This is a genomic window from Bradyrhizobium hereditatis, from assembly GCF_020329435.1.
Classification (GTDB): domain Bacteria; phylum Pseudomonadota; class Alphaproteobacteria; order Rhizobiales; family Xanthobacteraceae; genus Bradyrhizobium; species Bradyrhizobium hereditatis.
The window spans coordinates 56,352-114,022 of record NZ_JAGKJK010000012.1; the positions used below are offsets into that span (position 1 = coordinate 56,352).

Genomic DNA, 57,671 nt, shown 5'->3' on the forward strand with positions numbered 1-57,671 from the left:
GAAAATCCTGTGCTGACCGATGCGATAAGCCAGCACGCCGCCAGCACCGCCACCGAACAGATACGCCCCAACGCCATCAACTCGCCTCCCGCCGAGCCCCCGCAACTCGAATTCTCCGAGTTGAAGCCGCCCGCTAACGCCGAAACCCCAGACCCCTGTGCCCCGCTTTTGCCGCACCCGGCTTGTGACGTCGGAGGGGTTCTTGTCTTGGCCCGGCCTTCTGATAGAGAGGACGGAACGCCTAGAACCAGAACGCCCGAATTTTCCGCCGAAAATCCGAGGCAAGTATCGGGGAACCCAAGGGACTTACCTCACGAAACAGCCGGATACCGGGACCGCGTGGCTATCGCAGTGTCGAACAACCGGGTTAATGAGGTCTGAACGGCGCGCTTTAAGTCGTCCCTCATGAGAGCAGGACATGTCGGTTAAGAAGAAACCTCTCGTCGTCGTCACTCGCAAGCTGCCGGACTCGATCGAGACCAGGATGCGCGAGCTGTTCGACGCGAGGTTGAATCTCGACGATACGCCGATGACGCCGGAGCAGATCGCGGAAGCGGCACGAGCGGCCGACGTGCTGGTGCCGACCGTCACCGACATCGTCAGCGAAGAAGTCCTCGCGCAGCCCGACTGCAAGCTGCGCATGATCGCCAATTTCGGCAACGGCGTCGACAATATCGACGTCACGGCGGCGCATACACGCGGCATCACCGTGACCAACACGCCGAAAGTGCTGACCGAAGACACCGCCGATATGACGATGGCGTTGATCCTTGCCGTGCCGCGACGATTGATCGAAGGTGCTTCGATCCTGACCGAGGGCAAGGGGTGGCCGGGCTGGTCGCCGACCTGGATGCTCGGCCATCGCATCGGCGGCAAACGGCTCGGCATCATCGGCATGGGCCGGATCGGCCAGGCGGTGGCCCGCCGCGCCCGCGCCTTCGGCCTGCAGATCCACTATCACAATCGCCGCCCGGTGGCGCCGCGCATCGCCGAAGAACTCGGCGCGACCTATTGGGAGAGCCTCGACCAGATGCTGGCGCGGATGGACATCATCTCGGTGAACTGCCCGCATACGCCGGCGACCTATCACCTGTTGTCGGCGCGGCGGCTGAAGCTGATCCGCAAAGACGCCTATATCGTCAACACCGCGCGCGGCGGGGTGATCGACGAGGACACGCTGATCAAGCTGATCGAAGCTGGCGACGTCGGCGGCGCCGGGCTCGACGTCTATGAGCACGAGCCCGCAGTCAACCCGAAGCTGGTGCGCCTTGCCAAGGCCGGCAAGGTCACGCTGCTGCCGCACATGGGCTCGGCAACGATCGAAGGCCGCGTCGAGATGGGCGAGAAGGTGATCATCAATATCAGAACCTTCCTCGACAACCACAAGCCGCCGGACCGCGTGCTGCCCAGCATGCTCTAAGTGGTATCTTCACGGCGCGCGTAGCCGGGATGAGCACAGCGAGGCTACTTGCCCTTTCGCCTTTCCTGCTTCCGCCATTGCGCAGCGAAGGCGACGAACGCGGCAAGTGCGGGCGGCGGCTGGCGCCGGCTCGGATAATACAGAAACGGCCCCGGAAACGGCGCGCACCAATCGTCGAGCACGCTAACCAGCGCGCCTGACTTGATGCCATAGCGAACATACCCCTCAAACGTCAGCCAGAAGCCGACGCCATCATGGACGGCGCGTAGCGCGAGGCCAAGATAGCTCGCGATCAGCTTGGCCGGCGGTGAGACCTTGACGACGCGTCCGGCCTTTTCGAATTCCCAATCCAGCATCGCACCGCTGCCGAAGCGGGTACGGATGCAGGAATGGTCGAGCAGGTCTTTCGGATGTTTCGGCTGCCCGTGCTGCGCCACATATTCGCGCGAAGCCACCACCGCATAGCGCTGCGGCGCTCCGAGCGGGACCGCGATCATGTCCTGCGCCAGATGCTCACCATACCGCACGCCGGCATCAAAGCCTTGGGCCACGATGTCGACGAACGAGCTCTCGCCAACGATCTCTAGATCGATCTTCGGATGGGCCTTCAGAAACGGCGCGACCATCGGCGCCAGCACCAGATCGATCACCGGCGGCGGCGAATTGATGCGCAGACGTCCCGACGGCAAGGCCCGCAAGCCGCGCACTTGATCCAGCGCCGCGCCGACGTCAGATATCGCCGGCCCGACCCGCGCCAATAGCAGCTCGCCCGCTTCGGTGAGCGCGACGCTGCGCGTGGTGCGGTTCATCAGGCGGACGCCGAGCCGCTCCTCCATGTCGCGCAGGCGCTGGCTGAGGCTTGAGACGGACACGCCCTGCTCCGTCGCGGCCCGGCGGAAATTCCGCGTGCGTGCCACGGCAACGAAAGCGTCGAGATCGCGGAGATCGAAATCCTTCATTGTTCGGTACACTGAACAAGCTATTTCGAATTGTCCAGCTTATCGCCATGGCCGAGAAGGTTCATATCAGGCCTCGCCATCACGGCGGCATTGCCGCCACCGATCACGAGGAGAACCATCATGGAAAAGCGCAATCTCGGCATCACGGGCCCAAGCGTCTCCGCCATCGGCCTCGGCTGCATGGGCATGTCGGATTTCTATGGCCCTGCCGACCGCAGCGAGAGCATCGCCACCATCCATGCTGCGCTCGATGCCGGCATCACGCTGCTCGACACCGGCGACTTACGGCATGGGCCACAATGAGATGCTGATCCGCGAAGCGCTCACCTCGCGCAACCGCGACAATCTGCAGATCAGCGTGAAGTTCGGCGCGCTGCGCGATCCCGCGAAGAACTGGTCCGGCTATGACAGCCGACCGGCTGCGATCAAGAATTTTCTCGCCTATTCGCTGCAGCGGCTAGGCGTTGATGCGATCGATATCTACCGTCCGGCGCGGCTCGACCCGAATGTGCCCATCGAGGAGACCATTGGCGCAATGGCCGACATGATAAAGGCCGGCTGGATTAAACATATCGGCCTGTCGGAAGTCGGCGCGGACACGATCCGCCGCGCCCACACAGTGCATCCGATCAGCGATCTGCAGATCGAGTATTCGCTGATCTCGCGCGGGATTGAGGACGACATACTTCCGACCTGCCGCGAGCTCGGCATCGGCATCACCGCGTATGGCGTCCTAGCGCGCGGCCTGATCAGTGGCCATTGGACCAAGGATCGTTCGGGTGCGCAGGATTTCCGCACCATGAGCCCGCGCTTTCAGGGCTCCAATCTCGATGCGAACCTGATGCTGGCGGACTCGCTGCGGCGAATTGCCGAGGACGTCGGTGCTTCGCCTGCGCAGGTCGCCATCGCCTGGGTCGCCGCGCAGGGCAGCGATATCGTGCCACTGGTCGGCGCCCGCCGCCGCGATCGTCTCGCTGAAGCGCTCGGTGCACTCGATATCAAGCTGACGCCGGCTCATCTGGCCGCACTGGCCGAGGCGTTTCCGCCGGGCGTCGCCGCCGGCGCGCGCTACCCTGAAGCCCAGCTCGCGCATATGGACAGTGAGAAACACACCGGCGCGTGAGAGAGGATCGAGGTCTCTACGCCGCGTGCCCGCTCAGATCGATGATGACAGGCGTATCGCCGTTGAGCGGATTTTGCGGATCGCGCGTGTAGCGCAGGGTTTCAAACCGCATCGCGCGCGCATCCACCATCAGCAGCCGGCCGACCAGGCTTTCGCCGAAGCCGACGATTTCGCGGATCGCCTCCAGCGCCATCATCGAGCCCAGCATGCCCGCGAGCGCGCCCATCACGCCGGCCTCGGCGCAGGCCGGCACGGTGCCAGGCGGCGGCCGTTCGGGAAACAGGCAGCGGTAGGTCGGATTGTAGTGACCGTCGGCGTCTCGTTCATGCGCCCGGATCGTGGTTAGCGATCCGTCGAACTGACCCAGCGCCGCCGTGATCAACGGCTTGCCGGCGAAGAAGCAGGCATCTGAAATCAGATAGCGGGTTTCGAAATTGTCGGAGCCATCGAGCACTAGATCATAGTCGTCGATCAGCGACATCACGTTCCCCGCGTCGAGACGCACCGCATGCGCATCGAACTGAACGTGAGGATTTAGCGCCTGAACCGTCTCCGCGGCGCTGTCGACCTTGAGCCGCCCGATATCCGGCGTGGTGTGAATGATTTGGCGCTGCAGATTGGATAGTGAGACGACGTCGTCGTCAACGGCGCCGAGTCTGCCGACACCGGCGGCTGCCAGATACATCAGGACAGGCGCGCCCAAGCCGCCCGCGCCGATCACCAGCACGGACGCCTTCTTCAGCGCCGCCTGCCCCGGACCGCCGACGTCGCGCAGCACGATATGGCGGGCATAGCGTTCAAGTTCGTCTGCCGTCAGCATGGTTGCAATACTTTCTGAACCAGGGCGCGGTTGTTGCCGACTAAGCAGATGTGCTTAGTTGGCCGCACGTCAATGATCGCATTCTCCCTATTCTGCCGGGATTTGTCATGAGATCGGTGCTTTCGGCAACATTGATGATGACATCCTTGGGCTTGCCCGTCTCCGCATCATCGGCATGGGCGCAGATGACGCCGCCTTCCAGGGCCGGGACCAAGGCAAACCCGGTGGCGACGGTGCCGATCCGGCCCGCGATGCAGAAGCCGGAAGACACAGCCAAGGCCCTCGGGCAGGCCGAACGGATGGCGCTGCAGTCGGACCTCGCCTGGGTCGGGCAGTATAACGGCGCCATCACCGGCGACGTCAGCGAGCGCATGATCACCGCGACCAAGGAATTCCAGAAATCGCGCGGGGCTAAGCCGACCGGCGTCCTCAATCCGCAGGAGCGCGGTGCCCTGGCCGAGACCGCCAAGAAGAAGCAGGACAGCGTCGGTTGGAAGATCGTCACGGATCCCGGCACCGGCGTGCGGCTCGGCATTCCCGCCAAACTGGTGCCGCAGCAGGCCAGCGACGCCAATGGCACCAAATGGATCTCGCCGAACGGCACGATCCAGATTCAACTGGCGCGGCGCAAGGAAGCCGGCCCCACCACGGCAAAGCTCGCTGAACGCGAGAAAAAGGAGCCGGGGCGCAATGTGGACTACACGGTGGTCAAACCCGACTTCTTCGTGCTGTCCGGCCTGCAGGGCCTGAAGAAATTCTATATCCGCGGCACGTTCAAGGGCGACGAGGTCCGCATCCTCACGATCATGTACGACCAGGCGATTGAGAACACGGTGGAACCGGTTGTGATCGCGATGTCGAGCGCGTTCAGCGCCTTCCCGGCGGCCGTGCAAGCGGCGGGGCCGCCGCCACGCAAGAAGGTTGAATACGGCACCGGCGTCGTCGTCAGCGACGACGGTGCGATCATTGCCGACCGCCAGATCACCGACGGCTGCCTCACGATCGCGATTGCAGGCTTTGGCAATGCCGACCGCATCGCGGAAGACAAGGCGCACGATCTGGCGCTGCTGCGCATCTACGGCGCGCGCGGACTGAAAGCGCTCAATATCGCCGGCGCCGCCACGAAGACGGCGCTCGACCTTACCGGCATTGCCGATCCGCAAAACCAGGGCGGTGGCTCAGCCGTGACGATCGCCAAAGCCTCGGTGACCCAGCTTGGCGGGAGCAGTGACATCGCGCTGACGCCGGCGCCTGCGATCGGCTTTTCCGGCGCGGCCACACAGGATGGCGATGGAAAGTTCGCCGGGATTGCACTGTTGAAGCCGGTTCAAGTCGCAGGCCCCGCGAACGACGCTCCCGCAGCGCAGGCGGTGCTGGTGACAGCTGAAACATTGCGCGGCTTTCTCAAGGCCAATGGCGTCAATGCGACCGGCGGATCGACGGATGCAAAGGCGTCAGTGGTTCGCGTGATTTGCGTGAGGAAGTAAGTCGATCGTTTCACGGACGCTGTGCAGCGTGTAACGCTGCACTGCAGAGCCGGGACCTAGCCAGCGATAGGCCCCGGCTCTGCAGCGCATCACTTCGTGCTGCGCTGCGTCCGGGGCACGCGCACACCGTCAGTGAATCAAGCCGCCTTGATGTTGTTGAGGAAGGCTTCGACCTCGCCGCGCATCGTCTCCGACTGCTTCGACAATTCGCTCGACGCCTGCAGCACCTGATGGGCGGCAGCGCCTGTGTCGCCCGCGGCCTGCTGAACACCGACCACATTCGCCGAGATTTCGCTGGTGCCGGCCGCCGCCTGCTGCACGTTGCGGGCAATCTCCTGCGTGGCCGAGCCCTGCTCCTCGACAGCACTGGCGATGGCCGACGCGATCTCGCTCATTTCATTGATCGTGGAGGTGATCCCGCGGATCGCGGTTACGGCCTCGCTCGATGAATTCTGGATCGCAGATATTTGCGCGCCGATCTGCTCCGTTGCCTTGGCGGTCTGCTCCGCGAGGCTCTTGACCTCGGATGCCACCACCGCAAAGCCGCGGCCCGCCTCGCCGGCGCGCGCCGCCTCGATCGTGGCGTTGAGCGCGAGCAGGTTGGTCTGCGAAGCAATGTCATTGATGAGCTTGACGACATCGCCAATGCTGGCCGCGCCATCATACAGACCCTGCACCGTGACATTGGTGCGGTCGGCCTCCTCCACGGCCTTCTGCGCGATCGCAGCGGATTGCGCTACCTGCCGGCCGATCTCGGTGACCGAACTCGCCAACTCCTCCGAGGCCGCCGCAACGGTTTGCACGTTGGTGGAAGCCTCTTCGGTCGCGGCCGCGACCGCGGTCGCCTGGTTCGAGGTTTCCTCCGCCGTCGCCGTCATCGACGAAGCGGTTGCCTGCAGCTCAGTCGAGGCCGACGCCACCGACCGCAGCACGTTTGATATGCTGGCATCGAATGCCCGGGTCAGCTCGTTGACCCGCGTCGCCCGCGCCATGCGCGCCTGGATCGCCTCGGCCTCCTTGTCGGCGAGCTCCTTGGCCTTGATCATGTTCTCCTTGAAGATCAGCACTGCCCTCGCCATGAGGCCGATCTCGTCCCTCTTGTCGGTCGCAGGGATAGCGATCGAGTGATCGCCGCCGGCGAGCTTGCCCATGGCGCCAACCATTCTGAGGATCGGCGGCACAATCGAGCGGTTGGTGAGATAGACCACCGTCACCGCGACGCCGATGCCGACACCAAGCAGCACCCAGAGCAGCGTCGCCAGAAAATTAGTCTCGGCGAGGACGGCATCACCGTCCCGTTTCAGATTGTTCTGCTGCCGCGTGACCATTCCGCCCGCGCGCATGCCGGTGGCGTCCTTGGCGCCGGCAAAGATGTCAAGCAGCTTGTTGGCGCGCGGCGCGGCCTCGTTGGTCAGGAACCACTGCGCCATGTTCCAGCGGTCGGAAGCGCGGATTTCGAACATCTTCTGCGGCAGCGGCGCAAATTTGGCGCGCGCCGCAACAAGCGCGTCGAACGCCTTCTGCTGGACGGCCGTCATCTCGGCGCGCCGTTTCGCGAGCGCCTCGAACTTCCTCTGATTGAGCGCCCAGAGCTGCTCGAATTCGGTCTTGAAGGCGGCATCCGCGGTCAGGAGATAGGCGCGAATCGCACCGATCGCCGAGGCCATGCTGCCGCGCAGATCGGCAAAGTCGATCAGCAGGCTCTTGCGCGCATCCGTCGAGGCAATGCCGCTCTCCTCGTCGATGATCGAGGTGGCGTTTTGCAGCATGAGCCTGGCCAGCGGCGCAGCTTCGGTGGCAAGCAGCTTCGCCGCCGGCTGTTCGTCCAGGGTGTGGGCGATCGCTTCTGCCTTGTCCTGTGCGCTGCGCAATTCGTCAAGCAGTGGTTTGGCCTGACGCCAGTCCGCCTTGTTCTGTTCGGAGGTCCAATGGCCCGAGAGGTCATCCATCCTGGCGCCGTAGCGCTGCATTTCCTTCCAGAGCAGCGCGCGCTCGGTCTTGAACGCATCGTTTCCCGTGATCAACCAGCCGCGCAGCGAGGCCAGCGAAGCGTACACCCCGGCCACCACATCGCTTGCGGTCATGGCGGTCGGCATACGAAGGTTCACGGTGCGATTGGTGGCTTCGTTTACCGCACTGACCTTGACGATGGTGACACCGACCACGATCGCCATCAGCGCGCAGAGTGCGCTGAAGCCCAGAATCAGACGTCCTCGGATATTCAGGTTCAGAATTGTCACGGCCCAGTCCCCTTCAGTGCGTCAGCGCTGCTGGCTAGAAATTCGGCGCATCAAGGTTCGGGCGTTGTGGTGAACAAAGAACAAATCGGACAAGCCGTACTAGTACGCAGTCCCATACGGAAAAAGGCAAATAGCCCGCAAAACAACGGAGCTAAGATTGCCAGGGGGAATATGCAGACGTGCGGAGCGGTGGGCGCACGATACGATCACGCAAGTCCAAACCTCACGCCGGCACGCGCCAGTCCGCCGGCAATACCGATCGGCACGCCGTCCGCGCGCCAGCAGGCGGCGCCCGACATCGTTCCGTCCTCGTGAAACTGGATGGCGTTCATGCCGCCGGCGATAATACCAACCATCATCGGCTTCACCACCGTCAGCGCAAACAGCGTCGCGATCGCCGCATCGATGGCGTTGCCGCCGGCGGCCGGCATTTCCGCGCCGGCGCTCGACGCCAGCGGGTGGTTGCTGACCACCATGCCGCGGCTGCCGGTCGCCGGCCGCTTCTGACATTGAAAAGTGGTGGCTGCGCGACCCCACCAATGACCCGTCATGCTGCTTCCCGTTTCTTGTTGTGGTTTCACCAGGCACAAAATGCACTACACGGCAGTATTTGCCCGGATGACCACCATTTCAGAATCGGGCATCATTGCAAGCTGACTGATTCGGACTACCGCGATCCCTGACCTTTGGATCGGGCTGGGCACGTCTGAGCGAGCGCGTAATTCGACGTCGCAGAATGCGACGGAGCTCGTGTGCGTAACCCAAATGCCAGAAAGCCATCCAGAGGACCTGAAATGCAGACGATCGTATTGGCCACCCAGAAGGGTGGCTCGGGGAAAAGCACGCTCGCCATCAGCCTTGCACTTGCCGCCATCCGGGCCGGGCACACCGTCCGCCTGATCGAGACGGACACGCAGGGCACCCTTTCGAACTGGCGGCGCCGCCGCCAATATGCCGAGCCGGTCGTGGAGCCGATCTACGCCGCCAGGGAGGTCGAACAACGCCTGCAATCGCTCGAGCGCGATGGCGTGACGGTGACGATTGTCGATACTGCCGGCGGCGTCAGCGCTGCGACCAATTCAGCCATTCGCTATGCCGATTTCTGCCTGATTCCGGCGCGCCCGAGCATCGCCGACATCGAGGCAACAGCCGCGACGCTCAGCGTCATCAGGGCCTGGCACAAGCCGTTCGCTTACGTCCTGAACCAGACCCCGATCCGGGGCGCGGCGCGCCTCGCCAGCGCGGAAAATGCGCTGAGCGATGAGGCCGCGCTCGACATCGTCGATATCGTTGCAAGACCTGTCATCATGATGCGCAACGATCATCAGGACGCGCTGAGCGCGGGCCTTGCGGTCTGCGAATACGCACCATGCGGGAAATCCGCCGAAGAAATCCGCGGCCTCTGGCAGTGGATTGAAGCGAGGTTGGGCAATGTGGTTGCGGCCACCGACGAACCGATCATCGACGAGTTCGGGGAGACACCCGCGATTATTCCCAAATGGGCTGCGCTCCCGTCTTTCGGAAACGACGGCGCTCTCTTCCTGAGAATGCCGGCTCGTACCTGAACACCCCGCTCCCGCGAACGTCATGCGCGGAGCGAAGGCAGAAGCAATCCAGCCACCAGCCCCGCTGGATTGTTTCGCTTCGCTACAAATCCCGGCGCAGCCAATTTTTTCGCGTCAGGCGCCATCTTTCTGTGCGCGTCTGACCGTTGTGATGGGCAATCTCGATATAGCCGACGAATTCGGCGCCCGTCTTCTGCTTGACCCGGCGTGAGGCTTCGTTGGTCACTGCGTTACAGAAGTGCAAAACGTCGACGCCGAGGACGCGGAAGGCAAAATCATTCGTCGCCGTGACAGCTTCGGTCATCAAGCCCTGATTCCAATAGCGCTCCGCGAGCCAAAATCCCCGGTTGCCCTTGGGATCGTCGACCCACGGGCGCAGGCGAATATTCCCGATGGCCTCACCGTCGCCGCCGCGCAGCACCAGCATCCAGTTATAGATCACCTCGCCTGCCGCGACCCTTTCCAATTCTCGCTTGATGAACGTCACCGCACCGTCTTCGGGATACGGCCAGGGAACGACCTGCGCGAGATGCTGGATGATGTTCCAGTTGTTGAAATGGCGCTGGATCGCCGGCGCATCGGATAGCGCGAGCGGCCGCAGGATCAGTCGCTTCGTTTCGAGCATCGGCGTTTCGGTTATTTCTGACATTTCGGACACCAGAATGTGGAGCGGCCGTTCTGCACGAAGCGCCGCACAATGCCGTTGCAGCCCTTGGTCTGGCACTTCTCGCCCTCGCGATCATAGACCTGAAACGAGTGCTGGAAGTAACCGAGTTCGCCCGAGGTCAGGCGATGATCGTTGATCGAGGAGCCGCCGGCCTTGATTGCTTGGTTGAGCACCGAATGGATTGCATTCACCAGCCGCCCGGCGTGGTCGGTCGGCTCGCCCTTCTTCGTCGCCAGCGTCGCCGCCAGCCGGCGCGGCGACAGATGCGAGCGGTACAACGCCTCGCAGACATAGATGTTGCCGAGACCAGCGACCACGCGCTGGTCGAGCAGCGCCGCCTTCAGGCTGGTCTTCTTGTTGAAGCAGGACCGCGCCAGCATCGCGGCGTCGAACTCGTTGCCGAGCGGTTCGGGGCCAAGTCCTTTCAACAGCGGCTCGTCCTCCAGCGCGTTGCGGGCGATGACTTTCATGTAGCCGAAGCGGCGCGGATCGTTGAATACAATAGCCGCGCCCGATGACATGTGAAACACCACATGATCGTGCGCACGGTCCTCGCCGCGCGGATGGTGGAATTGGCCGGGTGCGTTGTTATGGCTGCCGTCGAGCACCCGGAACGAGCCGGACATGCCCAAATGCATCAGCAGCACGTCACCGGAGGTGAGATCCGCCATCAGGTATTTGGCGCGACGGCCAAGACCTGTCACGGTCTGGCCTTCCAGCCGGTCGATAAAGTCCTTTTGAAAAGGAAACCGCAGATCCTTGCGCCGGGCTTCGGCTTTCAGGATTTTTGCCCCCTCCATGGCCGGCTGCAGGCCGCGGCGGACGGTTTCAACTTCGGGCAATTCAGGCATACAGGCATTCACCTTATAGAGGTGACGTGATAGCGCCATTGCGACGGGCGCGCTATGGTCCGGTAGTGGAGTAAATCTAATGGATCGGCCGGAGCAAACCACCCATTTTGGCTACAGGGACGTGCCCCTGGGGGACAAGCAGACGCTGGTGAACGACGTGTTTCACAGCGTGGCCTCCCGCTACGACCTGATGAATGATCTGATGTCGGCGGGCCTGCACCGGGTCTGGAAGGACATTATGATCACGGCGCTCAATCCGCCGAAAAATGATGCGCCATTCGCGCTGCTCGACGTCGCCGGCGGCACCGGCGATATCGCCTTCCGCGCGGCCGAGGCGGCAGGCTTCGGCTTCCACGCCACGGTCTGCGACATCAACAGCGACATGCTCGAGGTCGGCCGCAACCGCGCGCTGGCACGCCATCTCGACCACCAGATCTCCTTTGTCGAGGGTAACGCCGAGGCGCTGGCGTTCCCGGCCCGTTCGTTCGACGCTTACACGATTGCCTTCGGCATCCGCAACGTGCCGCGGATCGATGCGGCGTTGCGCGAGGCCTATCGCGTGCTGCGGCCGGGCAGCCGATTCCTCTGCCTGGAATTCTCCACTGTCGATGTTCCCGGGCTGGATTGGCTTTACGACCAGTTCTCGTTCAGGGTGATCCCGCCGCTCGGCCGCGCTGTGACGGGCGATGCGGAATCCTATCAGTATCTCGTCGAATCGATCCGGAAATTCCCCCGGCCCAATATGTTTGCCGACATGATTCGCAGCGCCGGCTTTGCGCGGGTGAAGTGGCAGAGCCTGTCCGGCGGCATCGTGGCGCTGCATTCGGGCTGGCGTTTGTGATTTCTGCGGCGACCCACATCGCGCGGCTGGTCCGCGCCGCTTACGTGTTCGCGCGCGAGGGCGTATTCGGCGTCGTCGATCCGAGCCTGGTGCCGGCGCCGGGGCAGCTTGCGCTGCGCCTGGCGCGGCTGATCGAGCGGCCCGGCGCCAAGGCCGGCCCGCGGCTGTCGCGCGCGCTAACGCGTCTAGGCCCCGCTTACCTCAAGCTTGGACAGTTTCTGGCGACCCGGCCCGATGTCGTCGGCGTCGCGATGGCGCGCGATCTGGAAAGCCTGCAGGACCGGCTACCGCCGTTTCCGCATAGCGAAGCTGAGGCGGTGATCGCAGCCTCGCTGGAACGCCCGCTGGCGCAGGCCTTTGTCAGCCTTGGACCGGCGGTTGCCGCCGCCTCCATCGCCCAGGTGCATCGCGGCGAGGTGGAGCGCGACGGGGTTCGCCGGCCGGTCGCTGTGAAAGTGCTACGGCCCAATGTTGCCTCCCGCTTCCGCCGCGACCTCTCCGATTTCTTCTTTGTCGCGCGCAATGCGGAGGCGCATTCGGCTGAAGCGCGACGGCTGCGGCTGATCGAGGTCATCAACACGATGTCGCGCTCGGTCGCGATGGAGATGGACCTGCGGCTAGAGGCGGCCGCGCTGTCCGAGATGGCTGAGAACACCCGCGACGATCCGGATTTCCGTGTACCGACCGTGGATTGGGACCGCACCACCCATAACGTGCTGACGATGGAATGGATCGACGGCATCGCGCTGAACGATCACGCGCGCCTCGCAGCCGCGCAGGTCGATCTGCCCGATCTCGGCCGCAAGGTGATCCAGAGCTTTCTACGGCACGCGCTGCGCGACGGCTTCTTCCATGCCGACATGCATCCCGGCAATCTGTTTCTCGACGAGGCCGGCCGCCTTGTCGCCGTCGATTTCGGCATCATGGGCCGGCTCGGCCTGAAGGAGCGGCGCTTCCTTGCGGAGATTCTGCTCGGCTTCATTACCCGCGACTATCGCCGCGTGGCCGAAGTGCATTTCGAGGCCGGCTATGTGCCGGGCCACCACTCGGTGGAGAATTTCGCGCAGGCCATCCGCGCCATCGGCGAGCCGATCCACAACAGGACCGCCGAAGAAATCTCGATGGCGAAGCTATTGACGCTGCTGCTCGAGGTCACCGGCCTGTTCGACATGCAGACCCGGCCCGAATTGATCCTGCTGCAAAAGACCATGGTGGTGGTCGAGGGTGTCGCCCGCGGCTTCGACCCCAGGCTCGACATCTGGAAGGTTGCCGATCCAGTGGTACGCGAATGGATCGAGCGCAATCTCGGTCCGCTCGGGCGGGTTCAGGGCGCCATGACCGGGGCGGGCGAACTCGGTCGCGTGGCGGCGAGCCTGCCTGCGATTGCCTCGCGCGCGGTCGCCGCGATCGAGCACATGGAGAAAATGACCCGGGAGGGCGTGACGCTGTCACCCGAGACGATTGCCGCCCTCGGGCGCGCCGAAGGCCGCAAAAGCCGCTGGCGAACGGTGGCGCTCTGGATCATCGCGGCGACCTTCATCGGAATCCTCATCGCCATCCGGCAACTCTGATTGCACTGACAGCACTATTTTGCTATCATTGACAGCACCCCTTGCTGGAGGCCGCCATGGCCAGCCTGACCATCCGAAAGCTCGACGACGGCATCAAGTCCTACCTGCGACTCCGCTCGGCCAAGAATGGCCGCTCGGTCGAGGAGGAGGTCCGGGTGATCCTGCGCGAATATTGCGAGGGCAGCCCGGCGCCAACGGCATCACCAGCGTCCTCGCCGGCTCCGGCAGGCCGGACCGCCATCGAGCGCAACAATCCCGCCGGCCAAGCCAGCGTCACCCTGATCATCGGCGGCGGCATTGCCGCGTTCAAATCGCTGGAACTGATCCGGCGGCTGAAGGAGCGGCATGTCGATGTCCGCTGCGTGTTGACCAAGGCCGCGCAGCAGTTTGTTACGCCGCTTTCTGCCAGCGCGCTGTCGCATGAGCGCGTCTACATGGATCTGTTCGATCCCGGCAGCGAATTCGACGCCGGTCATATCCGGCTGGCGCGCGAATGCGATCTGATCGTGGTGGCGCCGGCGACTGCCGACCTGATGGCGAAAATGGCGAACGGTCACGCCGACGATCTCGCCAGCGCCATCCTGCTGGCGGCCGACCGGCCGATCCTGCTGGCGCCTGCGATGAACCCGCTGATGTGGAACAACGCCGCCACCCGCCGCAATGTGATGCAGCTCCGGCGCGATGGCGTCCAGATGATCGGCCCCAATGCCGGCGAGATGGCGGAGTCCAATGAGGCCGGCGTCGGGCGGATGTCCGAAGCAGTCGAAATCGCGGCCGCCGCCATCGACATCCTGCGCCCGCCACGGCCGCGCCCGCTCGCGGGCAAGCGTGTGCTGATCACGGCAGGACCGACGCATGAGGCGATCGATCCCGTGCGCTATATCGCCAACCGCTCCTCCGGCAAGCAGGGTTTTGCCATCGCCGCTGCGGCGCAGGCCGCAGGCGCCGATGTCACGCTGGTCACCGGCCCCGTCGAACTGCGCGATCCCGGCGGCGTGACCGTCATCCGCGTGGAATCGGCGCGCGACATGCTGCATCGGGTCGAGGCCGCCTTGCCGGCCGATGTCGCAATCTTCGCCGCCGCGGTCGCCGACTGGCGCGTTGCCAATGAGGGCGAGCAGAAGCTGAAGAAGACCTCCGCCGGCACGCCGCAGCTCGCTTTGGTGGAAAACCCCGACATTCTCGCGACGATTTCGAAATTGACGGACAAGCGTCCGCCGCTGGTGATCGGCTTTGCCGCCGAGACCGAGCATCTGATCGATAACGCCAAGGCCAAGATCGCGCGCAAGGGCTGCGACTGGATTGTTGCCAACGACGTCTCGCCCGCGTCAGGCGTAATGGGCGGCGACCGCAACACCGTCCATCTGCTCACGCGCGACGGCGAGGAGTTCAATGTCGATTCGTGGCCGGTGATGACCAAGGAGCAGGTCGCAGCCGAACTGGTGGCGAAGATCGCAAAGGCCGTGGAGAAGAATCCGTGAGCGCCACCGTGAAAGTCGAGGTCTGCCAACTGCCGCATGGCGAAGGCTTGGCATTGCCGGCCTATCAAAGCGCAGATGCCGCCGGGCTCGATCTGCTGGCCGCTGTTCCCGCCGATACGCCCTTGATTCTGTCGCCGGGAAGACATGCGATGGTGCCGACCGGGCTCACAATCGCGCTGCCCTCCGGCTATGAGGCGCAGGTGCGACCGCGCTCCGGGCTTGCCGCCAAGCACGGCGTCACGGTGCTGAACTCACCTGGCACGGTGGACGCGGATTATCGCGGCGAGATCAACGTGATTCTGATCAACCATGGCGAGGCGCCGTTCCCGATCCAGCGCGGCGAACGCATAGCGCAGATGGTGATTGCGCCCGTCGTGCAGGCAGAGCTCGTTCCCGTCACATCGCTGTCATCGACGGTGCGCGGCAACGGCGGTTTCGGCTCGACCGGGCGCTAAATCGCTTCGATTGGAAGGCAACGAATTTGTCAGGGGTCGATTTTTTCACAGCCCAACCACGTTCACGATCTGGACTCTTACCCCTTGAGTCTCCTTGAGGATACTCTCGTTTCGATTCGTGCAGAGCGCGACCAGCAAAAGTGGGGTCCGGTTTTGCGTCCGGGCGCGCTCAATCCTAATTCGGCGCACAATCTCAACGCCAAACCGCTCATATTTTGGCGGGATTATGCGCTGGGGGTAGTGCCGGGTCTGCAGTCGCGTTCTTGGGGCAAATAATGTCGGGCGTAGTCGCTGCGATGCGTCGAACCCTGCTGTCGTGCACCTCACTGGCGCGCCACGGCATGATCGCGCTCGCCACCCTCTCCGCATCGCCGGAACCCGCATTGGCCGCCGAGCTGACCATCGGGCAGGCGATTTCGACCCTGTTCGACCTCAATCAACAGGAGTTCGCGGCGCTGATGACGGCGCTGTCGCTGCTCGGCTTTACCGTGGTGGCCGCGATCCTCCTGATGCGGACGCGCATCAAGGCCACTCGGACGGAACTCAGCCTGCGCTCCGACATCGCCGACCTGCAGGTCCAGGCGGATCGGCTACGCGCGCTGTTATTTGCCGAACCCCAGGTCCTGATCGCCTGGGCAGCCGGCGACAATCGGCCCCAGATCAGCGGCGACATCTCGCTTCTGCTCTCGCCGGACGCGCTGTCGAGCTCACCACAGCGCATCCTCGCCTTTGGAACCTGGTTGCCGCCGGAACCGGCGCTGCAGATGGATCACGCGGTCGACGCGCTGCGTGAGGTCGGCGAAAGCTTTCTGCTCAATCTCTCCACCGCAAACGGCCGCGCCATCGAAGCGATGGGCCGTGCTATCGGCGGCCAAGCCATTGTGCGGATTCGCGAACTCGGCGGGTTGCGCCGGGAGCTTGCTGAATCCAATCTGCGCTACAGGACACTTTTGGAGGAGACCGAGCTATTGCGCGACTTCGCCGCCGCGGCGCCCTGGCCGATCTGGGCCAAGAGCGCCGAAGGCAATCTGCGTTACGCCAACGCGGCCTATGTCCGGGCCACGGAAGGCAAGAGCGTCGCGGATACGATCCATCGCAACCTCGAACTCCTGGAGAACGATCAGCGCGCCGAGATGAGCCGCGTCCTGAACGACAATGCCACCTTCACCGCACGGCTGCCGATCGTCGTCGGCGGCGAGCGGCGCATCTATGACGTTCAGGCGCTCAAGCTCAGCGGCGGCAGCGCCGGCATTGCCATTGACGCCGGCGAGGCCGCGCAATTGCGCGACGCCATGGAGCGGATGGTGGAAGCCCACCGCCGCACCCTCGACCAATTGTCGCCGGGGGTCGCCGTGTTCGATGGCCAGCGCCGGCTTGCCTTCTACAATGAGTCCTACCGGCGGCTATGGGGCCTCGATCAGGCCTTCCTCGATTCCAATCCCGACGATTCGAGCGTGCTCGACCGGCTGCGCGCGGCGCGCAAATTGCCCGAGCAGCCCGACTTCCGGGCCTGGAAGGCCAAGCTGCACGAAGCCTATCGTGCCGTTGAGCCGGCGACCTACACCTGGTTTCTGCCCGACGGCCGCGCGCTTAGCGTCGTCACAACGCCCAATCTCGAAGGCGGCGTCACCTATCTGTTCGATAATGTCACCGAGAGCCTCGATCTCGCACGCCGCTATGACCGGCTGACCCGGGTCCAGCACGAAACGCTCGACAATCTGGCTGAAGCCGTCGCAGTGTTCGGCAGCAACGGCCGAGTCGAACTGTTCAATCCGGCTTTCGTCAAAATGTGGAAGCTGTCGGCGGAATCACTGAAAGAACAGCCGCACATCGAAACCGTGGAAGCATGGTGCAAGCCGCTGTTCGAGGATGCGCTGACCTGGCGGGCGCTGCGCGAAGCGATCACGGGAATCGAGAACCGGGCGCAGGTCGCGCTGAAACTCGAGCGCAAGGACGGCAGCGTGCTGGACTGCATGACCATGCCGCTGCCCGATGGCGCGACGCTTCTGACCTTCCAGGACATCACCGACACCGAAAATGTCGAGCGGGCGCTGCGCGAGCGCAACGAGGCGTTAGAGGCCGCCGGCCAGATGAAGGTGGATTTCGTCCACCATGTTTCCTACGAACTGCGCGCGCCCCTCACCACCATCATCGGCTTTGCGCATTTCCTCAGCGATCCCTCGACCGGCCCGCTGACGCCGAAGCAGGCCGAGTATCTAGACTACGTCACCAAGTCGACCAACGCGCTGCTCGCGCTCACCAACAACATTCTCGATCTCGCCACCATCGATGCCGGCGCCATGAAGCTCGAGCTCGGCCCGGTGAACATCGAAAAGGCCATCCAGGCCGCTGCCGAAGGCATTCAGGACCGCCTCGCGACCGACCGCATCGAGCTCAAGATCGACATCGATCCCAATATCGGAAACTTCACCGGCGACGAGCGGCGCGTGGTGCAGGTACTTTATAACCTGCTCGCCAACGCCGTCGGATTCTCGCCGCACGGCGCCGCGGTCACGATCAGCGCGCGGCGGACCGAGCATCGCGTGATCTTCACCGTCAGCGATTGCGGCCCTGGCATTCCGGCCGAGGTGAAAGACAAGGTATTTGATTGGTTCGAGAGCCACTCGCACGGCTCGCGGCACCGCGGCGCCGGGCTTGGCCTGTCGCTGGTGCGCTCCTTCGTCGAGCTGCATGGCGGCAAGGTGCGCGTCGATTCGGTGGTCGGCAAAGGCACGTCCGTCACCTGCGACTTCCCGATCGACCAGAACGCGCATCGCAACGCCGCCGAATGACCGCACCTGCAACATTTACGGTGGCGTTGGCGAACGAGACGGCAACAGCGCATCTGATGGCCGATCTGGCGCTGCTGGTCGGGCCGGGCGACGTGATCACGCTCTCCGGCGATCTCGGCGCGGGCAAAACAGCGGCAGCGCGCGCGATGATCCGCTATCTCGCCGGCGATCCCACGCTGGAAGTGCCAAGCCCGACCTTCACGCTGGCGCAGAGCTATGAGCTGTCGTTTCCGCTTCTTCATGCCGATCTCTATCGCATCAATGACCCGGACGAACTGGAGGAGATCGGGCTCTCGCCGCTACCGGAAGGCACACTGGCGCTGATCGAGTGGCCGGAGCGCGCACCGGACGCGCTGCCCGAAGATCGCATCGACATCGCCTTCAGCCATCGCCCGGCGCTCGGGTCCTCCGCGCGCGCTGCCGAAATCACTGGCTATGGCAAGGCAGCCGCGCAGGTGGCGCGGCTGGAGGCCTTGCGCAAATTTCTCACCCAAGCCGGCTTCCTGACCGCCGATCGCGAGCGCATGCCCGGCGACGCCTCGACGCGCTCCTATGCGCGGCTGATCCAAGGCGACGGCACCTCGATCCTGATGAATTCGCCGCGCCGCCCGGACGGGCCGACGATCTATGACGGCAAATCCTACAGCGCCGCCGTTCATCTAGCCGAAGACGTCAAGCCGTTCGTTGCCATCGACAATGGCCTGCGCGCGCACGGTTTCTCGGCGCCCGCGATCCGCCACGCCGATCTCGAATCCGGCTTTCTGATCAGCGAGGATTTCGGCAATGCCGGCATCATCGAGGGTGATCCACCGCAGCCGATCGCGGAGCGCTATGAGGCCGCGACCGACATGCTGGCGGAGTTGCATCGCAAACCCCTGCCCGAAACGGCGCCGCTGACGCCGCAAGCTTCATACCAAATTCCGATCTACGACATCGATGCATGGCTGGTCGAGATCGGGCTGATGCTCGAATGGTACATGCCGGATCGTGGCGCTGACGTCAGTCAGCAAAAACGCGACGAGTTCGTCACGATGTGGCGAACGCTGCTGGCAAAGCCGGCGGCAGCGCCGCGCACCTGGGTGATGCGGGATTTTCATTCGCCCAATATCATCTGGCTAGGCGAGCGCACAGGCATCTTGCGCGTCGGCATCATCGACTTCCAGGATGCCGTGCTGGGCCCCGCCGCCTACGATCTGGTGTCGCTTCTGCAGGACGCGCGGATCGACGTTCCCGAACAGCTCGAGCTGGCGCTGCTGACCCGCTACATCAAGGCGCGCCGCACAACGGATAGCGAGTTCAATCCCGCGAGCTTTGCAGAGCTCTACGCCATCATGTCGGCGCAGCGGAATACGCGCCTGCTCGGCACTTTCGCCCGGCTCAACCGCCGCGACGGCAAGCCGCAATATCTGCGCCACCAGCCGCGGATCTGGACCTATTTGAACCGCTCGCTGGCGCATCCGGCGCTGGCGGCGTTTCGCGAATGGTACGCCGCCAATGTCCCGCCGCCCGTTCCCTGATTTACCTCCTGTTAGCCACCCCGCACTTAATCTGGAACCAACCATGCCGAGCAGGCATGACGCAGCCAATTTGAAGCGGGAAGACAGCCATGGCGGGAGCGGAACGGCGCCGGGGAGATCGAGTCGTATTCGAGCGCGGCTTTGCGGCGCACATGATGGGCATCGACGGTACCTGGCGGCGCGACTGCGTGATGGAAGACGTCTCCGAGACTGGCGCCAAGCTGACGGTGGAAGGCTCGGTCGAGGGCCTGCATCTGAAGGAATTCTTCCTGCTGCTGTCGTCCACGGGACTGGCCTACCGCCGCTGCGAGCTGGCCTGGGTCAATGGCGACCAGATCGGCGTCAACTTCCTGAGACAGGGCGACAAGAAAAAGAAGGCGGCAAAGCGCGGGACAGAGGACGCCAACGCCTGACTTTGGCTCGCATGCGGCTGTCGTACGGCCGTCATGCGCGGCAACTATGGCCTCCCGGTCCACTGCAACAGGCGAATCGGCGTGGTATGGTCCGCGGCACGATTTGAATGATTGGAAAGAAATTCCAGGAATGCCCGTTACGCCTACCAAAGCCATGGTCCTTGCCGCCGGTCTCGGTGTGCGCATGCGCCCTCTGACCGACCACATGCCAAAGCCGCTGGTGCGCGTAGCCGGTCAGCCGCTGCTCGACCACGTACTTGACAAGCTCGCTGCCGCCGGCGTCAGCGAGGCCGTGGTCAACGTGCATTACCTGCCTGACCAGATCATCCAGTACACCGCGAGCCGCACCCGCCCCCGCGTCATCATCTCCGACGAGCGCAACGAAGTGCTCGGCACCGGCGGCGCCGTGGTGAAGGCGCTGCCGCAGCTCGGCAAGGAGCCGTTCTTCCATCTCAACGCCGATACGATGTGGATCGACGGCGTGCGGTCCAATTTGGCACGGCTCGCCGAAACCTTCGATCCGGCGCGGATGGACATCCTGCTCCTGATGGCGCCGACCACGAACAGCATCGGCTATTCCGGCCGCGGCGATTACGCGATGCTGCCCGATGGCGCGCTGCGCAAGCGGCGCGAACACCAGGTGGTGCCGTTCGTCTATGCCGGTGCGGCGATCATGTCGCCTTCGCTGTTTGCCGACGCGCCCACCGGCGAGTTCTCACTGACCAAGATGTTCGACCGCGCCAACGAGCAGGAGCGGTTGTTCGGGCTCAGGCTCGACGGCGTCTGGATGCATGTCGGAACCCCCGACGCGGTGCAGGCCGCGGAAGAGGCTTTCCTGGAAAGCGTGGCGTAGCCAGCCCCACAGGATTCGTAAGGTGGGCAGAGCGAAGCGTGCCCACCATTTGCACCCGAAATCTCGGACGAACATGGTGGGCACGCTTGCGCTTTGCCCACCCTACGCAGCTGGACGGGGTCGAGCCGGTCTGCCCGCGAGGCTCAGACAGAAAATCTCGAAAACAACCCCATGCAAAGTAGAATGGGGCCGGACTGCCTCGGCAGTGAGTAGCGGGGACGCCGCGCTCACCCGCATGACCTCTCCGCCGTCCCTCCCTATATTGGCGCCTGATCTCGAATCAGGAAGCCCATGCGCGTTTTCAGCGTTCCCCTCTCCGTGCCGTTCCTGCGCACCGTCATCGCGGCGCTGGTCGACGGCCGGCTGGTCGAAGGGTTCGAGGCGCGAAAGGATCCGCTCAACCTCGCGCGCGCGACGCTCTATCTGCCGACCCGGCGCGCCGGGCGGCTGGCGCGGGAAATCTTCCTCGATGAGCTGAAGACGGACGCCGCGATCCTGCCGCGCATCGTGGCGCTCGGCGATATCGACGAGGACGAGCTGGCATTTTCGGAAGGCTCCGAACAGTTCAGCGGGGTGGCGCCACTCGACATTCCGCCGCGGCTCGGCGAACTGGAACGGCGGCTGACACTGGCGCATCTGGTGGCTGCATGGGCGAAGAGCCCGGTGTCGGCGCCGCTGGTGGTCGGCGGCCCCGCCTCGACGCTGGCACTGGCCGGCGATCTGGCGCGGCTGATGGACGACATGGTGACGCGCGGTGTTGCCTGGGAAGCCCTCGATAAGCTCGTGCCAGATCAGTTCGACAAATACTGGCAGCATTCGCTGGAGTTCCTGCGCATCGCGCGCAAGGCATGGCCCGACCATCTGAAGGAGATCGGCCGCATCGAGCCCGCCGAACGACGCGACCGCCTGATCGAGGCGGAAGCCGCGCGGCTGACTGCGCATCACGAGGGACCGGTGATCGCAGCCGGCTCGACCGGTTCGATGCCGGCGACCGCGAAGTTTCTCAACGCCGTGGCCCGGCTGAAGCAGGGCGCGGTGGTGCTGCCCGGGCTCGACACCGACCTCGACGAAGAAAGTTGGCAGACGATCGGCGGCGTCAGGGATGCGCAAGGTAAATTCACCACGCAGCCCGCCTCGAATCACCCGCAATTTGCGATGCATGCCCTGCTGGACCGTTTCGGCATCAAGCGAAGCGACGTCGAAATCTTGGGCATACCAGCCCCGGGCGGGCGCGAGGTGCTGATATCGGAGACGATGCGGCCGTCGACGGCGACCGAGCAATGGCATGATCGGCTGGCGCAGCCCGATGTTTCGGCACGGATCGCCGGCGGCATGGCGAAGCTTGCGGTGATTGAGGCGCCCAGTTCGGAGATGGAGGCGCTGGCGATTGCGGTCGCGATGCGCGAGGCGCGGCACCTCGGCAAATCGGCGGCGCTGGTGACGCCGGATCGCGCGCTGGCGCGGCGGGTAATGGCGGCGCTGACCCGCTGGAATCTCGAGTTCAATGATTCCGGCGGCGATGCGCTGATGGATACGCCGAGCGGCATCTTTGCCCGCCTAACGGCGGAAGCCGCCGCCAAGGGATTGGAGCCGGCGACATTGCTCGCGCTCTTGAAACATCCGCTGTTTCGGCTGGGCGGCGCCTATGGCGCGTTCAAGCGCGCCATCGAGGTTCTCGAACTGGCGCTGTTGCGCGGCACCCGGCCACAGGCCGGCACTGCGGGATTGGCGCGCGACTTCGAACGTTTCCGCGCGGAGCTCAAGAAGCTCAGGAGCCATGAGACATCCTCGCTGCACGCCGCCGAGCTGCGCACGAGATTACGGGATGATGAGCTCGATCAGGCGCAATCGCTGATCGCGGCATTGCAGAAGGCGCTGGAGCCGCTCGAAATCGTGGGCACGTCGAAGCCGTTTGATTTCGCCGAACTGGCGCTGCGCCATCGCGAGGCGCTGATCGCGCTGTCTTCAGATCAGAACGGCGTTGCGGTCGCCTTCGAGCAAGCCCAGGGCGCGGCGCTGGCCGGGGCGTTCGACGACCTGCTCGCCGAGCAAAAGCCGAGCGGCCTGATGGTCCAGCTCGGCGATTATCCAGATGTGTTCCAGACCGCTTACGCCGATCGCATGGTGCGGCGACCGGAGTCCACGAATGCGCAGCTGCAGATTTACGGCCAGCTCGAAGCGCGGCTGACCGAATCCGACCGCGTCATTCTTGGCGGGCTGGTCGAAGGCGTATGGCCGCCGGCGCCGCGGGTCGACCCATGGCTCAGCCGCCCGATGCGCCACGAGCTCGGCCTCGATCTGCCGGAGCGACGCATCGGTCTTTCCGCGCATGACTTTGCGCAGCTGTTGGGAACGGATGATGTGATCCTGACCCATGCGGCCAAAGTCGGCGGCGCGCCGGCCGTCGCCTCGCGCTTTCTGCACCGCCTGGAGGCGGTCGCCGGCGAAGCGCGCTGGGCTGAAGCCAAAAGCGTCGGAGAAAAATACGTCCGCTTCGCCGCTGAACTGGATCAACCCGACGAGGTCAAACCGATCGCGCAGCCCGCGCCGAAACCGCCCGTCGCGACGCGGCCGCTAAAACTGTCGGTCACGGCGATCGAGGACTGGCTGCGCGATCCCTATACGATCTACGCCAAATATATCCTGCGACTCGAGCCGCTCGCCCCCGTCGACATGCCGCTGTCGGCTGCCGATCGCGGCTCGGCGATCCATGATGCGCTCGGCGAGTTCACGCAAAAATTCGCCGACGTCCTTCCTCCGCAGCCGGCGCTGGCGCTGCGCGGCATCGGCGAGAAGCATTTCGCGCCGCTGATGGAGCGGCCCGAAGCGCGCGCGCTGTGGTGGCCCCGCTTTCAGCGCATCGCGACCTGGTTTGCGGATTGGGAGCTGGCTCGGCGCGATCACATCGAGAAGATTGCAGCCGAGATCAGGGGCGAGATCAAAATTCCGCTTGGCAATGAGCGCATCTTTACGCTGTCGGCGCGCGCCGACCGGATCGAGCAGCGCCGTGACGGCAGTTTTGCGATCCTCGATTACAAGACCGGCCAGCCGCCGACCGGCAAGCAGGTGCGCATGGGCCTGTCGCCGCAATTGACGCTGGAGGCCGCGATCCTGCGCGAGGGCGGCTTTGAGAATATCCACGCCGGTTCGTCGGTCGGAGAACTCGTCTACGTCAGGCTCAGCGGCAATAATCCGCCGGGCGAACAGCGGACGCTGGAGCTCAAGATCAGGAACAATGATACGCCACAGCCGCCGGACGAGGCCGCCGACTATGCGCGCGCGCAGCTCGAAGCCTTGATCCGCAAATTCGAAAACGAGGAGACCGCCTACACCTCACTGAACCTGTCGATGTGGTCGAACCGTTACGGCGCCTATGACGACCTCGCCCGTATCAAGGAATGGTCGGCGGCCGGCGGCCTGGGGATCGAAGAATGGTGAAGGCCAGGCGCATCATTCCCGATGCCGTGCGCGCCACGCAGGCGCGCGCATCCGATCCCGCGGCTTCCGCCTTCGTCTCGGCGAATGCCGGATCAGGCAAGACACACGTGCTGGTGCAGCGGGTGATCCGGCTGCTGCTCGACGGCGTCGCACCGGAAAAAATCCTCTGCATCACCTTTACGAAGGCCGCCGCCGCCAACATGGCGGAGCGCGTATTCACCACGCTCGGCCATTGGGTGACGCTCGACGACGACGCGCTGGACGCCGCGATCCGCGAGGCCGGCATTGCCTATCCCAGCGCTCGCTTGCGAAGATCGGCACGAAAACTTTTCGCCTGCGCGCTGGAGACGCCCGGCGGGCTGAAGGTGCAGACCATTCACGCATTGTGCACGCGCCTCCTGCAGCAGTTCCCGTTCGAGGCCAACGTGCCCGCGCGCTTTGCCGTGCTCGACGATCGCGACCAGAACGAGATGATGGAGCGCGCCAATCTTGCTGTGTTCCTTGAAGCGTCGCGCAATCCCGACAGCCCGACCGGTCGCGCGCTGATGACGGCGATGGCAAGCGCCGCCGACGTCACCTTCAAGGACGTGGTGCGCGAAGCCTGTCTCAGCCGCGACCATTTCATGGCCTGGACGGATGCCGCCGGCAGCGCGCAGGCGGCCGCTGTGCAGATTTCGGCAGCGCTCGGGGTCGATCCCAATGATCGTCTTGAAGACGTCGAGCGCGACATCGTCGACGGGCCGAATCTGCCACGCGAGAGATGGTCTGAGATTGCGCTAGTTCTGGAAACCGGTAGCAAGTCGGATCAGGATCAGGCGGCGCGGCTGCGGGAAGCGCTGGTGTTCAGCGGCGCAGCGCAGGTCGATCAATACCTCACGTTATTTCTCACCGACACCGAACGCACGCCGCGCAAATCGGTGGTGACGAGGAAGTTCTGCGACAATAATCCCGCGATCGGCCGGCTGATCGAATCCGAGGCCCGGCGCGTTATGCCCCTGATCGAACGCCGCCGCGCCTTGGTGGCGCGCGACCGCACCGAGGCGCTGCTCCATATCGCAACCGCCGCGGCCGCCAATTATAGGCGCGAGAAGCAGGAGCGCGGCCTGCTCGACTACGACGACCTGATCGACAAGACGCTGGAGATGCTCGACCGTGTCTCCTCGGGCTGGGTGCATTACAAGCTCGACCGCGGCGTCGACCATGTGCTGATCGACGAGGCGCAGGATACCAGCCCCAAGCAATGGGACATTGTCGCGCACATCATCTCCGAATTCACTTCCGGAGCAGGCGCGCGCGAGGACGTGGTGCGGACGGTATTCGCGGTCGGCGACGAGAAACAGTCGATCTTTTCGTTTCAGGGCGCTGCTCCCCGCGAATTCGACCTGCGCCGCCGTGCGTTGCAGAGAAAGTTCGAGGGCGCCGGACTGAAGTTCGATCCGGTGTCCTTTACCTATTCGTTCCGGTCAGGACCTGCGATCCTGCATGCGGTCGACCAGGTGTTTCGCGAGCAGGACATCTACCGCAGCATCCACGCGGTCGATATCGGCAACCCGATCCATCACGCGCTGGCCGACGCGGGTCCCAGCCAGATTGATCTCTGGGAGCTCGCCGAAGCCGATGACCGGCAGGACATCGAGGGCTGGCGCGCGCCGTTCGACGGCGTCTCCGCAACCAGCCCTGAAGTGAAGCTGGCGCGGCGCATCCAGGCCGAGATCAAGGCGCTGGTTGGAAGCCGCGTGATGACCGGCCGCAAGGGCGACCGAAGGCCGCTGCGCTATGGCGACATGCTTGTTTTGGTGCGCCGGCGCGGCAACGCGTTCGATGCCGTGATCCAGGCGCTGAAACATGCCGGCATCCCGGTCGCCGGCGCCGACCGCCTCAAGCTGACCGAGCACATCGCGATCATCGACCTGATTAACCTGGCGGACGCGCTGCTGCTGCCGCAGGATGATCTGGCGCTGGCCGTGGCCCTCAAGAGCCCGCTGTTCGGCCTTGATGATGACGACCTGTTCAGGATTGCCTGGGACCGCAGGGGATCGTTGCGCGCGTCCTTGGCGGCGCGGGCGGCGACAGATGGCCGACTACGCGATGCGCTGTGGCGGCTCGAACAGTGCGAGCGCCGTTTCGCCAGCGAAACGCCGTTTGCCTTCTATGCCTGGCTGCTCGGCGGCGACGGCGGCCGCGCACGGATTCTGCGCCGGCTCGGGCATGAGGCGAACGACGCGCTCGACGAATTTCTGGAGCTCGCGCTGAGCTACGAGCGCAAGGCGCCGGCCTCGCTGCAGGGCTTCATGGCCTGGCTGCGCACGGCCGACCTCGAAGTGAAGCGCGACATGGAAATCTCGCGCGACGAGGTCCGCGTCATGACGGTGCACGGCGCCAAGGGCCTGGAGGCTTCCGTCGTGTTCCTGGTGGACACCACGACATCGCCTTCGGATACGCAGCGGCTGAAGTTGATTCACCTGCCGCAGGGCAATGGCGATCCGCATGCGGCTGGCGTGGTAGTTTGGGCCGGCCGCAAGGCGGAGGATCCGCCGGCCGTGGCCGCGGCCCGCGAGGCGATGATCGGCGATACCGAGGATGAATATCGCCGCCTGCTCTATGTCGCGATGACGCGCGCGGCGGACCGCCTGATCGTCGGTGGCTGCCTGCCCGGCAACATGAAGAGTGTCCGGCCGCTGTCCTGGTACGATCTGATCACCAAGGGGCTTGATGGCTCCGGTCTGCAGCTTCAGGAGATCGAGACCGCCACGGGCCGGGTGAAGCGCTATGCGCGCGTGGAAGAAGCCGCGCCGGCTGCCGCTCCGTCGGCTGCGGCGCCCCCGCCGGCGCCAGTCGTACTGCCCAACTGGCTGCTGACCCCGGCACAGCCTGAGGTCTCCCCGGAAAGCCTGCTGCGGCCCTCTGATCCCGCAGACAACGACGCCTACCCGGTACGGACGGCCGAATCGCTCATGCAGCGCGCCCGCGCCCTGCAGCGCGGCTCGCTGGTGCACCGGCTCCTGCAGTCGCTGCCTGACATCTCCGCCGAACGCCGCCGTGAGGCCGCGCTGAATTATTTGGCCCGCAATGCCCATGGCTGGAGCGAGGACGAGCGGCAGGCGCTCGCCGATGGCACGCTGGCCCTGATAGCCGATGCGCGCTTTGCGCCGGTATTCGCCTCCGGCAGCCGGGCTGAAGTCTCGATCGTCGGACGGCTGGAGCGACCGGGCGGACGTCCGGCGCTGGTCTCCGGTCAAATCGACCGCCTCGTGGTCACCGACAGCGAGGTTTTGATCGTCGATTTCAAGACCAACCATGCCCCGCCGAGCCGGCCTGACGAGGCGCCGAAGGGCTATGTCCGCCAGCTTGGGCTGTATCGGGCGGTGCTAGCGAAGCTTTATCCCCAGCGGCCGGTCCGCGCCGCCCTGCTCTGGACCGAAACCCCCGAATTAATGGAGATTTCGGCCCCCGCGCTGGAGGCCGAGCTGGCATCCATCATCTCGGCGTGACCGCGCTTGACCCGGCAGGGTCACGTTCATAGGTTTGCCACATCATCCCAGGGCGCGATTCTTTGGTCGCGCCCATTAATTTCTAACCGAACGAGGTAATTCCCATGGCCGTTGGCAAGGTTTCTGACGCCGATTTCGAAGCCGAAGTGCTCAAGGCGACCGGGCCGGTGGTCGTCGACTTCTGGGCCGAATGGTGCGGCCCCTGCCGCATGATCGCGCCGGCGCTGGACGAGATTTCCGGCGCCATGGGCGACAAGGTCAAGATCGTGAAGCTGAACGTCGACGAGAGCCCAAAGACGGCCTCGAAATACGGCGTGATGTCGATCCCGACGCTGATGATCTTCAAGGGCGGCGAGATGGCCTCTCGCCAGGTCGGCGCCGCGCCGAAGGCGAAGCTGCAGCAGTGGATCTCGGCTGCGGTCTGATCGGCCCCAAAGCAATATTTTTCCAGGGACGGCCGGCGAATAGCCGGCCGTTTGCGTTGAGACGGCATGTCTCGCGTAGAGTCCTCGAGCCTGCCATCGCCAAAGGCGCGTCGTCGCCCTGCTCCGCTCGCGGTCATGGAGGCGCGCTCGGTCGATGCGATCCCGAAGGGCGCGGAATGGCAGTACGAGCCGAAATGGGATGGCTTTCGCTGTCTCATGTCCCGCCGCGGTGGGACCGTCGATCTCCGCTCCAAGTCCGGCGAGGATCTCGCCCGCTATTTTCCCGAACTGGTCCAGGCCGCGCTGGCATTGAAGGCAAGCGACTTCGTGCTCGACGGTGAAATCGTCGTACCGCACGGGAAAGCATTTTCCTTCGACGACCTGCTGCAACGGATTCACCCGGCCGCGAGCCGGGTGAGAAAGCTCTCGCAGGAAACGCCGGCGCTGTTTCTCGCTTTCGATCTGCTGGCATCAGCCGCAGACAAGAAGCTCGCCGCATCGCCGCTCCGCGAGCGCCGTCCCGCGCTCGAAGCCTTTGCAAAAGTTCAGTTCAAATCGCATCCGACGTTTCGCCTGTCGCCAGCCACGACGAGCTATGCGACCGCGCAACGATGGCTGAAGCAATCTGGCGGCGGCTCGGACGGCGTGATCGCTAAGCGCATCGACCTGCCCTACCAGGTCGGCAACCGCGACGGCATGCAGAAGATCAAGAAATTCCGCAGCGCCGACTGCGTGGTCGGCGGCTTCCGCTACGCCACCAACAAAATCGCAAACCGCAGGGTCGTAGGCTCGCTGCTGCTCGGCCTCTATGACGAGGAGGGACTTTTGCATCATGTCGGCTTCACCTCCGCGATCAAGCAAGCGGACAAGCCGGCGCTAACGGACAGGCTGGAGCCGCTGATCGCGCCGCCCGGCTTCACCGGCAATGCGCCGGGCGGGCCAAGCCGATGGTCGACCGAGCGTTCGGCGGAATGGCGTCCATTGAAGCCGAAGCTTGTAATCGAAGTTTGCTACGATCATTTCAGCGGCGAACGGTTCCGCCACGGCACTTCCATCCTGCGCTGGCGACCCGACAAGGCCCCGCGACAATGCACCTTCGATCAGCTCCGGCAGAAGGTCGCGGACCCGATGAAGCTGTTGAAGTGAGGCTGCGCGTTATGTCGCACGGCAGGCGTTCTCTGCCTGTTGTGCGGCGCACTGGCGGGACCGACCAGCCCCTTCACGCAGGAACCCGCCTCACAACAGGCTGTTGAATGCCTAAAACTACTTGAGGAGGCATTCATGACAAATCCGAGATCAACCGCGCAAATTGCCGGTCATCCGATCCATCCCATGCTCATTCCATTTCCAGTCGCCTGCTTCGTACTGGCGTTTGTTTCGGACCTCGCGTTCTGGAGAACCGCGAATGATTTCTGGGCCAGCGCTTCGCTGTGGCTGCTGGGGATTGGCCTGATCATGGCCGCGCTCGCCGCCGTTGCGGGCGTGATTGATCTGATGGGTGACAATCGCATCCGCAATCTCAACGATGCCTGGCTGCACGCCGGCGGCAACGCCATTGCGGTTCTGATCCAGCTCTACAACTGGTACTCGCGCTACGCCGACGGCACCTCCGCCATCGTCCCGACCGGCTTGGTGCTGTCGTTCATCGTGGTGCTGATCCTCCTCTTCACCGGCTGGAAGGGCTGGGAGATGGTTTATCGGGAGCATGTCGGCGTCTCCGATGAGACCCCTGTGGCTCGCTGACACGACTGCCAGATCCTGCCCGTCAACACGACGCGCGAGCTGCGAAAAGCGGCCCGCGCGCATTATTCGACATCCGCGGACGACGGACCATCGCCCGTTGCCGCCCTAAGATCTACCTGATCCATCCCGTCGACAGCGCGTTGGCCAGCTCAGGCTGGCCGTTCTGGCGCGCCAGCGCCGCCATCGCCTCGTGGTCATATGGCACGTGCCGGAACGTGACACGCCAAGCGTCATCGGCCAATTCGAGAATGGCATAACGCGCGTCGGGCGTGCCGGCTTCCACGACATGCGGAAATGGATGGGTGTCGCGATAACCGGGCGAGCCAACGCTGCCGGGATTGACGATCAAGCGGCCGTCGCGCAGCCGCGCGGCGCGCGCGATGTGGGTGTGCGCGCAGAGGATCAGGGACTGTGTGATGCCCTGGGCGCGCGCTTCTATCGCATCAAGCTCAGCCATTCGCACCGTGCCGTCGGGCAGAACCGTCTCGAGCCAGTAGACTTCGTCGTTTTCTGGTGTTGCGTGGCAGAGAAATACCTGGTCGCGGAACACCGCTGTCTTTGGCAGACCGCGCAGCCAATCGAGATGGCGCTTGTCGAGCTGCGCATGGGCCGGCCGATCCCATGCACCCATCTTCTCCGGCGGCCGGTCGATCAGATAGCGGTCGTGATTGCCGAGCACGTGGACGGCATCGAGCGCTATCAATAGGTTCATGGTGCGCGGCGCATCCAGCGGGCCGCTCGCCATGTCGCCGAGATTGACGATCCCGGCGATGCCCTGTGCGCGGATATCGGCCAGCACGGCTTCCAGCGCGAGATAATTTCCGTGCACATCGGCAATGGCGGCAAAACGCATGCGGATTTCCAGTTAGGTCAGTGCTCTTGCGCCAGACCAGTGCTACGTCGACGTACCTCATTTGGGTGAAGCCGACCTGCCACATACTCCTTTGGTTTTAATGCGGAACTTCGGATTCCGACTCGCAGCGTGGCAGCATCTTGGCTACATTTTGCAGACACCGGGGCTGGCGAATTCATTAGCAATCCATATTTCTTCCCGGGAGGCCGCTGGAAGCAATTCCAGCGGTCATTTAATTTCAGCCGAGCGAATTTTCAGCCCGGTGGCGTGCCGTTAATCTCAAGCACATGACCGGCGAGATAGAGCGAGCCGGTAATCAGAATCCGTGGCGGCACTTCGTAGGCGAGGCGCGAAAGCGCGTCCAGCGCGGCCTCGACACCTGCCGCATTTTCCACGCGCATGCCGAGCGCGCGCGCCGCATCCGCCAACTGATCTGGCGGCATCGCATTGTCGCGGCCAGGGATCGGCACCGCGATGATGTGGCGCGTCAGCCCGGCGAAATTGGCGAGGAATGCGCCGGCGTCCTTGTTCGCCATCATCCCTGCGATCACTACCAACGGACGTGACACCCGTTCTTCGAGATCGCCGAGCGCGGCAGCGGCAACGCGCCCGCCTTCTGCGTTGTGTCCGCCGTCGAGCCAGACCTCGCAACCCTGCGGGCCCTGATCGACCAGCGGGCCCGCGACGAGCCGCTGCATCCGCGCCGGCCATTCGGCGCCAACGATGCCGGCCTCGAATGCCGCCATCCCGATCCTGAACGTCCCGACCGCGCGCAGCGTCGCAATGGCAAGACCGGCATTGTCGAACTGATGTCGGCCGAACAGTCTCGGTGCCGCAAGATCCATCAGCCCGCGCTCGTCCTGATAAACCAGCCGCCCGCGCTCGACGCCGACATGCCATTCCTGTCCAGCCGCATGCAGCGGCGCGCGCATGCGGGCGGCCTGCGTCTCGATCACCGACATCGCTTCCGCCGACTGCTCCGCGCAGATCACCGGCGCGCCGCGCTTGATGATTGCGGCCTTCTCGCCGGCAATCGCAGTCAAAGAACTGCCGAGAAACTCGGTGTGGTCCATGCTGACAGGCGAAATGACTGTTGCGATCGGCCGCTCGATGACGTTGGTGGCATCCAGCCGCCCGCCGAGGCCGGTTTCCAGCAGCACGACATCGGCCTCATGCTCCGCGAACAGGCAATACGCCGCTGCGGTCTCCATCTCGAAAATTGTGATCGGCTCGCCTTGGTTGACCTGCTCGCAGTGCTCCAGTACCCGGCGCAACTCCGTATCAGTCGCAAGCTGGCCGCCGCCTTTCGCCCCGATGCGAAAGCATTCGTTGATCCGGACAAGATAGGGTGAGGTGTAGACGTGCACGCACAGGCCTGCGGCTTCCAGAATCGCGCGCAGATAAGCGATCGTAGAACCCTTGCCATTGGTGCCCGCGACATGAATCACTGGCGGCAGCACGCGCTCGGGATGATCGAGCCGCGCCAACAGGCGGTGCATACGATCAAGGCTGAGATCGATGCGCTTTGGATGCAACGCAGACAGCCGCGCGATCAACTCACCGAGCGGCTGGGATCTGGCAGCCGGCCAGTTCACGCGTGGGGCGCAGCCGGCACGGCTTCCGGCGTCGAGACGATCTGGGCGGGATCGGTAACCTGCGGTGAAGGCTTTGAAGCCGTCTCAAGCGGCGGCGATTTGGTCAAGAGGCGGCAGAGCCGCGCCAGCGTCGGACGCATCTCGTGGCGATGCACCACCATGTCGATCATGCCATGATCGAGCAGGTACTCGGCGCGCTGGAATCCTTCCGGCAGCTTCTCGCGGATGGTCTGCTCGATCACGCGTGCACCGGCGAAGCCGATCAGCGCGCCGGGCTCGGCAATATGGACGTCCCCTAGCATCGCATAGGATGCGGTGACGCCGCCGGTGGTCGGATTGGTCAGCACCACAATGTAGGGCAGCTTGGCTTCGCGCAGCATCTGCACGCCAACGGTGGTGCGCGGCATCTGCATCAGCGACAGGATGCCTTCCTGCATTCGCGCACCGCCAGAGGCGGCGAACATGATGAAGGGCGACTTCTTTTCGAGCGCGAGTTCAAGCCCGCGCACGATCGCCTCGCCCGCGGCCATGCCGAGCGAACCGCCCATGAAATCGAAATCCTGCACCGCGATGACGACGCCCATGCCCTCGAGCTTGCCGTATCCGACCTTGACGGCGTCATTCATCCCGGTCTTGGCGCGCGCGTCCTTGATGCGGTCGACATATTTGCGCTCATCGCGAAACTTGAGCGGATCGGCCGTCACTTCGGGCAACGCGATGTCGTACCAGGTCTCATTGTCGAAGATCGATTTCAGCCGCGCCACCGCGCCCATGCGCATGTGGTAGTTCGAGCCGGGAATGACGAACTGGTTGGCCTCGACGTCCTTGTAGAACACGAGCTGCCCGGAATCCGGACACTTGATCCACAGATTCTCCGGCGTCTCGCGCCGCAGCATGTTGCGGATTTTCGGACGGACGACGTTGGTGAGCCAGTTCATGGTTCGCTCCGAAATGCGGTTAACGCATCAGATGGATATATGGCCGCCCGGCCGAGGGCCGGCAAGCCGCGTCTGTTGGTTTGGGGATGATCTTTTTCGGAAAACCGGTCGCCACTTTTCCGGACCATGCCCCGCCTATTCCACGCGGATTATGGCTTATTCTGCAGCCTGTTTCGATCCCCGCACGCCCTGCGCCAGCGCGGCGACCACCTCGGTCACGGCGCCGACGGTTTTGGCAGTAGCACGCCCCTCGGCGTCGAGGCTGCCGCGGAGTGCATCGACCAGCGCGGTGCCGACCACGGCGCCATCGGCGTTTTCCGCAATCGCCCGGGCCGCCTCCGGGGTGCGGATGCCGAAGCCGACGCACACCGGCAGTTTGGTATGCCTCTTGATGCGCGCCACCGCATCGCCCACGGCCCTCGAGTCGGCCGCCGCCGCGCCGGTAATCCCGGTGATGGAGACGTAATAGACAAAGCCCGACGTGTTCGCGAGCACCGCCGGCAGGCGCTTGTCGTCCGTGGTCGGCGTCGCCAGGCGGATAAAGTTGAGCCCAGCCTTCATCGCCGGCAGGCAGAGCTCATCGTCTTCCTCCGGCGGCAGGTCGACGATGATCAATCCATCGACGCCGGCTGCCTTGGCATCGGCGAGGAACTTGTCGACGCCATAGATGTAGATCGGATTGTAATAGCCCATCAGCACCAGAGGAGTCGCGTCATCATCCTTGCGGAAGCCGCGGACCATCTCCAGCGTCTTCTTCAGCGTCATGCCGGCCTTCAGTGCGCGCAGGCCCGCCGCCTGGATCGAGGGCCCATCCGCCATCGGATCGGTAAAGGGCATGCCGATCTCGATGATGTCGGCGCCGGCTTTCGGCAGCGCCTTGACGATATCGAGCGAGGTCGTGGGATCGGGATCGCCGGCCATCACGAAGGTGACGAAGGCGGAGCGGCCCTGTCTGGCGAGTTCAGCGAAGCGAGCGTCGATACGGGTGGTCACGTCTTCCTGCCCTTCAAGATGTCGCCGACCTGCGGCACGTCCTTGTCGCCTCGGCCGGAGAGGTTGACCACCATCAGATGATCCTTGGGACGCTGTGGCGCGAGTTCAGTCAGTTTTGCGATCGCATGCGCCGATTCCAGCGCCGGGATGATGCCTTCCAGCCGTGATAGCAATTGGAACGCCTCGAGCGCTTCCTCGTCGGTCGCGGAGAGATATTTCACGCGGCCGGTTTCGTGCAGCCAGGCATGCTCCGGTCCGATGCCGGGATAATCGAGGCCTGCCGAGATCGAATGCGCTTCCTCGATCTGCCCGTCACCATCCATCAGGAGGTAGGTGCGGTTGCCGTGCAGCACGCCTGGACGGCCACCGGCGATCGACGCGGCGTGCAGCTGCGTCAGCCCGTGGCCTGCGGCTTCGACACCAAAAATCTCGACCGAGGGTTCGTCGAGGAAGGGATGGAACAGGCCCATCGCATTCGAACCACCGCCGATGCAGGCGACCAGCGAGTCCGGCAGTCGGCCTTCCACTTCCTGCATCTGCTGGCGCGTCTCAATGCCGATGATCGACTGAAAATCGCGCACCATCATCGGATAGGGATGCGGCCCTGCCACGGTGCCGATGCAATAGAACGTGTTGTGCACGTTGGTGACCCAATCACGCAGCGCGTCATTCATCGCATCCTTGAGAGTCCGCGCCCCCGACTGCACCGGGATCACCTTGGCGCCCAGCATCTCCATGCGGATCACGTTCGGCTGCTGCCGCGCGACGTCGACCGCGCCCATATAGACCACGCATTCGAGGCCGAACCGCGCGCAGAGCGTTGCGGTGGCAACGCCATGCTGGCCGGCGCCGGTCTCGGCGATGATGCGCTTCTTGCCCATGCGCCGTGCGACCATAATCTGGCCAAGCACGTTGTTGACCTTGTGCGAGCCGGTGTGATTCAGCTCCTCGCGCTTGAGATAGATTTTCGCGCCGCCGAGATGCTCGGTCAGCCGCTCGGCCAGATAAAGCGGCGACGGACGGCCGACATAATTCTTGAGGTAGCCGTTCATCTCCGCCTGGAACGCCGGATCGGCCTTCGCTTCGGCGTAGGCCTTTTCGAGGTCGAGGATCAGCGGCATCAGCGTCTCGGCGACGTAGCGTCCGCCGAAAATGCCGAAATGCCCGCGCTCGTCGGGACCGGTGCGGAATGAATTGGGCAGCTTTGGATTCATCGGACCATCAATTCTTCTTGGCGCGCGGCGCGAATGAAATTGCGGATGAGCTCGGGATCCTTGATGCCGGGGCCACTCTCGACGCCGGAAGATACATCGACGCCGCCGGCGCGGGTGACGCGGACCGCCTCCGCGACGTTGTCGGCCGAAAGCCCGCCCGAGACCATGAAGGGCAATTGGAGATCGAGCTTTTCCAAAACGTGCCAGTCGAACACGGCCCCTAACCCGCCGGGGCGCGTTGCGCCCTTCGGCGCACGGGCGTCGAACAGGATGCGGTCGGCGACGTCAGCATAGCCGGGCAGCGCCGCGAGATCGGCTGACGTCTCGACGGCGATCACCTTCATGACTGGCAGACCGAATTTCGATTTGATATCGCGCACGCGCGCAGTGGTTTCCTTGCCATGCAGTTGAAACAGATCCGGCCGCAGCGTCTCGACGATATTTTCGAGCGTGGCATCGTCGGCATCAACGGTCAGCGCCACCTTGGTGGCGCGGCCCTTGGCCTGCTTACCCAGCTCGCGCGCGCCCTCGAGGCTGAGATGGCGCGGCGACGGCGGAAAGAACACGAAGCCCACCATGTCAGCGCCTGCCGCAAGCGCTACCTCAAGCGTTTCGCGCGTGGACAGGCCACAGATTTTGACGAGCAGGGACATGATCTCTCGGGGGCGGGCCCTTCAGGCCGCCATGGCAAATGGAACAAGCTGACGGGGCGGGTTCTACAACGTCGCGCCCTGCTTGTCTCGCCCGATGGCCCCGTAGATCCCGTACTGGGACGGCGCCGGCAGCCGTTGCTGGTCGACCCGGGAAACCGCCGCCGCGGCCCGCAAATCAGCCGCCTCCGCCTTGGCCCGGCGGGCATCCGCCTCATGGAGGCGCGCTGCCCGGCGCCAACGCCGCTGCCGAAACCAGGTTGCCATGCCGCCCGCGGCGACCCCCAGAATGGCCACCGTAATGATGACGGCAAATAACGGCATGCTCACCGCGATGGCCGGATCGGCGGTATTGAAGGGATCGAATGACACCGTCACGAAATGACGGTTGGCAACCGCAAAGACGATGAAGATCAGCCCCAGGGGAATGACGACCAGCGCCGTGAAAAACTTTCGCATGACCATCTCTCGTCGTGATCGAGAAGGGCGGGTGCGAGACCCGCAACACGGCTACATCTAGTCGAATTCGAAAAGCGCTTACGCGCCGCTGGCCTCGGGCGAGCCATTGTCGCGGTTGAGACGCTCGCGCATTTCCTTGCCCGTCTTGAAGAATGGGACGCTCTTCTGGTCGACCGGCACATGCGCGCCGGTGCGCGGATTGCGGCCGGCGCGTGCTGGGCGATGCTTGACCGAGAAGGCGCCGAAGCCGCGCAGCTCGACACGGTCGCCGCGCGCCAGCGCTGCGACGATCTCATCGAGGATCGCGTTCACAATGTTCTCCACATCCCGCTGATAGAGGTGCGGGTTGTGCTCGGCGATGCGCTGAACAAGTTCGGATTTGATCATCGAAGTTGGGGTCCGGGGTCGTGCGGACATCCATTTCCGTGAAAATGCCTTGAACTGTCAAGACGCTAAATCACTTTTGGGCGGCGCGAAATAGCGCGGCAAAGGACCCGGAAGGGGTTTGTGACAACACCCTCAATGCGGGAAATTGTGGCGAAGGGCAGCCGGTGCGGCTCAGTTGGATGCGACGGGCCGCCACAACGCCAGCATGCCGTCGAGCGCGAGCTGGTCGACCGCCTGCGCAACGCCGGCCTGTTCGATCTGACGCGCTATGGAACTCAAGCCGAGCGCATCAAACGCAATCGAGGCCGCCGTACGCAGGAACGTCAGGTCGCCGAACTGCGGATTCAGCTTGTAATCGCGCACCGGCAGGCCGCTTTTGATCTTTTTCTCGGCGACCAGCCATGCGACGGCCGCCTTTTCATCGCCGAGCTGATCGACGAGCTTTAATTCGACCGCCTGCCGGCCGGTGAAGACGCGTCCGTCTGCGACCTTTTCGATCAGCGCCTCGTCCATACCGCGCCGCTCCTTCACCAGGCCGCGGAACCAGGCGTAGGAATCCTTCACCAGCGCATCGATCGCGGCGCGCGCCTCCGGGCTGGTTGGCTCATAACCGTTGGGCGCAGCCTTGAGCGGCGAGGATTTCACCTCCTCGACCTTGACGCCGACGGTCTTCAAGAGCTCGGTGAAATTGGGAAACTGAAACAGCACGCCGATCGAACCGACCAGTGAGCTCTGGCGGGCGACAATATGATCGGCCGCCAGTGCGGTGATGTAGCCGCCCGACGCCGCCAGTCCTTCGACCACCACGACCAGCGGCTTCTTCGCCTTCAGCCGGCTCAGCGAATCATAGAGCTGCTCGGAACCGGCCGTGGTCCCGCCCGGCGAGTTGATATGCACGATGACAGCGACATGGCTGGATTTCTCCAGCCGCTCCAGCGCCTCGACCCGTTGCTGGTCGCTGCGGATCAGCCCTTCGATATTGACGCGCGCGATCGATCCCGCCGATGTCAGCGCGGCTGGCCCGCTCCTGGTCGCGACCGCGCCGACGGTGATGATCGCCGCGATCGTGACCAGAACGGCCACCAGGCGCCAAAAGGTCAGCTTGCGGCGAATCCTGCGGCGATCGACGATCACGTCCGAATCGAGCGACATCGAATTTCTCCAGAAATAGTCAGCGCGTTTTGCACTCACAGCATCAAAGGCGCGTTATCTGATTACATCAATTGCGGCGCAATTTGAAGAAAACAAGGCCCGGTCTCGTTGTCACGGCGCACGCGGGGACCCATAACCACCGGCGCTGATTGTCGCATCTCGATGGGCTTCCAGCGTGCCCGAAACGATCCACCTGTGGCTGGGTCCGGATCGCGCGGAGCCTGTCATCGGGCGCGCATTCGCGCGACCCGTTGGCTTGTCCGGGACGACAGAAAAACAAAGGCCCCGGTCGAAACCGGGGCCTGGTGTTCGCGGGAGAGATAAGCGAGCGCTTACTTCTCGCGGTTCTTGAGCGCGGTGCCGAGAATGTCGCCCAGCGTAGCGCCCGAATCGGAGGAGCCATACTGCGCGATGGCTTCCTTCTCCTCGGCCACTTCCAGCGCCTTGATCGAGACCTGCACCTTGCGGGCCTTCTTGTCGAACTGGATCACGCGCGCATCGACCTTCTCGCCGACGGCGAAGCGTTCGGCGCGCTGATCGTTGCGGTCACGGGCGAGCTCGGAGCGCTTGATGAAGGTGGTGAAGTCGGTACCCGAGATCTTCACCTCGATGCCGGCTTCCTTCACTTCGAGCACTTCGCAGGTCACAACCGCGCCCTTCTTGACGTCGCCAGGCTCGGCGAAGGGGTCGCCTTCGAGCTGCTTGACGCCGAGCGAGATGCGCTCCTTCTCGACATCCACGTCGAGCACCACGGCCTTGACCATGTCGCCCTTCTTGAAGTTGTCGATGACCTGTTCACCCGGCAGCTTCCAGTCGAGGTCCGACAGATGGACCATGCCGTCGACATCGCCCTCGAGGCCGAGGAAGAGACCGAACTCGGTCTTGTTCTTGACCTCGCCTTCGACCACCGAACCGACCGGGAACTTCTCGACGAAGACCTCCCAGGGATTGCGCATGGTCTGCTTGAGGCCAAGCGAGATGCGGCGCTTGACCGAATCGACTTCGAGAACCTGCACTTCGACTTCCTGAGAGGTCGAAACGATCTTGCCGGGGTGCATGTTCTTCTTGGTCCACGACATCTCCGAGACGTGGATGAGGCCTTCGATGCCCGGCTCCAGTTCGACGAACGCGCCGTAGTCGGTGATGTTGGTGACACGGCCGGTGAAGCGCGCGTTGAGCGGATACTTCGCCTCGATGCCCTGCCACGGATCGTCCAGCAACTGCTTCATGCCGAGCGAGATGCGGTGGGTCTCGTGGTTGATCTTGATGATCTTGACCTTCACCGTCTGGCCGATGGTCAGCACCTCGGTCGGATGATTGACGCGGCGCCAGGCGATATCGGTGACGTGGAGCAGGCCGTCGATGCCGCCGAGATCAACGAACGCACCGTAGTCGGTGATGTTCTTGACCACACCGTCGATCACCTGACCCTCTTCGAGGTTCTGCACCAGCTCCTGGCGCTGCTCGGCGCGGGTCTCTTCGAGAACCGTGCGGCGCGACACCACGATGTTGCCGCGGCGGCGATCCATCTTGAGGATCTGGAACGGCTGCGAGTTGTTCATCAGCGGCGCGACGTCGCGGATCGGACGGATATCGACCTGCGACCGCGGCAAGAACGCAACCGCACCATCGAGATCGACGGTGAAGCCGCCCTTGACCTGGTTGAAGATGACGCCGTGAACCTTCTCGTTGTTCTGGAACGCCTTCTCCAGCTTGCCCCAGCTCTCCTCGCGGCGCGCCTTGTCGCGCGACAGCACGGCTTCGCCGAGTGCATTTTCGATTCGGTCGAGGAATACTTCGACTTCATCGCCGACCTTGAGATCGCTTTCACGGCCGGGGCCGGCGAATTCGCGCAACGCAACGCGGCCCTCGGTCTTCAGGCCGACATCGATAACGGCCATGTCCTTTTCAATTGCAACTACCTTGCCCTTGATGACGGAGCTTTCCTGCAGATTGCCGCCAGCAAAGGACTCGTCCAGCATCGCAGCGAAATCTTCGCGGGTAGGATTATAGGAAGCAGCAGTATTTGAAGCCATTTGTTCTCCAGTGCGGATACTTGCCGGCCGTTCGGGTTAAAGGGCGCATCGCGCGTGACAGTGTCAGGGTCCGCAAATCCTGACGACCGCGTTTGCGAGTAGCGCAAAGCGGGCCGGCAGCATGCCTGCACGTTCGATACGTTTGATTTATTTGTCCGGAGCCTGAAGCGAGCGTATCGACTTCAGCGGCCTGGAGCGGGCTTTCCTCCAATCACGGCGGAGGCTCAAACCTCGCAACCGGCCCGCTCGGACAGCCCTGATCCCATCGATGGCGGCCCGGACGGCCGTGGATATAGACCCAAGGGCCAATTTCGGCAAGCGAAAATGGCCTCAATTTACGGGCCCTTAAGGCTGACAGACGCTAAAGGCGTACGCTAACCATGGCCCCGCTCCTTCAACGCCTGTTGACCGCGTGACGTGAAAGGTCCGCAAGCCTCGGCTGGATGGAACCCGACCTTAAGCGCCGCCCCCACACGATGGCACGATTCAAGAGCAGGGGAGTGCCATCCATGAAGAGCCTGATCGCTCTAACTGCCATTGCCGTCTTTCTCGTTGCCACGGCCGTAGCCGGCAAGCCGTCCGCTTTTGCGACCGACAGCGCAATTGCCGCTGCCATCTCGAACGCTGCCAAGTCGAAGCCCGTCATGATGGCCGCGCAGCAATTGCCGTTCGACCGCGCGCGCTCGAACAACTGATCCGAGATTTTGCGTGCAGCACGCCAGAACAAAACCGCGGTCAAAAACTGGAAGCCTTAGCTGGCGCCCAACCTAGCGTTTGGCGCGGACGGCCTCGACGATCGCAATCGCGGCGCGAACTCCAGCCTCGATATCGAGATTGGAATTATCGAGGATATGCGCATCCACGGCCGCCTTGAGCGGCGCGGTAGTGCGGTTCTTGTCGCGCTCATCGCGCTTGAGGATATCGGCCAGCACCGCCGCCTCGTCAGCATCCTCGCCGCGTGCACGGGCTTCCAGCGTCCGGCGGCGGGCCCGCACCTGCGGGTCGGCCACGACAAAGATCTTCACGTCGGCATAGGGACAGATCACGGTGCCGATGTCGCGCCCGTCGAGCACGGCGCCGGGCGGATCGGCTGCGAACTGGCGCTGAAAGTTGACCAGGGCTTCGCGCACCTTGGGGATCGCCGACACGACGGATGCGGCATCGCCAATGCGCTGCGTCTTCAACTCGGGATGGCCGAATTTCTCGGGATCGAGCTCCATAGCGACGGCAACCGCCTGCGCTTCATTGGTGAGGTCCAGCCCCTGATCCAACAGCGCCTTCGCCACCGCGCGATAGATCACGCCGGTGTCGAGATGACGATAGCCGTAATGATGAGCGAGGCGTTTGCCGAGCGTCCCTTTGCCGGATGCCGCCGGCCCGTCGATGGCGATGATCATGAAAACTCCGCTCCGAGCGAGCGCATCATCGGAATGAAATCCGGAAAGCTGGTGGCGATGAACGTGGTGTCGTCGACCTTGACCGGCTTGTCGGCGGCGAGCCCCATCACCAGCGCCGACATCGCGATGCGGTGATCCATGTGGGTGGCGACGAGGCCGCCGCCGGGCACGTGCCCGCTGCCCTCGACGATCAGATCATCGCCTGATATCTCGACCTTGACGCCGTTGACGCGCAGCATCGCCGCAGTGGCTTCCAGGCGATCGGATTCCTTGACGCGCAGCTCCTGCAGGCCACGCATGATCGTGGTGCCCTCCGCGAAGGAGCTGGCTACCGCGAGCACCAGATATTCGTCGATCATCGAGGGCGCGCGCTCCGGCGGCACCTCGACGCCGCGCAGCTTCGAGGCGCGCACGCGCAAGGTGGCCATCGGCTCGCCGGCATCCCCGCGGATATCGCTTTCCTCGATCGAGGCGCCCATCTCGCGCAGCGTCGTGAGCAGGCCAGTGCGCAGCGGATTGGTCATGACGTCGGAGAAGGTCACGTCAGACCCCTCGACGATCAGCGCCGCCACGATCGGAAATGCAGCCGACGACGGATCGGCAGGCACCACGACCTCAGCGCCATGCAGTTCGGCCTGACCGGTCAGCGCGATCCTGCGGCCATGGGCGCCTTCATGGGTGGAGACGATCTCGGCGCCGAAATGTTTCAGCATCAGTTCGGTATGATCGCGGCTGGCCTCCTGTTCGATAACAGTGGTGACGCCGGGCGCGGCCAATCCCGCCAGCAGCACCGCCGATTTGATCTGGGCCGAGGCCACCGGGGTCCGGTAGACGATCGGCACGGGATCGCGGGCGCCGTGCAGCGTTAGCGGCAGGCGGCCGCCCTCTCTTGCCTCGCCGGTCTTCGCACCCATCAATTCGAGTGGATCGAGGATCCGACGCATCGGGCGGGACCGCAGCGAGGCATCGCCATCGAAAACGGCGGTGATCGGGCAGCCGGCGACCGCCCCCATAACCAGCCGGCACCCGGTACCGGAATTGCCGAAATCGAGCGGGGCGGTCGGCTGGGCGAAGCCCCCGACCCCCACGCCCCGGACCTTCCAGGCGAACGGGCCCGTCCGCTCGACCTTGGCGCCCAGCGCCTGCATCGATTTGGCGGTATTGAGGACGTCTTCGCCCTCGAGAAGGCCGGAAATGCGGGTTTCGCCGACTGAAAGCGCACCAAGGATAAGGGCGCGGTGCGAAATCGACTTGTCGCCGGGAACGCGGACTTTTCCGGCCAGGGGGCCGCTGACGCGGGATTCCAGCTGATTGGGCGTAGCTGATTGGGTCAAGATTGGGGTCCTCTGCGAGGGCGGCAGTATCACATGGGCCACCCGGCGTCACGCGGCCGACAAATGCTCAAAGCGCTATTGACACCGGCCCCTCAACTAGCCAAGTGAAGCACCGTTTTTCAGAATTTCCCAGGATCCACACGTGGCCAAATCCGACCTCGGAACCAAGCGCATTTGCCCGACCACGGGTAAGAAATTCTATGACTTGAACAAGAACCCTGTGATCTCGCCCTATACCGGTGAGGTGGTGCCGATCGCGCCGATTGCGCCGCCACGCGCGCGTGGCGATGCCGCGCGTGCCGCCGCAGCGACCACCGCCGCCGACATGCCGGAGCCCGCGGAGGCCGAAGAGTTGGTCTCGCTCGAGGAAGCCGATGCCGAGGAGAACACCGGCAAGGTCAAGGCCGTGGTTCCCGAATCGGAAGACGACATCGAGATCGACGAGGCCATCGAGGACGATGACGACGACGATTCCACCTTCATTCCGGATGAGGAAGAGGGTGACGAGGACGTTACCGACATCATCGGCGACGTCGGAGGTGACGAAGAGACTTGAGATCGGCTCAGAACTGTGTTCTGGGTCTCCCCGCGAGTCACCCAAGGCTCGCGGGCGCATGGTCCAGGTGACCATGTTCTGACTGCGACGGGGCCATAGCTCAGCTGGGAGAGCGCTTGCATGGCATGCAAGAGGTCGGCGGTTCGATCCCGCCTGGCTCCACCAGCCTTCGCTCGCTTCGCGAGCTACGGCTGGGCAGGCCAAATGTGCCCTATTGTAGCGAAGAGAGCGAAGGCTGCCCCGCTATAGCCCGAAGGGCGACGGCGGGCTCTACCCGTAGTTGATTCCTTCTCGTGCCACTCGGCTAAGCTTGCGCTATATAGTCGCGAACTTCTCGACACGGCCAGGGGGCATCATGAAATACGTTTATGTCCTGGAAAGTCTCGATTGCCAGCAGTTCTACGTTGGCATCACAGACGATTTGCGTGCCCGGCTTGCCAAGCATAACGCGGGCGAGGTGTCGCACACTTCGAAGTACGGACCTTGGCGCATAAGAACCTACGTCGCATTCAGCGACGCGGCGCTCGCAAGGGCTTTTGAAAAGTACTTGAAATCCGGCTCTGGTCGAGCTTTCGCAAAGAAGCACTTTTGAAGCCCGCCACCGCCCCCTACTCCCCCAACACCGCATTCAACCGATCGCGCAGCGCGACGATCTCGCTTTTCAGCGCCACGAGCTCGCCGACCGAGCAATCTGACGCCGCAAGAATTGACTCCGGCACGGCGCGGGCTTTTTCCCTGAGCTGCTCGCCCTTGGCCGTCAGCGCGATCAAGACCTGCCGCTCGTCCTCGGTGCTGCGCGTTCGCTTGATCAATTCAGCCGCCTCCAGCCGCTTGAGCAGCGGCGTCAGCGTGCCGGAATCCAAGAACAGCCGCTCGCCGATGGCTTTCACCGGGACACCGTCGCGCTCCCACAGCACCAGCATGACAAGATATTGCGGGTAGGTCAGGCCGAGCCTGTCAAGCAGCGGCTTGTAGACGCGGTTGAAGGCGTGCGCCGCGGAATACACCGCAAAGCAGATTTGATTATCGAGCCGCAGCGGAAAGTCCGCTGAATATTTTTTGGCCATCACGACCTCGTTAGCGGGTGTCCTTCGGCTTCCTGATTTGACGATCTAAGCGCTTGATTTCAATTGCATACAATCAAATTGTGCGATTCGCAATAATTTATGTTGTGTACAATCTAATTGTGTGCAATATGTCTTCCGTCGAAACGCAAACTGAGGAGACCGACATGTCCGTGAACGTGCTCTACAAGACCAGCGCCAAGGCTACCGGCGGCCGCGATGGCCACGCCGCAACTCTCGATGGCGCGCTTGACGTCAAGCTCGCCACTCCGAAGGAACTCGGCGGCGGCGGTGGCGCCGGCAACAATCCCGAGCAGCTGTTCGCGGCCGGCTACGCCGCCTGCTTCATCGGCGCGATGAAGTTCGTCGCTTCCCAGGGTGGCCCGAAGGTGCCGGCGGACGCGTCTGTCACCTCGACCGTCGGCATCGGCCCGCGTTCGGCCGGCGGCTTCGGCCTCGACGTCGAGCTGGCGGTCTCGTTGCCCGGCATTCCCAAGGCGGAAGCCGAAGCCCTCGTCGCAAAGGCGCATCAGGTATGCCCCTATTCCAACGCCACGCGCGGCAATGTGGATGTGCGCCTGACGGTCGTCTGACGACATGATCCGGATGGCCCGCTGCTGACATCGGCGGGCCGTTCGCCCCGCGGAATTTTCGCGCGCATGCTACGGCGGCTGCGTCATGCGCCTGTGCGCGGGACGCCATTGCCGCCGCGCCCGAAGACCGCTAGCTCAGGATTTCCATTTCTCATCGTGAGCGAAGGCTTTCTCCATGAGTTCTACCGGCGCAATGACCGGCCTGCGCGTGATCGATCTGACGCGCGTGCTTGGCGGTCCCTATTGCACGCAAATCCTCGCCGACCACGGCGCCGACGTCATCAAGGTCGAGCCGCCAGCCGGCGACGAGGTGCGCGATTGGGGCCCTCCCTTCCACGAGGAGGACGCGGCTTATTTCGTCGGCATCAACCGCAACAAGCGCTCGGTCGGACTCGACCTCTCGTCCGAAGGCGGGCGCGCGGTTCTCCTGAAGATGCTGGAGACGGCCGACGTCCTGATCGAGAATTTCAAGCCGGGCACGCTCGACAAATGGGGCATCGGCAACGATGTGCTGCGCGCCAAATTTCCCAAGCTGGTGCATTGCCGGATCTCCGGCTTCGGCGCCGACGGCCCGCGCGGCGGCAATCCCGGCTACGACGCGATCATCCAGGCCATGACCGGCATGATCGCCGCGACCGGTTCACCGGAAAGCGGCCCGATGCGGATCGGCGTTCCGCTCGTCGACATCACCACCGGCCTTTACGCGGCGATCGGTATCCTGATGGCGCTCTCGGAGCGGCAGCGTTCGGGGCTTGGCCAGTTTCTCGAAACCACGCTGTACGAAACCGGCCTTGCGATCATGCATCCGCACACCGCGAATTATTTCATGCATGGCAAACCGCCCTCGCTCACCGGCAACGAGCATCCGAACCTCGTCCCTTACGCGATCTTCCCGACCAAGACCGACAACATCTTCATCGGCGTCGGCAATGACGGCACCTTCCGCAAGCTCGCCAAGGAAATCGGCAAGCCCGAGCTTGGCACCGATCCGCGCTTTGCCCGCAACAAGGACCGCATCGCCAATCGCGAGGCGCTGCGCGCCGAGCTCGCCGCCGTGTTCAGCCAGCACGAGGCCGAGCCGCTGTGCAATCGCTTGCTGGCGGCGGGCCTGCCGGCAGGTCCGGTGCAGAAGATCGACCAGGCGCTCAACAATCCGCACACGCTGCATCGCGGCGACATCATCTCGAAGGACTGGTACAAGGGCGTTGCCTCGCCGATCCGGATGGATCGGACCAAGCCAAGCCTGCGCCGGACACCACCGAAATTCAGCCAGCACACATCGGAGGTGCTTGGCGAGTTCGGCTATTCCACAAGCGAGATCGCGGCGCTGGTCGCCAGTGGCGCGGTTTGCGGCTCCGAGCGCAAGCGGTAAGGCTTCGCTCGCTCGGAGGTCGAACTGCCGCCGCATTCGGAATCAGAGCTGCCACGGAGGCAGTCCCGATGACGCCACCCCTCTCCCCAGCCCTCCCCCGCAAGGGGGGAGGGAGCCCATTCTCCAGTGCGTCCCTCACGACGCCTATTCCGCCGCATCGAGACCCGGAGAGACGCACACTCATGTTATGGACGCATGATAGTCAGGCTCCCTCCCACCTTGCGGGGGAGGGTTGGGGAGAGGGGTAAGCCCCGGGCGCGATCGGCAGACACTTTTGCCATGCTGCATCAACAAATCTCCAAGCCAACTCGCACGCGCCGCAGCAAAATTCCCGCTTCCCCAAACGTTCACTTCCCCCATACGATTGGCTCGCTTATACGGTCATTTGCACGTCATCCGCCGCTGTTAGCGCAACAATCGATGACGCTTCCAATGGGAGGACTTTGATGGCTCTTCGACAATTCGGCACGGCCGCGGCCGTTGCGGTCTCACTGGCATTTGCCGCTTCGCCCGCGCATGCGGTGATCGAGATTCAGTGGTGGCACGCCATGACCGGCGCCAACAATGACGTCGTCAAAATGCTCGCCGAAGAATTCAACGCCAGCCAGTCCGATTACAAGGTTGTCCCGTCCTACAAGGGCGCCTATCCCGACACCATGAACGCCGGCATCGCCGCGTTCCGCGCCGGCAATGCGCCGCATATCATCCAGGTGTTCGAGGTCGGCACCGCCACGATGATGGGCGCCACCGGCGCCATCAAGCCGGTCCACCAGCTCATGAAAGACGCCGGTGAGCCGTTCGATCCCAAGGCCTACCTGCCGACCATCACCGGCTATTACTCGACATCGAAGGGCGAGATGCTGTCCTTCCCCTTCAACTCGTCCTCCATGGTGATGTGGATCAACAAGGATGAATTGAAGAAGGCCGGCGTCAACGAAATCCCGAAAACCTGGCCGGAAGTGTTTGACGCCGCCAAGAAGCTGAAGGCGGCCGGCCACGAGACGTGCGGCTTCTCCAACGCCTGGGCAAGCTGGGCCCATATCGAGCAGTTCTCGGCCTGGCACAATCTGCCGATCGGCACCAAGGCCAACGGCCTCGACGGCTTTGACACCGAGCTGAAATTCAACTCGCCTGTTCACGTGAAGCACTTGCAGAATCTGGTCGACCTGCAGAAGGACAAGACCTACAGCTATGGCGGACGCGGCAGCGCCAACGAGGCCCGGTTCGGCTCCGGTGAATGCGCGATCTTCCTGACCTCGTCGGGCTATTACGGTACCGCGAAGGCCACCGCCAAGTTCGACTTCACCTCGGCCCCGATGCCGTACTATCCGGACGTACCGGGCGCGCCACAGAACTCGATCATCGGCGGCGCCTCGCTGTGGGTGATGGGCGGCAAGAAGCCGGAAGAGTACAAGGGCGTCGCCAAATTCTTCACCTTCCTGTCGGATACCGGCCGCCAAGCCAAGCTGCACCAGGAGTCCGGCTACCTGCCGATCACCAAGGCGGCTTACGAGAAGTCGATCAAGGATGGCTTCTACGAGAAGAACCCGATTCTGCAGACACCTCTGAAGGAGCTCACCAACAAGGAGCCGACCGAGAATTCGCGCGGCCTGCGCTTCGGCAATATGGTGCAGATGCGCGACGTCTGGGCGGAAGAAATCGAGGCGGCGCTGGACGGCAAGAAGTCACCCAAGGAAGCTCTGGACGCCGCGGTGGCGCGTGGCAATGCCATGTTGCGCACCTTCGAGAAGACGGCAAAATAGGCTGAGCTAGTTACCGGCGCCCCCTCTCCACCGGAGGGGGAGCGCTTGCATCACCGGTAAGACCGCGACGCCTGAATGGAAAAGATCACCGTCTTCAACAACCGCCTGCTGCCGTACCTGCTGCTTCTGCCGCAGCTCGTCATCACCGTCATCTTCTTCTACTGGCCGGCGAGCCAGGCGGTCTGGCAATCCTTCCTGCGCGAAGATGCGTTCGGCCTCGTTTCCGAATTCGTCGGTCTTGAGAATTATCAAACCCTGTTTGCCCAGCCTGAATATTATCGGTCGATGCTGACGACCGTGATCTTCTCCACGCTGGTCGCAGCGCTATCCCTCTCCATCGCGCTGTTGTTCGCCACGCAAGCCGACAAGAATCTCAAGGCGGCCGGCGGCTACAAGACGCTGATGATCTGGCCCTATGCGGTAGCGCCTGCAGTTGCCGGCGTGCTCTGGTTCTTCATGTTCCAGCCCTCGCTCGGCATGCTGTCGCGCCCGCTGCGCGGCATGGGCGTCGACTGGAATCCGCTGCTCAACGCCAATCACGCCATGATCCTGGTGGTGCTGGCCTCGGTGTGGAAGCAGATCTCCTATAACTTCCTGTTCTTCCTCGCCGGCCTGCAATCGATCCCGAGAAGCGTGATCGAAGCCAGCGCCATCGACGGTGCCCGTCCGATGCGACGCTTCTGGACCATCGTCTTCCCGCTGCTGTCGCCGACCACCTTCTTCCTGCTGGTCGTCAACGTCGTCTACGTCTTCTTCGACACCTTCGGCATCATCGATGCCGTCACCGCCGGCGGTCCCGCCGGCGCCACCACCACCATGGTCTATAAGGTCTATGCCGACGGCCGGCTCGGCGGCGACCTCGGCGGCTCGGCGGCGCAATCGGTCATCCTCATGATCATCGTGATCGCGCTGACTGCGATCCAGTTCCGCTATGTTGAACGCAAGGTGCAGTACTGATGGTCGAGCATCGCCCGCTCAGCGACTTCATCGCCTACGCCATCCTCACCCTTGGCGTGCTGATCGTCGCCTTCCCGGTCTGGCTCGCCTTCGTGGCCTCAACTCATGACGCGGCGACTGTGGTCGGCGGCCGCATGCCGGCAATGCCGGGCACGGACGCACTGGAAAACTATTACCGCGCCGTCTTCGTCGGCGGCTCGCGCACCAGCCGCGAGCCCGTCGCCAACATGCTGATCAATTCCTTCGTTTCGGCGATCGGCATCGCCGTCGGCAAGATCATCATCTCGATCCTGTCGGCCTATGCCGTCGTCTACTTCCGCTTTCCCTTCCGCAAGACCGCCTTCTGGATCATCTTCATCACGCTGATGCTGCCAGTCGAAGTGCGCATCTATCCGACCTACAAGGTCGTCGCGGACCTGAGGATGCTCGACACCTATGCCGGGCTGATCCTGCCGCTGATCGCGTCCGCCACGGGCACGTTGTTGTTCCGCCAGTTCTTCATGACCGTGCCGGATGAATTGCTGGAGGCCTCGCGCATCGACGGCGCCGGCCCGTTCCGCTTCTTCTGGGACACGCTGCTGCCGCTGTCGGTGACAACCATAGCGGCGCTGTTCGTGATCCAGTTCATCTATGGCTGGAATCAGTATCTATGGCCGCTTCTGATCACCACCAAGGATTCGATGCAGACCATCGTGATCGGCATCAAGAAGATGCTGGTGACGACCGACGAGCTCGCCGAGTGGCAGCTCGCCATGGCGACGACGGTCCTTGCAATGCTGCCGCCGGTCGCGGTGGTCATCTTCATGCAGCGGCTGTTCGTGCGCGGCCTGGTCCAGACGGAAAAGTGAAATGGCGAATAGCGAATGGCCAGCAGCGAATAGGGATTTCATTCCCTTGCTGGCGCGCTCTTCCCTATTCGCTTCTCCCTATTCGCTGTTCGCTGAGAAAGCTCGATGGCTAATGTAACGCTCCGCAACGTCCGCAAGACCTACCTTGGTGGCTTCGAGGCCATCAAGGGCATCGATTTCGAGGTCGGCGATGGCCAGTTCTGCGTGTTGGTCGGCCCTTCAGGCTGCGGAAAATCCACGCTGCTGCGCATGGTCGCAGGCCTGGAGACCATTACCGGCGGCGAGATCGATATTGGCGGGCGCGTCGTCAACCAGATCGAGCCGGCCGATCGCGACATCGCGATGGTGTTCCAGAACTACGCGCTCTACCCGCACATGAGCGTCTACAACAACATGGCCTACGGCCTGCGCAACCGCGGCATGCCGGAGGGCGAGATCAAGACGCGCGTCGAGGAAGCCGCGCGCATTCTCGAACTCGGCGCGATGCTCGACCGCAAGCCGCGGCAATTATCCGGCGGCCAGCGTCAGCGCGTGGCGATGGGCCGCGCCATCGTGCGCCAGCCCAAGGTATTTCTGTTCGACGAGCCGCTGTCGAACCTCGACGCCAAGCTGCGTATCGCCATGCGGGTTGAAATCCGAAAACTGCAGCGCCGCCTCTCGACGACATCGATCTACGTCACCCACGACCAGTTGGAAGCGATGACGCTGGCCGACATCCTCGTCGTGATGAATAGCGGCCAGGTCGAGCAGATCGGCAATCCGCTCGAGATCTACCAGAAGCCGGCGACTACTTTCGTTGCCTCCTTCATCGGCGCGCCGCCGATGAATCTCATGCCGCTGCGCTCCGAACTGCAATCGCAGCTCGCCGGCGATATCAGAGCCAGAGAAGCCGGCATCCTCGGCATCCGGCCTGAGGATTTCGTCATCACAAACGACACTGTTTCCGGTGGCGTCGCGCTCGGCCTCACGGTGGAAGCGATCGAGCGCGTCGGCGCCGAAACCTTCGTCTACGGTACCCGTCAACAGGAAGAGCAGGGCGTCGCCGCCATCCCGGGCGAATTGCCGCCGGGTGAAATCATCGTCCGCGTCCCGGGTGCCGTCGGTCCCGCCATCGGCGAGCGAATCAGGGCGGTAGCCGCACGCGACAAGCTGCATCTCTTTACCGCCGACGGAAGGAAGCGGTTGGGTGATTGACCTCGTCATTCCGGGGCGCGAAACGACCCGGAATCCCGAGATGATGTTGCGAGATTCCGGGTTCAGTCGCTAGCGCGCCTGCCCGGAATGACTGCCGAGAAAACCCGCGCCGCGGCCGATTTACACAGCTTTCAGAGGCGCTTGAACCCTTTCCAAATCACCCCCATATTGTTCCTTGACCGGGCGGAAAGTCGGCCGGCCGGTTGCATGGGGTGCCGCTAGGGCCCCTCAAAGTCGCTTCGAGAGGACTTTGTAATGTCTCGTGTTCCTTCGTTGTCCAGTCCGTTTCTGCTTGGGTTCGACGAAATCGAGCGTGCGCTCGATCGCGTCGTCAAAGGTGCCGACGGCTATCCTCCTTACAACATCGAGCGGTGTGACCGCACTAACGGCCAGCCCGAACGGCTGCGCATCACGCTCGCGGTGGCGGGTTTTACCCGCGACCAACTCGATGTGACCATTGAGGAAAACCAGCTCGTGATCCGGGGCCGCCAGCAGGACGACAAGGCCCGGCAATACATCCATCGCGGCATCGCCGCGCGCCACTTCCAGCGCACCTTCGTGCTGGCGGAGGGGATGCTGGTGCTGGGCGCGGATCTGAAAAACGGGCTGTTGTCGATCGATCTGGCCAGGCCGGAGCCTGAACGGGTCGTTAAGACAATCGCTATCAATGAGCACGAATAATAGTGGAACAAGGAGCGGACTCGACCGCTTAGTCTCCAGAGGAGTCGAGACCATGAGTGACGTGAGTGTGACCTACGAATCCGAAAAGGTTTCCGTTGAGGCACTGGCCCATCTTGGTGAAGGCCACATCGCCTATGTGAAACAGGTCCGTTCCGAGGACGTACCGGGACTGTTTCCGCAGGCGCCACGCATCGCGCCCGGACTGAAACTGTTCGCGCTGCACGCCGCCGACGGCACCCCGATCATGCTGACCGATAGCCGCGAGGCGGCGATCGCCAACGCATGGAGCAACGAGCTTCAGGCCGTCAGCGTGCATTGACGCGGCATCTGCCGCTTTCACTTACCAAGCTTCGCCGGCATTGATGCCGCGAATGTGAGAAGAGGGTTTCAGATACGCGGGCATCGCCCGCGTATCGTCCTTCAAAGCAAGTTCAAGCCGCCTTACGCCGCGCGCACGGTCGAGAGGAATTTCTCCACCTCACCCCTCAGATGATTGCTCTGCGCGAGCAGGGATCGGGCGAGCCCGTGCACATGCGTCGAGGCCGCGCCGGTATCGGTCGCCCCACGATTGACGTCGGTGATGCTGCCGGCGACCTGGGTGGCGCCCTGCGCCGCCTGTTGCACGTTGCGCGAGATTTTCTGCGTCGCAGCGCCCTGCTCTTCCACCGCCGCGGCGATCGCCTGCGAGATTTCCGCGATGCGGCCGATCGTGCCGCCGATTTCCTGGATCGCCGACACCGATTGATTGGTCGCCGATTGCATCTGGCTGATCTGCTCGCCGATTTCCTCGGTCGCTTTCGCCGTCTGCGCCGCGAGCGCCTTGACCTCGGAGGCGACCACCGCAAATCCCCGTCCAGCTTCGCCTGCGCGCGCCGCTTCGATGGTGGCGTTCAGCGCCAGCAAGTTGGTTTGCTCCGCGACCGCGCTGATCATCTTGACCACTTCGCCGATTCGGCTAGCGGACTGGGCGAGATCGGCAATGCGCGCATTGGTCTGCTCGACCTGGCTGACCGCCTCACGCGATATCTTGTGCGAGTCCTGAACCTGGCGGCTGATCTCCGACACCGATGAAGCCATCTCCTCGGCGGCCGCCGCGGCGGATTGCGCATTCGCCGAGGATTGCTCCGATGCGGAAGCGACCGTCGCCGAGAGCATCTGGGTCACTTCCGCGGTCTTGGTCAGCTGCCCGGCCGATGATTCGAGCTCGGACGAGGCGCTCGACACGGTCTGGATGATCTTGCCGATCACGGAATCGAAGCCGTCGGCCATCTGCTGCATCGCGGCCTTGCGCTCGCCCTCCGCCTTCCGCTTCAGACTTGCCTGCTCTGCCTCCATCGATTGCACACGCAACGCGTTGTCCTTGAACACCTGCACCGCGCGCGCCATGGCGCCCACTTCATCGCCGCGGCTGAGCGCCGGCACCGCAACAGAGAGGTCGCCACCGGCAAGGCCTTTCATCACGTCGGTCATTTGCGCAATCGGGCGAATGACGCCGAACGCCACGCCAAAAATGCCTGCGCCGATGACGAGAAAGACCGCGGCCGACACGCCCCACAGCACGAACGTGAAGGTGCTGACGCGGCCCGTCGCCGCGACTTCGGTCGCCGCGTTCCGGTCGTTGGTCTGCTTGACGATGTCATCGATGATGGCGCGGTGCGCGGTATAGCGCGCCGTGCTTTCTGCGTAGGATTTCGCTGCCGCAGCGCTGTCGCCCTTGGCGAGCGCGGGCAACAGACCGTCCTGGATCGCGGTCCAGAAGCGGCGCACCTCGCTATCGGATTTTTCCACCAGCTTCGTCTTCAGCACCGGATCGAGATCGGATTTGATCCAGAAGTCACGCCGTTCGTCATACTCCTTCTTGAGTTGTGCAATCCTGTCGCGATGCGCCGCCAGCTTCGCCGGATCGTGCAGCACGAGCGTAGCCTCGAGGTAGGCTTCGATGACGTATTCCGGCGGTGGCAGAATATCGGCGATCAGGTCGTTGCCGAGCTTGATCTGGTTGTAGAGCGGACCGCCGACCTTGAGCTGCGACAGCCCGTAAACGCTGGTGGCAATCACAGCACCGAGCCCCAACGCAGTGACCAATCCAAAAATCAATATCGCGCGCGAAATCGTCAGCCGCAGCGTCATGGCAATGTTCTCCGGGCCAAATAAAAATTCCCAGCGCCAGAACTAACTGCGATTTAGCTTAAAATTGCGTTTACCGATCTTGCTACTACGCGGAGAAAATGCCGTTCCGCGAAGCGGAACTAGGCCGCGCTTGCTGGCGGGAGCGCCAGTACCGAATAGATCGCCTGCGCATCGCGGGAGGCGCGCAGTTTCTTGGCGACGTCCTGGTCGCGGAGCAGCCGCGCGATTCGCGCCAGCGCCTTCAGATGATCGGCGCCGGCCCCTTCCGGAGCCAGCAGCAGGAAGATCAGGTCGACAGGCTGGCCGTCCATCGCCTCGAAATCAATGGGTCGTTCCAGTCGGGCGAACAGACCGAACAGTTTTTCCAGCTTCGGCAGCTTGCCGTGCGGAATGGCGACGCCATAGCCAACAGCGGTGGTGCCGAGCTTCTCGCGTTGCAGCAGCACCTCGAATACCGAACGCTCGTTCTGGCCGGTCAGCGCGGAGGCACGCGCAGCCAATTCCTGCAGCGCCTGCTTTTTGCTGATGACCTTCAATGCGGGGAGAATCGCCTCGGGTGCGACCAGATCGGTAATCGTCATGGGGCGTTCCGAGGTGAGTAAAACCGTCAGGTTGCGAGATAGGTTCTAGAACCGGGGCGTCAAGAAGATGGGGCGGGAGGCGGGCTTAACCGGGTCCCGATTTGCACGGCTTCTACTCCAACGCATCACCGGTGCCAACTCCCGAAGGGCCAGTTTCCTGCCCCCCATACTTAAGGCGGCGGACCATAGGGAGGACGAATGGGGGCGTCAATGCTTTCGGGCCCAGATCTCAGGGGGTAATCACGGGCGGATCGACCCAGCCGACATTGCCGTCCGCCCGGCGGTAAATGATGTTTACCCGGCCGCTGGACCCATGCTGGAAGACGAGGCAGGCGGCCCCCGTGAGATCGAGTTCCATGACTGCCTCGCTGACCGAAAGCCGCTTCAGGGACGTGGTCGCTTCAGCAATGATGACAGGGCTATAGGACGTGACCTCGTCGTCGCCCTCCGCCGGAGCCTCGATCACATAGCTCGGTGCATCCAGTATCGGGCCGTCGATCTCCGCGAGCGCCGCCGAGGCCGCATAGGCTTTGCGGGCGGAGCGGTCCTTCAGCCGGCTCTTGTAGCGGCGCAGGCGCTTCTCGATCATCAGGAGCGCCTGGTCGGCGCTGGCATAGGCGTCGGTGGCATTGGACTCCGCTTCCAGCGTGATCCCGGAATCGAGGTGCAACGCGCAATCGGTACGGAAGCCGAAGCCGTCCTTGCTCAGCGTGATGTGGCCGGAATAATTGCCGTCGAAATATTTTCGCAGGACTTCATCGGTGCGCTCGCTGACGCGCGAACGAAGCGTCTCGCCGACACTGATACTTTTCCCGGAGATTCGAAGGGTCATTTGATGCCTCGCTTGATGCCTCGACTACTCTGGTTTCCCGGATCGGCTTGGGAATCCGAGACTATCGCGATTTGATGCGAACGCAATCAGGCCGGAGCCGTATCGCGGGACCGGTCGGAGGAGGTGGCGGAAGCGGAAAGGGCGTTACCGAGCATGCTTTGTTTATCGCGGCGGCGCTGGACCGAGGAAGGAATTCGCATGGCCTCGCGGTACTTCGCGACCGTGCGACGGGCAATATCAATGCCTGATGCGCGCAATCGTTCCACGATGGTGTCGTCGGAGAGAATCGCGCTCGGGCTTTCAGCGTCGATCAATTGCTTGATGTGATGACGTACCGCTTCCGCCGAATGCGCCTCGCCGCCGTCGGCCGACGCAATCGAGGCGGTGAAGAAATATTTCAGCTCGAAGGTGCCGCGATTGGTCGCCATATATTTGTTGGCGGTGACGCGCGACACCGTCGATTCGTGCATCTGGATCGCATCGGCCACTGCTTTGAGATTCAGCGGCCGCAAATGCGCCACGCCATGAGTGAAGAAGCCGTCCTGCTGACGGACGATTTCGGTAGCGACCTTCAGGATGGTGCGGGCGCGCTGATCGAGCGCGCGCACCAGCCAGGTCGCGTTCTGCAGGCAGTCGCTGAAATAGGATTTGTCGCCGTCCTTGCGGATCGTCTTCGACAGCTCCGTGTAGTAGACCTGATTGACCAGCACGCGCGGCAGGGTGTCGCTGTTGAGTTCGACATGCCAGCCGCCGTCGGGGCCGGGCCGCACATAGACGTCCGGCACCATGGTCTGCGTGCGCGCCGAGCCGAAGCGCAGGCCGGGCTTCGGATCGAGACGCCGGATTTCGCCGATCATGTCGGTGATGTCTTCGTCGTCGACGCCGCACAATTTGCGTAACGACGCAATGTCGCGCTTTGCGAGCAGGTCGAGGTTTTCCACCAGCGCCTGCATGGCGGGGTCGTAACGGTTGAGTTCGCAAAGCTGGATCGCCAGGCACTCGCTTAAGTTCCGCGCGCAGACGCCGGGTGGATCGAATTTCTGCAGCACCGCGAGCACGGCCTCGACATCCGCCTGCGAGGCGCCGAGGCGCTCGGCGGCCTGTCCGAGATCCGGTGGCAGGTAGCCGGCTTCGTCGACGAGGTCGATCAGATATTGCCCGATCATGCGCTGCGCCGGCGCGCTGAACGCGACCGCGAGCTGCTCGGCAAGGTGGTCAGTGAGCGTCACCTCCGCGGCGACGAAGGCTTCCAGATTATAATCGTCATCATTCGAGGCGCCGCCGCCCCATTCGGTATATGCGGTCGGCGCCGCGTCCTGCGCGGCGCGCGCCGCCGCCTCGGCGGGCTCTTCGGAAAACACGTTGTCGAGCGGGGTGTCGAGCGTCTGCTCGATCTCGGCACGGCTGCCGAGGTCGCGGTTCAGCCAGTCCTCCTGGCCGGGCTCGAAGGCTTCGCCAGGGCCGGCGCTCATGTCAGAGGCATCGCTGCCACCATCGTCACCATCGCCGCCGGAGCCCGGATAGGCGGCCTCCGTGGCCGGCTCGCCCGCGACAGGGGGTTCGGGGCCGTCGTTGGCACGCTCCAGCAGCGGGTTGCGCTCCAGCTCTTCCTCGACGAAGGCAGACAGGTCGAGATTCGACAATTGCAGCAGCTTGATCGCCTGCATCAATTGCGGCGTCATCACCAGCGACTGCGACTGGCGAAACTCTAATCTCTGCGTCAGCGCCATGGGGACAAGAACCGATCCACTCAAAGTTGGTCCGATTCTTGCTTATATTAGTCCAACGCCCTTGTACACGCCTTGACGAACGCGAAAATTGGGCTATGGCGCGGCCGCTAGAAATTCAAGCCGGCTTCAGATACGGCAGGCCACAGATTATCGAGTAAGCACAATATCTTATCGCTGAGGCAACCTCACCCTGGCGGAACGTAGGCTAGA

General features: G+C 63.5%; 51 protein-coding genes, 1 tRNA gene and 2 pseudogenes (2 of these 54 cut by a window edge). 29 read left to right on the forward strand and 25 right to left on the reverse strand.

The window, feature by feature from the left end:
• A protein-coding gene (locus J6524_RS26020) for an SH3 domain-containing protein (protein WP_225675878.1) crosses the window boundary here: on the reverse strand, positions 1–77 show its start. Its footprint begins 451 nt before the window's first position; only the first 77 of its 528 coding nucleotides appear in the window; it begins with the start codon at positions 75–77; the stop codon falls past the left edge of the window.
• 341 nt (positions 78–418) lie between these two features.
• Here J6524_RS26020 and J6524_RS26025 point away from each other — a divergent pair, with 341 nt between their 5' ends.
• A complete protein-coding gene (locus tag J6524_RS26025; RefSeq protein WP_225675880.1) occupies positions 419–1,420 on the forward strand; it encodes a 2-hydroxyacid dehydrogenase in 1,002 nt (333 codons plus the stop codon).
• A gap of 44 nt (positions 1,421–1,464) precedes the next feature.
• Here J6524_RS26025 and J6524_RS26030 read toward each other — a convergent pair whose 3' ends face one another.
• Positions 1,465–2,379 (reverse strand): LysR family transcriptional regulator, encoded by a 915-nt coding sequence (locus tag J6524_RS26030; RefSeq protein WP_225675882.1) that lies wholly within the window; start codon positions 2,377–2,379, stop codon positions 1,465–1,467.
• 120 nt (positions 2,380–2,499) lie between these two features.
• Here J6524_RS26030 and J6524_RS26035 point away from each other — a divergent pair.
• Positions 2,500–3,502, forward strand: a pseudogene (locus J6524_RS26035) (aldo/keto reductase).
• A 16-nt stretch (positions 3,503–3,518) separates the two neighbouring features.
• On the opposite strand, the gene J6524_RS26040 reads toward J6524_RS26035, so the two are convergent.
• The gene (locus J6524_RS26040) at positions 3,519–4,322 is read right to left on the reverse strand and encodes a HesA/MoeB/ThiF family protein (protein ID WP_225675884.1); all 804 of its coding nucleotides are present in this window, start codon (positions 4,320–4,322) and stop codon (positions 3,519–3,521) included.
• Between the two features lie 107 nt (positions 4,323–4,429).
• On the opposite strand from J6524_RS26040, the gene J6524_RS26045 reads away from it, so the two are divergent.
• A complete protein-coding gene (locus J6524_RS26045; protein WP_376712080.1) occupies positions 4,430–5,809 on the forward strand; it encodes a peptidoglycan-binding protein in 1,380 nt (459 codons plus the stop codon).
• A gap of 137 nt (positions 5,810–5,946) precedes the next feature.
• Here the strand turns inward: J6524_RS26045 and J6524_RS26050 are convergent, their stop codons facing one another.
• Both J6524_RS26050 and J6524_RS26055 read right to left on the reverse strand, forming a co-directional pair.
• A complete protein-coding gene (locus J6524_RS26050) occupies positions 5,947–8,049 on the reverse strand; it encodes a HAMP domain-containing methyl-accepting chemotaxis protein (RefSeq protein WP_225675888.1) in 2,103 nt (700 codons plus the stop codon).
• 317 nt (positions 8,050–8,366) lie between these two features.
• Positions 8,367–8,600, reverse strand: a pseudogene (locus J6524_RS26055) (gamma-glutamyltransferase); the annotation flags it as partial.
• 243 nt (positions 8,601–8,843) lie between these two features.
• On the opposite strand from J6524_RS26055, the gene J6524_RS26060 reads away from it, so the two are divergent.
• Positions 8,844–9,614 carry a nucleotide-binding protein gene (locus tag J6524_RS26060; RefSeq protein ID WP_225675890.1) on the forward strand — a complete coding sequence of 257 codons (771 nt, stop codon included), beginning with the start codon at positions 8,844–8,846 and terminating at the stop codon, positions 9,612–9,614.
• 82 nt (positions 9,615–9,696) lie between these two features.
• On the opposite strand, the gene J6524_RS26065 is transcribed toward J6524_RS26060, so the two are convergent.
• Together J6524_RS26065 and mutM are read right to left on the reverse strand one after the other, a co-directional pair.
• On the reverse strand, positions 9,697–10,263 hold the full coding sequence (locus tag J6524_RS26065) for a GNAT family N-acetyltransferase (RefSeq protein ID WP_225675892.1): 567 nt from the start codon (positions 10,261–10,263) through the stop codon (positions 9,697–9,699).
• Complete coding sequence (gene mutM / locus J6524_RS26070) at positions 10,251–11,132, reverse strand: bifunctional DNA-formamidopyrimidine glycosylase/DNA-(apurinic or apyrimidinic site) lyase (RefSeq protein ID WP_225675894.1); 882 nt, start codon at positions 11,130–11,132, stop codon at positions 10,251–10,253. Before mutM ends, J6524_RS26065 begins: the two co-directional genes overlap by 13 nt.
• Before the next feature lie 79 nt (positions 11,133–11,211).
• Between mutM and ubiE the strand changes: the two genes are divergently transcribed.
• From ubiE to J6524_RS26135, 13 genes are all read left to right on the forward strand, one after another.
• Complete coding sequence (ubiE, locus tag J6524_RS26075; RefSeq protein WP_225675896.1) at positions 11,212–11,973, forward strand: bifunctional demethylmenaquinone methyltransferase/2-methoxy-6-polyprenyl-1,4-benzoquinol methylase UbiE; 762 nt, start codon at positions 11,212–11,214, stop codon at positions 11,971–11,973.
• Complete coding sequence (gene ubiB / locus J6524_RS26080) at positions 11,970–13,544, forward strand: 2-polyprenylphenol 6-hydroxylase (protein WP_225676196.1); 1,575 nt, start codon at positions 11,970–11,972, stop codon at positions 13,542–13,544. Before ubiE ends, ubiB begins: the two co-directional genes overlap by 4 nt.
• 56 nt (positions 13,545–13,600) lie before the next feature.
• Positions 13,601–15,025: a bifunctional phosphopantothenoylcysteine decarboxylase/phosphopantothenate--cysteine ligase CoaBC gene (gene coaBC, locus J6524_RS26085; RefSeq protein WP_225675898.1), complete on the forward strand. Its 1,425-nt coding sequence runs from the start codon at positions 13,601–13,603 to the stop codon at positions 15,023–15,025.
• Positions 15,022–15,480 (forward strand): dUTP diphosphatase, encoded by a 459-nt coding sequence (gene dut / locus J6524_RS26090; RefSeq protein WP_225675900.1) that lies wholly within the window; start codon positions 15,022–15,024, stop codon positions 15,478–15,480. Before coaBC ends, dut begins: the two co-directional genes overlap by 4 nt.
• 275 nt (positions 15,481–15,755) lie before the next feature.
• Positions 15,756–18,272 carry a PAS domain-containing sensor histidine kinase gene (locus tag J6524_RS26095; protein WP_225675901.1) on the forward strand — a complete coding sequence of 839 codons (2,517 nt, stop codon included), beginning with the start codon at positions 15,756–15,758 and terminating at the stop codon, positions 18,270–18,272.
• Entirely contained in the window at positions 18,269–19,789 is a 1,521-nt protein-coding gene (tsaE, locus tag J6524_RS26100; protein WP_225675904.1) for a tRNA (adenosine(37)-N6)-threonylcarbamoyltransferase complex ATPase subunit type 1 TsaE, read from the forward strand. The genes J6524_RS26095 and tsaE overlap by 4 nt, the downstream gene beginning before the upstream one ends.
• Positions 19,790–19,878: 89 nt before the next feature.
• On the forward strand, positions 19,879–20,202 hold the full coding sequence (locus J6524_RS26105) for a PilZ domain-containing protein (protein WP_225675906.1): 324 nt from the start codon (positions 19,879–19,881) through the stop codon (positions 20,200–20,202).
• 130 nt (positions 20,203–20,332) lie between these two features.
• Positions 20,333–21,055, forward strand: coding sequence for a nucleotidyltransferase family protein (locus J6524_RS26110; protein ID WP_225675908.1), 723 nt, complete (start codon positions 20,333–20,335; stop codon positions 21,053–21,055).
• A gap of 291 nt (positions 21,056–21,346) precedes the next feature.
• Entirely contained in the window at positions 21,347–24,493 is a 3,147-nt protein-coding gene (addB, locus tag J6524_RS26115; RefSeq protein WP_225675910.1) for a double-strand break repair protein AddB, read from the forward strand.
• Complete coding sequence (addA, locus tag J6524_RS26120) at positions 24,487–27,984, forward strand: double-strand break repair helicase AddA (protein WP_376712081.1); 3,498 nt, start codon at positions 24,487–24,489, stop codon at positions 27,982–27,984. The genes addB and addA overlap by 7 nt, the downstream gene beginning before the upstream one ends.
• 104 nt (positions 27,985–28,088) lie before the next feature.
• Entirely contained in the window at positions 28,089–28,409 is a 321-nt protein-coding gene (gene trxA, locus J6524_RS26125) for a thioredoxin (RefSeq protein WP_171712798.1), read from the forward strand.
• 66 nt (positions 28,410–28,475) lie between these two features.
• Entirely contained in the window at positions 28,476–29,555 is a 1,080-nt protein-coding gene (locus J6524_RS26130; RefSeq protein WP_283843350.1) for an ATP-dependent DNA ligase, read from the forward strand.
• Positions 29,556–29,690: 135 nt separating this feature from the next.
• Positions 29,691–30,152 carry a DUF2231 domain-containing protein gene (locus J6524_RS26135; protein ID WP_225675912.1) on the forward strand — a complete coding sequence of 154 codons (462 nt, stop codon included), beginning with the start codon at positions 29,691–29,693 and terminating at the stop codon, positions 30,150–30,152.
• 112 nt (positions 30,153–30,264) lie between these two features.
• Here J6524_RS26135 and J6524_RS26140 read toward each other — a convergent pair whose 3' ends face one another.
• The 10 genes from J6524_RS26140 to rpsA all read right to left on the reverse strand — a co-directional run bounded on the left by J6524_RS26140 (position 30,265) and on the right by rpsA (position 40,429).
• Complete coding sequence (locus J6524_RS26140) at positions 30,265–31,005, reverse strand: metallophosphoesterase family protein (RefSeq protein WP_225675914.1); 741 nt, start codon at positions 31,003–31,005, stop codon at positions 30,265–30,267.
• Positions 31,006–31,259: 254 nt separating this feature from the next.
• The gene (locus J6524_RS26145) at positions 31,260–32,600 is read right to left on the reverse strand and encodes a bifunctional folylpolyglutamate synthase/dihydrofolate synthase (protein ID WP_225675916.1); all 1,341 of its coding nucleotides are present in this window, start codon (positions 32,598–32,600) and stop codon (positions 31,260–31,262) included.
• A complete protein-coding gene (gene accD, locus J6524_RS26150) occupies positions 32,597–33,538 on the reverse strand; it encodes an acetyl-CoA carboxylase, carboxyltransferase subunit beta (protein WP_225675918.1) in 942 nt (313 codons plus the stop codon). The genes J6524_RS26145 and accD overlap by 4 nt, the downstream gene beginning before the upstream one ends.
• Positions 33,539–33,694: 156 nt before the next feature.
• A complete protein-coding gene (gene trpA, locus J6524_RS26155; RefSeq protein ID WP_225675920.1) occupies positions 33,695–34,531 on the reverse strand; it encodes a tryptophan synthase subunit alpha in 837 nt (278 codons plus the stop codon).
• A complete protein-coding gene (gene trpB / locus J6524_RS26160) occupies positions 34,528–35,745 on the reverse strand; it encodes a tryptophan synthase subunit beta (protein WP_225675922.1) in 1,218 nt (405 codons plus the stop codon). The genes trpA and trpB overlap by 4 nt, the downstream gene beginning before the upstream one ends.
• Positions 35,742–36,398 carry a phosphoribosylanthranilate isomerase gene (locus J6524_RS26165; RefSeq protein ID WP_225675923.1) on the reverse strand — a complete coding sequence of 219 codons (657 nt, stop codon included), beginning with the start codon at positions 36,396–36,398 and terminating at the stop codon, positions 35,742–35,744. The genes trpB and J6524_RS26165 overlap by 4 nt, the downstream gene beginning before the upstream one ends.
• Positions 36,399–36,461: 63 nt before the next feature.
• Positions 36,462–36,854, reverse strand: a complete 393-nt coding sequence (locus J6524_RS26170) for a lipopolysaccharide assembly protein LapA domain-containing protein (protein ID WP_225675924.1) — start codon at positions 36,852–36,854, stop codon at positions 36,462–36,464.
• A 78-nt stretch (positions 36,855–36,932) separates the two neighbouring features.
• The gene (locus J6524_RS26175; RefSeq protein ID WP_225675926.1) at positions 36,933–37,271 is read right to left on the reverse strand and encodes an integration host factor subunit beta; all 339 of its coding nucleotides are present in this window, start codon (positions 37,269–37,271) and stop codon (positions 36,933–36,935) included.
• A 141-nt stretch (positions 37,272–37,412) separates the two neighbouring features.
• Entirely contained in the window at positions 37,413–38,393 is a 981-nt protein-coding gene (gene sppA, locus J6524_RS26180; protein ID WP_225675928.1) for a signal peptide peptidase SppA, read from the reverse strand.
• 332 nt (positions 38,394–38,725) lie between these two features.
• The gene (rpsA, locus tag J6524_RS26185; RefSeq protein WP_225675930.1) at positions 38,726–40,429 is read right to left on the reverse strand and encodes a 30S ribosomal protein S1; all 1,704 of its coding nucleotides are present in this window, start codon (positions 40,427–40,429) and stop codon (positions 38,726–38,728) included.
• 509 nt (positions 40,430–40,938) lie between these two features.
• Here rpsA and J6524_RS26190 point away from each other — a divergent pair.
• Positions 40,939–41,124 carry a hypothetical protein gene (locus tag J6524_RS26190; RefSeq protein ID WP_225675932.1) on the forward strand — a complete coding sequence of 62 codons (186 nt, stop codon included), beginning with the start codon at positions 40,939–40,941 and terminating at the stop codon, positions 41,122–41,124.
• A 72-nt stretch (positions 41,125–41,196) separates the two neighbouring features.
• Here J6524_RS26190 and cmk read toward each other — a convergent pair whose 3' ends face one another.
• Both cmk and aroA read right to left on the reverse strand, forming a co-directional pair.
• Entirely contained in the window at positions 41,197–41,826 is a 630-nt protein-coding gene (gene cmk / locus J6524_RS26195; protein WP_225675934.1) for a (d)CMP kinase, read from the reverse strand.
• Positions 41,823–43,160 carry a 3-phosphoshikimate 1-carboxyvinyltransferase gene (gene aroA / locus J6524_RS26200; protein ID WP_225675936.1) on the reverse strand — a complete coding sequence of 446 codons (1,338 nt, stop codon included), beginning with the start codon at positions 43,158–43,160 and terminating at the stop codon, positions 41,823–41,825. Before aroA ends, cmk begins: the two co-directional genes overlap by 4 nt.
• 142 nt (positions 43,161–43,302) lie before the next feature.
• Here aroA and J6524_RS26205 point away from each other — a divergent pair, with 142 nt between their 5' ends.
• From J6524_RS26205 to J6524_RS26215, 3 genes are all read left to right on the forward strand, one after another.
• The gene (locus tag J6524_RS26205) at positions 43,303–43,716 is read left to right on the forward strand and encodes a TIGR02300 family protein (RefSeq protein ID WP_225675938.1); all 414 of its coding nucleotides are present in this window, start codon (positions 43,303–43,305) and stop codon (positions 43,714–43,716) included.
• Positions 43,717–43,805: 89 nt separating this feature from the next.
• Positions 43,806–43,881: transfer RNA gene (locus J6524_RS26210), tRNA-Ala, on the forward strand.
• 190 nt (positions 43,882–44,071) lie between these two features.
• Complete coding sequence (locus J6524_RS26215) at positions 44,072–44,308, forward strand: GIY-YIG nuclease family protein (protein WP_225675940.1); 237 nt, start codon at positions 44,072–44,074, stop codon at positions 44,306–44,308.
• A 16-nt stretch (positions 44,309–44,324) separates the two neighbouring features.
• Here J6524_RS26215 and J6524_RS26220 read toward each other — a convergent pair whose 3' ends face one another.
• Positions 44,325–44,783, reverse strand: coding sequence for a MarR family winged helix-turn-helix transcriptional regulator (locus J6524_RS26220; protein WP_225675942.1), 459 nt, complete (start codon positions 44,781–44,783; stop codon positions 44,325–44,327).
• Positions 44,784–44,947: 164 nt separating this feature from the next.
• On the opposite strand from J6524_RS26220, the gene J6524_RS26225 reads away from it, so the two are divergent.
• The 8 genes from J6524_RS26225 (at position 44,948) to J6524_RS26260 (ending at position 52,507) form a co-directional block, all read left to right on the forward strand.
• On the forward strand, positions 44,948–45,373 hold the full coding sequence (locus J6524_RS26225) for an organic hydroperoxide resistance protein (protein WP_225675943.1): 426 nt from the start codon (positions 44,948–44,950) through the stop codon (positions 45,371–45,373).
• Between the two features lie 175 nt (positions 45,374–45,548).
• A complete protein-coding gene (locus J6524_RS26230) occupies positions 45,549–46,745 on the forward strand; it encodes a CaiB/BaiF CoA transferase family protein (protein ID WP_225675945.1) in 1,197 nt (398 codons plus the stop codon).
• A gap of 446 nt (positions 46,746–47,191) precedes the next feature.
• The gene (gene ugpB, locus J6524_RS26235) at positions 47,192–48,508 is read left to right on the forward strand and encodes a sn-glycerol-3-phosphate ABC transporter substrate-binding protein UgpB (protein ID WP_225675947.1); all 1,317 of its coding nucleotides are present in this window, start codon (positions 47,192–47,194) and stop codon (positions 48,506–48,508) included.
• Positions 48,509–48,583: 75 nt separating this feature from the next.
• Complete coding sequence (gene ugpA / locus J6524_RS26240) at positions 48,584–49,465, forward strand: sn-glycerol-3-phosphate ABC transporter permease UgpA (RefSeq protein WP_225675949.1); 882 nt, start codon at positions 48,584–48,586, stop codon at positions 49,463–49,465.
• Positions 49,465–50,313 (forward strand): sn-glycerol-3-phosphate ABC transporter permease UgpE, encoded by an 849-nt coding sequence (gene ugpE / locus J6524_RS26245; RefSeq protein ID WP_225675951.1) that lies wholly within the window; start codon positions 49,465–49,467, stop codon positions 50,311–50,313. The genes ugpA and ugpE overlap by 1 nt, the downstream gene beginning before the upstream one ends.
• A 105-nt stretch (positions 50,314–50,418) precedes the next feature.
• Positions 50,419–51,507, forward strand: coding sequence for a sn-glycerol-3-phosphate import ATP-binding protein UgpC (locus J6524_RS26250; RefSeq protein ID WP_225675953.1), 1,089 nt, complete (start codon positions 50,419–50,421; stop codon positions 51,505–51,507).
• A 255-nt stretch (positions 51,508–51,762) separates the two neighbouring features.
• The gene (locus J6524_RS26255) at positions 51,763–52,188 is read left to right on the forward strand and encodes an Hsp20 family protein (protein WP_171712777.1); all 426 of its coding nucleotides are present in this window, start codon (positions 51,763–51,765) and stop codon (positions 52,186–52,188) included.
• Positions 52,189–52,240: 52 nt separating this feature from the next.
• Positions 52,241–52,507 carry a BQ00720 family protein gene (locus J6524_RS26260; protein ID WP_225675955.1) on the forward strand — a complete coding sequence of 89 codons (267 nt, stop codon included), beginning with the start codon at positions 52,241–52,243 and terminating at the stop codon, positions 52,505–52,507.
• 122 nt (positions 52,508–52,629) lie between these two features.
• On the opposite strand, the gene J6524_RS26265 is transcribed toward J6524_RS26260, so the two are convergent.
• The 5 genes from J6524_RS26265 to lptB form a co-directional block, all read right to left on the reverse strand.
• Positions 52,630–54,318 (reverse strand): methyl-accepting chemotaxis protein, encoded by a 1,689-nt coding sequence (locus J6524_RS26265; protein ID WP_225675957.1) that lies wholly within the window; start codon positions 54,316–54,318, stop codon positions 52,630–52,632.
• A gap of 119 nt (positions 54,319–54,437) precedes the next feature.
• Complete coding sequence (gene ptsN, locus J6524_RS26270) at positions 54,438–54,899, reverse strand: PTS IIA-like nitrogen regulatory protein PtsN (protein ID WP_028347914.1); 462 nt, start codon at positions 54,897–54,899, stop codon at positions 54,438–54,440.
• 229 nt (positions 54,900–55,128) lie between these two features.
• Positions 55,129–55,731 carry a ribosome hibernation-promoting factor, HPF/YfiA family gene (gene hpf, locus J6524_RS26275; RefSeq protein WP_225675959.1) on the reverse strand — a complete coding sequence of 201 codons (603 nt, stop codon included), beginning with the start codon at positions 55,729–55,731 and terminating at the stop codon, positions 55,129–55,131.
• An 86-nt stretch (positions 55,732–55,817) separates the two neighbouring features.
• Entirely contained in the window at positions 55,818–57,461 is a 1,644-nt protein-coding gene (gene rpoN / locus J6524_RS26280) for an RNA polymerase factor sigma-54 (protein WP_225675961.1), read from the reverse strand.
• Between the two features lie 205 nt (positions 57,462–57,666).
• Positions 57,667–57,671, reverse strand: partial view of an LPS export ABC transporter ATP-binding protein gene (gene lptB, locus J6524_RS26285; protein WP_225675963.1) — the final stretch only. 1,012 nt of this gene lie beyond the right edge of the window; only the last 5 of its 1,017 coding nucleotides appear in the window; the start codon falls outside the window, past its right edge; it ends in the stop codon at positions 57,667–57,669.

Coding starts and splice junctions, on each gene's coding strand:
- J6524_RS26030 (WP_225675882.1), bottom strand. CDS start 2,379: ATGAAGGATTTCGATCTCCGCGATCTCGACGCTTTCGTTGCCGTGGCA.
- cmk (WP_225675934.1), bottom strand. CDS start 41,826: ATGATCATCGCCATCGACGGGCCGGCGGCATCCGGCAAAGGGACGCTC.
- J6524_RS26045 (WP_376712080.1), top strand. CDS start 4,430: ATGAGATCGGTGCTTTCGGCAACATTGATGATGACATCCTTGGGCTTG.
- J6524_RS26140 (WP_225675914.1), bottom strand. CDS start 31,005: ATGCGTTTTGCCGCCATTGCCGATGTGCACGGAAATTATCTCGCGCTG.
- accD (WP_225675918.1), bottom strand. CDS start 33,538: ATGAACTGGCTCACCAACGTCGTCCGTCCGAAAATCCGCAACATGCTG.
- sppA (WP_225675928.1), bottom strand. CDS start 38,393: ATGTCGCTCGATTCGGACGTGATCGTCGATCGCCGCAGGATTCGCCGC.
- rpoN (WP_225675961.1), bottom strand. CDS start 57,461: ATGGCGCTGACGCAGAGATTAGAGTTTCGCCAGTCGCAGTCGCTGGTG.
- tsaE (WP_225675904.1), top strand. CDS start 18,269: ATGACCGCACCTGCAACATTTACGGTGGCGTTGGCGAACGAGACGGCA.
- J6524_RS26165 (WP_225675923.1), bottom strand. CDS start 36,398: ATGTCCCTGCTCGTCAAAATCTGTGGCCTGTCCACGCGCGAAACGCTT.
- J6524_RS26175 (WP_225675926.1), bottom strand. CDS start 37,271: ATGTCCGCACGACCCCGGACCCCAACTTCGATGATCAAATCCGAACTT.
- J6524_RS26095 (WP_225675901.1), top strand. CDS start 15,756: ATGTCGGGCGTAGTCGCTGCGATGCGTCGAACCCTGCTGTCGTGCACC.
- ugpE (WP_225675951.1), top strand. CDS start 49,465: ATGGTCGAGCATCGCCCGCTCAGCGACTTCATCGCCTACGCCATCCTC.
- addB (WP_225675910.1), top strand. CDS start 21,347: ATGCGCGTTTTCAGCGTTCCCCTCTCCGTGCCGTTCCTGCGCACCGTC.
- mutM (WP_225675894.1), bottom strand. CDS start 11,132: ATGCCTGAATTGCCCGAAGTTGAAACCGTCCGCCGCGGCCTGCAGCCG.
- coaBC (WP_225675898.1), top strand. CDS start 13,601: ATGGCCAGCCTGACCATCCGAAAGCTCGACGACGGCATCAAGTCCTAC.
- J6524_RS26105 (WP_225675906.1), top strand. CDS start 19,879: ATGGCGGGAGCGGAACGGCGCCGGGGAGATCGAGTCGTATTCGAGCGC.
- J6524_RS26190 (WP_225675932.1), top strand. CDS start 40,939: ATGAAGAGCCTGATCGCTCTAACTGCCATTGCCGTCTTTCTCGTTGCC.
- rpsA (WP_225675930.1), bottom strand. CDS start 40,429: ATGGCTTCAAATACTGCTGCTTCCTATAATCCTACCCGCGAAGATTTC.
- J6524_RS26110 (WP_225675908.1), top strand. CDS start 20,333: ATGCCCGTTACGCCTACCAAAGCCATGGTCCTTGCCGCCGGTCTCGGT.
- J6524_RS26260 (WP_225675955.1), top strand. CDS start 52,241: ATGAGTGACGTGAGTGTGACCTACGAATCCGAAAAGGTTTCCGTTGAG.
- J6524_RS26040 (WP_225675884.1), bottom strand. CDS start 4,322: ATGCTGACGGCAGACGAACTTGAACGCTATGCCCGCCATATCGTGCTG.
- J6524_RS26255 (WP_171712777.1), top strand. CDS start 51,763: ATGTCTCGTGTTCCTTCGTTGTCCAGTCCGTTTCTGCTTGGGTTCGAC.
- ugpA (WP_225675949.1), top strand. CDS start 48,584: ATGGAAAAGATCACCGTCTTCAACAACCGCCTGCTGCCGTACCTGCTG.
- J6524_RS26225 (WP_225675943.1), top strand. CDS start 44,948: ATGTCCGTGAACGTGCTCTACAAGACCAGCGCCAAGGCTACCGGCGGC.
- J6524_RS26135 (WP_225675912.1), top strand. CDS start 29,691: ATGACAAATCCGAGATCAACCGCGCAAATTGCCGGTCATCCGATCCAT.
- addA (WP_376712081.1), top strand. CDS start 24,487: ATGGTGAAGGCCAGGCGCATCATTCCCGATGCCGTGCGCGCCACGCAG.
- ugpB (WP_225675947.1), top strand. CDS start 47,192: ATGGCTCTTCGACAATTCGGCACGGCCGCGGCCGTTGCGGTCTCACTG.
- ptsN (WP_028347914.1), bottom strand. CDS start 54,899: ATGACGATTACCGATCTGGTCGCACCCGAGGCGATTCTCCCCGCATTG.
- J6524_RS26065 (WP_225675892.1), bottom strand. CDS start 10,263: ATGTCAGAAATAACCGAAACGCCGATGCTCGAAACGAAGCGACTGATC.
- J6524_RS26220 (WP_225675942.1), bottom strand. CDS start 44,783: ATGGCCAAAAAATATTCAGCGGACTTTCCGCTGCGGCTCGATAATCAA.
- trpB (WP_225675922.1), bottom strand. CDS start 35,745: ATGAATCCAAAGCTGCCCAATTCATTCCGCACCGGTCCCGACGAGCGC.
- J6524_RS26170 (WP_225675924.1), bottom strand. CDS start 36,854: ATGCGAAAGTTTTTCACGGCGCTGGTCGTCATTCCCCTGGGGCTGATC.
- hpf (WP_225675959.1), bottom strand. CDS start 55,731: ATGACCCTTCGAATCTCCGGGAAAAGTATCAGTGTCGGCGAGACGCTT.
- J6524_RS26060 (WP_225675890.1), top strand. CDS start 8,844: ATGCAGACGATCGTATTGGCCACCCAGAAGGGTGGCTCGGGGAAAAGC.
- J6524_RS26215 (WP_225675940.1), top strand. CDS start 44,072: ATGAAATACGTTTATGTCCTGGAAAGTCTCGATTGCCAGCAGTTCTAC.
- J6524_RS26250 (WP_225675953.1), top strand. CDS start 50,419: ATGGCTAATGTAACGCTCCGCAACGTCCGCAAGACCTACCTTGGTGGC.
- J6524_RS26265 (WP_225675957.1), bottom strand. CDS start 54,318: ATGACGCTGCGGCTGACGATTTCGCGCGCGATATTGATTTTTGGATTG.
- J6524_RS26130 (WP_283843350.1), top strand. CDS start 28,476: ATGTCTCGCGTAGAGTCCTCGAGCCTGCCATCGCCAAAGGCGCGTCGT.
- trxA (WP_171712798.1), top strand. CDS start 28,089: ATGGCCGTTGGCAAGGTTTCTGACGCCGATTTCGAAGCCGAAGTGCTC.
- J6524_RS26025 (WP_225675880.1), top strand. CDS start 419: ATGTCGGTTAAGAAGAAACCTCTCGTCGTCGTCACTCGCAAGCTGCCG.
- ubiE (WP_225675896.1), top strand. CDS start 11,212: ATGGATCGGCCGGAGCAAACCACCCATTTTGGCTACAGGGACGTGCCC.
- J6524_RS26230 (WP_225675945.1), top strand. CDS start 45,549: ATGAGTTCTACCGGCGCAATGACCGGCCTGCGCGTGATCGATCTGACG.